This window comes from Brevundimonas sp. UBA5936 (genome assembly GCA_002430835.1).
GTDB lineage: Bacteria > Pseudomonadota > Alphaproteobacteria > Caulobacterales > Caulobacteraceae > Brevundimonas.
Genome location: DJDA01000132.1, coordinates 1 through 54928, shown reverse-complemented (window position 1 = coordinate 54928; position 54928 = coordinate 1). Strand labels below are relative to the sequence as shown.

58 protein-coding genes and 2 tRNA genes (1 of these 60 cut by a window edge) are annotated in these 54928 nt (G+C 66.7%); 26 read left to right on the top strand and 34 right to left on the bottom strand.

Annotated elements, in window-relative coordinates:
* From B2Y21_RS13970 to glyA, 9 genes are all read right to left on the bottom strand, one after another.
* Window positions 1–157, bottom strand: the start of a protein-coding gene (locus tag B2Y21_RS13970) for a hypothetical protein (RefSeq protein ID WP_292060433.1). It extends 269 nt beyond the left edge of the window; 157 of the gene's 426 nt are visible here — the first part of the coding sequence; its start codon is at window positions 155–157; its stop codon lies off the left edge, out of view.
* Between the two features lie 40 nt (window positions 158–197).
* Entirely contained in the window at window positions 198–1187 is a 990-nt protein-coding gene (thiL, locus tag B2Y21_RS13965) for a thiamine-phosphate kinase (RefSeq protein WP_292060432.1), read from the bottom strand.
* Window positions 1174–1668 (bottom strand): transcription antitermination factor NusB, encoded by a 495-nt coding sequence (gene nusB / locus B2Y21_RS13960; protein ID WP_087141445.1) that lies wholly within the window; start codon window positions 1666–1668, stop codon window positions 1174–1176. The genes thiL and nusB overlap by 14 nt, the downstream gene beginning before the upstream one ends.
* 41 nt (window positions 1669–1709) lie before the next feature.
* Window positions 1710–2171: a 6,7-dimethyl-8-ribityllumazine synthase gene (ribH, locus tag B2Y21_RS13955; RefSeq protein WP_292060431.1), complete on the bottom strand. Its 462-nt coding sequence runs from the start codon at window positions 2169–2171 to the stop codon at window positions 1710–1712.
* The gene (gene ribB / locus B2Y21_RS13950) at window positions 2168–3304 is read right to left on the bottom strand and encodes a 3,4-dihydroxy-2-butanone-4-phosphate synthase (RefSeq protein WP_292060430.1); all 1137 of its coding nucleotides are present in this window, start codon (window positions 3302–3304) and stop codon (window positions 2168–2170) included. The genes ribH and ribB overlap by 4 nt, the downstream gene beginning before the upstream one ends.
* Entirely contained in the window at window positions 3301–3891 is a 591-nt protein-coding gene (locus B2Y21_RS13945; RefSeq protein WP_292060429.1) for a riboflavin synthase, read from the bottom strand. The genes ribB and B2Y21_RS13945 overlap by 4 nt, the downstream gene beginning before the upstream one ends.
* A 78-nt stretch (window positions 3892–3969) precedes the next feature.
* Window positions 3970–4596, bottom strand: coding sequence for a RibD family protein (locus B2Y21_RS13940; RefSeq protein WP_292060428.1), 627 nt, complete (start codon window positions 4594–4596; stop codon window positions 3970–3972).
* A complete protein-coding gene (nrdR, locus tag B2Y21_RS13935) occupies window positions 4596–5069 on the bottom strand; it encodes a transcriptional regulator NrdR (protein WP_003164743.1) in 474 nt (157 codons plus the stop codon). The genes B2Y21_RS13940 and nrdR overlap by 1 nt, the downstream gene beginning before the upstream one ends.
* Before the next feature lie 12 nt (window positions 5070–5081).
* Window positions 5082–6365, bottom strand: a complete 1284-nt coding sequence (gene glyA, locus B2Y21_RS13930; protein WP_292060427.1) for a serine hydroxymethyltransferase — start codon at window positions 6363–6365, stop codon at window positions 5082–5084.
* A 177-nt stretch (window positions 6366–6542) separates the two neighbouring features.
* Between glyA and B2Y21_RS13925 the strand changes: the two genes are divergently transcribed.
* A complete protein-coding gene (locus tag B2Y21_RS13925; RefSeq protein ID WP_292060426.1) occupies window positions 6543–7292 on the top strand; it encodes an IPTL-CTERM sorting domain-containing protein in 750 nt (249 codons plus the stop codon).
* A 9-nt stretch (window positions 7293–7301) separates the two neighbouring features.
* Here B2Y21_RS13925 and B2Y21_RS13920 read toward each other — a convergent pair whose 3' ends face one another.
* Both B2Y21_RS13920 and hemA read right to left on the bottom strand, forming a co-directional pair.
* Window positions 7302–7490, bottom strand: coding sequence for a DUF6898 family protein (locus B2Y21_RS13920; protein WP_292060425.1), 189 nt, complete (start codon window positions 7488–7490; stop codon window positions 7302–7304).
* Window positions 7487–8713: a 5-aminolevulinate synthase gene (gene hemA / locus B2Y21_RS13915; RefSeq protein ID WP_292060424.1), complete on the bottom strand. Its 1227-nt coding sequence runs from the start codon at window positions 8711–8713 to the stop codon at window positions 7487–7489. The genes B2Y21_RS13920 and hemA overlap by 4 nt, the downstream gene beginning before the upstream one ends.
* A gap of 178 nt (window positions 8714–8891) precedes the next feature.
* Between hemA and B2Y21_RS13910 the strand changes: the two genes are divergently transcribed.
* Window positions 8892–9983: an agmatine deiminase family protein gene (locus B2Y21_RS13910; RefSeq protein ID WP_312203913.1), complete on the top strand. Its 1092-nt coding sequence runs from the start codon at window positions 8892–8894 to the stop codon at window positions 9981–9983.
* On the opposite strand, the gene B2Y21_RS13905 is transcribed toward B2Y21_RS13910, so the two are convergent.
* The 6 genes from B2Y21_RS13905 to glmU all read right to left on the bottom strand — a co-directional run bounded on the left by B2Y21_RS13905 (window position 9980) and on the right by glmU (window position 15777).
* Window positions 9980–10312 (bottom strand): hypothetical protein, encoded by a 333-nt coding sequence (locus B2Y21_RS13905; RefSeq protein ID WP_292060422.1) that lies wholly within the window; start codon window positions 10310–10312, stop codon window positions 9980–9982. The two genes, B2Y21_RS13910 and B2Y21_RS13905, sit on opposite strands and share 4 nt — an antisense overlap.
* The gene (gene mmsB / locus B2Y21_RS13900; protein WP_292060421.1) at window positions 10309–11208 is read right to left on the bottom strand and encodes a 3-hydroxyisobutyrate dehydrogenase; all 900 of its coding nucleotides are present in this window, start codon (window positions 11206–11208) and stop codon (window positions 10309–10311) included. Before mmsB ends, B2Y21_RS13905 begins: the two co-directional genes overlap by 4 nt.
* Before the next feature lie 83 nt (window positions 11209–11291).
* Window positions 11292–12035 (bottom strand): class I SAM-dependent methyltransferase, encoded by a 744-nt coding sequence (locus tag B2Y21_RS13895; protein WP_292060420.1) that lies wholly within the window; start codon window positions 12033–12035, stop codon window positions 11292–11294.
* A 94-nt stretch (window positions 12036–12129) separates the two neighbouring features.
* Window positions 12130–13527, bottom strand: a complete 1398-nt coding sequence (gene gor, locus B2Y21_RS13890) for a glutathione-disulfide reductase (protein ID WP_292060419.1) — start codon at window positions 13525–13527, stop codon at window positions 12130–12132.
* A 217-nt stretch (window positions 13528–13744) separates the two neighbouring features.
* The gene (rpiA, locus tag B2Y21_RS13885) at window positions 13745–14428 is read right to left on the bottom strand and encodes a ribose-5-phosphate isomerase RpiA (RefSeq protein WP_292060418.1); all 684 of its coding nucleotides are present in this window, start codon (window positions 14426–14428) and stop codon (window positions 13745–13747) included.
* Window positions 14425–15777: a bifunctional UDP-N-acetylglucosamine diphosphorylase/glucosamine-1-phosphate N-acetyltransferase GlmU gene (gene glmU, locus B2Y21_RS13880; protein WP_292060417.1), complete on the bottom strand. Its 1353-nt coding sequence runs from the start codon at window positions 15775–15777 to the stop codon at window positions 14425–14427. Before glmU ends, rpiA begins: the two co-directional genes overlap by 4 nt.
* A 75-nt stretch (window positions 15778–15852) precedes the next feature.
* Between glmU and B2Y21_RS13875 the strand changes: the two genes are divergently transcribed.
* From B2Y21_RS13875 to B2Y21_RS13855, 5 genes are all read left to right on the top strand, one after another.
* A complete protein-coding gene (locus B2Y21_RS13875; RefSeq protein ID WP_292060416.1) occupies window positions 15853–16539 on the top strand; it encodes an HAD-IA family hydrolase in 687 nt (228 codons plus the stop codon).
* 256 nt (window positions 16540–16795) lie between these two features.
* Entirely contained in the window at window positions 16796–18085 is a 1290-nt protein-coding gene (locus B2Y21_RS13870; RefSeq protein ID WP_292060415.1) for a dicarboxylate/amino acid:cation symporter, read from the top strand.
* An 87-nt stretch (window positions 18086–18172) separates the two neighbouring features.
* Entirely contained in the window at window positions 18173–19054 is an 882-nt protein-coding gene (locus B2Y21_RS13865; protein ID WP_292060414.1) for a WcbI family polysaccharide biosynthesis putative acetyltransferase, read from the top strand.
* Entirely contained in the window at window positions 19051–20124 is a 1074-nt protein-coding gene (locus tag B2Y21_RS13860; protein ID WP_292060413.1) for a GSCFA domain-containing protein, read from the top strand. The genes B2Y21_RS13865 and B2Y21_RS13860 overlap by 4 nt, the downstream gene beginning before the upstream one ends.
* An 86-nt stretch (window positions 20125–20210) precedes the next feature.
* Window positions 20211–20285, top strand: a tRNA-Val gene (locus B2Y21_RS13855).
* A gap of 67 nt (window positions 20286–20352) precedes the next feature.
* Here B2Y21_RS13855 and B2Y21_RS13850 read toward each other — a convergent pair.
* A complete protein-coding gene (locus B2Y21_RS13850; RefSeq protein WP_292060412.1) occupies window positions 20353–20661 on the bottom strand; it encodes a DUF2834 domain-containing protein in 309 nt (102 codons plus the stop codon).
* A 427-nt stretch (window positions 20662–21088) separates the two neighbouring features.
* Here B2Y21_RS13850 and B2Y21_RS13845 point away from each other — a divergent pair, with 427 nt between their 5' ends.
* From B2Y21_RS13845 to B2Y21_RS13815, 7 genes are all read left to right on the top strand, one after another.
* On the top strand, window positions 21089–22117 hold the full coding sequence (locus B2Y21_RS13845) for a UDP-glucuronic acid decarboxylase family protein (RefSeq protein ID WP_292060411.1): 1029 nt from the start codon (window positions 21089–21091) through the stop codon (window positions 22115–22117).
* Window positions 22118–22195: 78 nt separating this feature from the next.
* Window positions 22196–23641 (top strand): glycosyltransferase family 2 protein, encoded by a 1446-nt coding sequence (locus B2Y21_RS13840; protein WP_292060410.1) that lies wholly within the window; start codon window positions 22196–22198, stop codon window positions 23639–23641.
* Between the two features lie 10 nt (window positions 23642–23651).
* Window positions 23652–24788, top strand: a complete 1137-nt coding sequence (locus tag B2Y21_RS13835) for an NAD-dependent epimerase/dehydratase family protein (protein WP_292060409.1) — start codon at window positions 23652–23654, stop codon at window positions 24786–24788.
* A 93-nt stretch (window positions 24789–24881) separates the two neighbouring features.
* Entirely contained in the window at window positions 24882–25607 is a 726-nt protein-coding gene (gene bcsS, locus B2Y21_RS13830; RefSeq protein ID WP_292060408.1) for a cellulose biosynthesis protein BcsS, read from the top strand.
* A 160-nt stretch (window positions 25608–25767) separates the two neighbouring features.
* Complete coding sequence (locus B2Y21_RS13825; RefSeq protein WP_292060407.1) at window positions 25768–26898, top strand: endo-1,4-beta-xylanase; 1131 nt, start codon at window positions 25768–25770, stop codon at window positions 26896–26898.
* Between the two features lie 94 nt (window positions 26899–26992).
* The gene (locus B2Y21_RS13820; RefSeq protein ID WP_292060406.1) at window positions 26993–28498 is read left to right on the top strand and encodes a sensor histidine kinase; all 1506 of its coding nucleotides are present in this window, start codon (window positions 26993–26995) and stop codon (window positions 28496–28498) included.
* Window positions 28495–28872 (top strand): response regulator, encoded by a 378-nt coding sequence (locus tag B2Y21_RS13815; protein WP_292060405.1) that lies wholly within the window; start codon window positions 28495–28497, stop codon window positions 28870–28872. Before B2Y21_RS13820 ends, B2Y21_RS13815 begins: the two co-directional genes overlap by 4 nt.
* A gap of 21 nt (window positions 28873–28893) precedes the next feature.
* On the opposite strand, the gene B2Y21_RS13810 is transcribed toward B2Y21_RS13815, so the two are convergent.
* The 4 genes from B2Y21_RS13810 to kdsA are packed head-to-tail and all read right to left on the bottom strand — an operon-like array spanning window position 28894 to window position 33376.
* Entirely contained in the window at window positions 28894–29997 is a 1104-nt protein-coding gene (locus tag B2Y21_RS13810) for a DUF3089 domain-containing protein (protein ID WP_292060404.1), read from the bottom strand.
* On the bottom strand, window positions 29997–30998 hold the full coding sequence (gene rfaD / locus B2Y21_RS13805) for an ADP-glyceromanno-heptose 6-epimerase (RefSeq protein WP_292060403.1): 1002 nt from the start codon (window positions 30996–30998) through the stop codon (window positions 29997–29999). Before rfaD ends, B2Y21_RS13810 begins: the two co-directional genes overlap by 1 nt.
* Window positions 30995–32455, bottom strand: a complete 1461-nt coding sequence (gene rfaE2, locus B2Y21_RS13800) for a D-glycero-beta-D-manno-heptose 1-phosphate adenylyltransferase (protein ID WP_292060402.1) — start codon at window positions 32453–32455, stop codon at window positions 30995–30997. Before rfaE2 ends, rfaD begins: the two co-directional genes overlap by 4 nt.
* Before the next feature lie 18 nt (window positions 32456–32473).
* Window positions 32474–33376, bottom strand: a complete 903-nt coding sequence (gene kdsA, locus B2Y21_RS13795) for a 3-deoxy-8-phosphooctulonate synthase (RefSeq protein WP_409410837.1) — start codon at window positions 33374–33376, stop codon at window positions 32474–32476.
* 124 nt (window positions 33377–33500) lie between these two features.
* On the opposite strand from kdsA, the gene sseA reads away from it, so the two are divergent.
* Window positions 33501–34346 (top strand): 3-mercaptopyruvate sulfurtransferase, encoded by an 846-nt coding sequence (sseA, locus tag B2Y21_RS13790; RefSeq protein WP_292060400.1) that lies wholly within the window; start codon window positions 33501–33503, stop codon window positions 34344–34346.
* Here the strand turns inward: sseA and B2Y21_RS13785 are convergent, their stop codons facing one another.
* The gene (locus tag B2Y21_RS13785; protein ID WP_292060399.1) at window positions 34347–35291 is read right to left on the bottom strand and encodes a DMT family transporter; all 945 of its coding nucleotides are present in this window, start codon (window positions 35289–35291) and stop codon (window positions 34347–34349) included.
* Window positions 35292–35422: 131 nt separating this feature from the next.
* On the opposite strand from B2Y21_RS13785, the gene B2Y21_RS13780 reads away from it, so the two are divergent.
* The 3 genes from B2Y21_RS13780 to B2Y21_RS13770 are packed head-to-tail and all read left to right on the top strand — an operon-like array spanning window position 35423 to window position 36804.
* The gene (locus tag B2Y21_RS13780) at window positions 35423–35833 is read left to right on the top strand and encodes a YbaY family lipoprotein (RefSeq protein WP_292060398.1); all 411 of its coding nucleotides are present in this window, start codon (window positions 35423–35425) and stop codon (window positions 35831–35833) included.
* Window positions 35834–35836: 3 nt separating this feature from the next.
* The gene (locus tag B2Y21_RS13775; RefSeq protein ID WP_292060397.1) at window positions 35837–36076 is read left to right on the top strand and encodes a ribbon-helix-helix domain-containing protein; all 240 of its coding nucleotides are present in this window, start codon (window positions 35837–35839) and stop codon (window positions 36074–36076) included.
* A complete protein-coding gene (locus B2Y21_RS13770; RefSeq protein WP_292060396.1) occupies window positions 36073–36804 on the top strand; it encodes an SIMPL domain-containing protein in 732 nt (243 codons plus the stop codon). The genes B2Y21_RS13775 and B2Y21_RS13770 overlap by 4 nt, the downstream gene beginning before the upstream one ends.
* A gap of 172 nt (window positions 36805–36976) precedes the next feature.
* Here the strand turns inward: B2Y21_RS13770 and B2Y21_RS13765 are convergent, their stop codons facing one another.
* Entirely contained in the window at window positions 36977–37324 is a 348-nt protein-coding gene (locus tag B2Y21_RS13765; RefSeq protein ID WP_292060395.1) for a DUF488 domain-containing protein, read from the bottom strand.
* Between the two features lie 4 nt (window positions 37325–37328).
* Window positions 37329–37583, bottom strand: coding sequence for a hypothetical protein (locus tag B2Y21_RS13760; RefSeq protein ID WP_292060394.1), 255 nt, complete (start codon window positions 37581–37583; stop codon window positions 37329–37331).
* A gap of 130 nt (window positions 37584–37713) precedes the next feature.
* On the opposite strand from B2Y21_RS13760, the gene B2Y21_RS13755 reads away from it, so the two are divergent.
* A complete protein-coding gene (locus B2Y21_RS13755; protein ID WP_292060393.1) occupies window positions 37714–40098 on the top strand; it encodes an ATP-dependent helicase in 2385 nt (794 codons plus the stop codon).
* On the opposite strand, the gene B2Y21_RS13750 is transcribed toward B2Y21_RS13755, so the two are convergent.
* Window positions 40095–41255 carry a low temperature requirement protein A gene (locus B2Y21_RS13750; RefSeq protein WP_292060392.1) on the bottom strand — a complete coding sequence of 387 codons (1161 nt, stop codon included), beginning with the start codon at window positions 41253–41255 and terminating at the stop codon, window positions 40095–40097. The two genes, B2Y21_RS13755 and B2Y21_RS13750, sit on opposite strands and share 4 nt — an antisense overlap.
* A gap of 40 nt (window positions 41256–41295) precedes the next feature.
* On the opposite strand from B2Y21_RS13750, the gene B2Y21_RS13745 reads away from it, so the two are divergent.
* Together B2Y21_RS13745 and B2Y21_RS13740 are read left to right on the top strand one after the other, a co-directional pair.
* A complete protein-coding gene (locus B2Y21_RS13745; protein ID WP_292060391.1) occupies window positions 41296–42540 on the top strand; it encodes an O-antigen ligase family protein in 1245 nt (414 codons plus the stop codon).
* 68 nt (window positions 42541–42608) lie between these two features.
* On the top strand, window positions 42609–44708 hold the full coding sequence (locus tag B2Y21_RS13740; RefSeq protein ID WP_292060390.1) for a DNA topoisomerase IV subunit B: 2100 nt from the start codon (window positions 42609–42611) through the stop codon (window positions 44706–44708).
* A gap of 47 nt (window positions 44709–44755) precedes the next feature.
* On the opposite strand, the gene B2Y21_RS13735 is transcribed toward B2Y21_RS13740, so the two are convergent.
* The 3 genes from B2Y21_RS13735 to tig all read right to left on the bottom strand — a co-directional run bounded on the left by B2Y21_RS13735 (window position 44756) and on the right by tig (window position 47554).
* Entirely contained in the window at window positions 44756–45298 is a 543-nt protein-coding gene (locus tag B2Y21_RS13735; RefSeq protein ID WP_292060389.1) for a cytochrome b, read from the bottom strand.
* A gap of 103 nt (window positions 45299–45401) precedes the next feature.
* A complete protein-coding gene (locus B2Y21_RS13730; RefSeq protein WP_003165321.1) occupies window positions 45402–46043 on the bottom strand; it encodes an ATP-dependent Clp protease proteolytic subunit in 642 nt (213 codons plus the stop codon).
* 167 nt (window positions 46044–46210) lie between these two features.
* The gene (tig, locus tag B2Y21_RS13725) at window positions 46211–47554 is read right to left on the bottom strand and encodes a trigger factor (protein ID WP_125900970.1); all 1344 of its coding nucleotides are present in this window, start codon (window positions 47552–47554) and stop codon (window positions 46211–46213) included.
* A 172-nt stretch (window positions 47555–47726) separates the two neighbouring features.
* Here tig and B2Y21_RS13720 point away from each other — a divergent pair, with 172 nt between their 5' ends.
* Window positions 47727–48440: an MBL fold metallo-hydrolase gene (locus B2Y21_RS13720; protein WP_292060388.1), complete on the top strand. Its 714-nt coding sequence runs from the start codon at window positions 47727–47729 to the stop codon at window positions 48438–48440.
* A 61-nt stretch (window positions 48441–48501) separates the two neighbouring features.
* Here B2Y21_RS13720 and B2Y21_RS13715 read toward each other — a convergent pair whose 3' ends face one another.
* Window positions 48502–48798: a hypothetical protein gene (locus B2Y21_RS13715; RefSeq protein ID WP_200167449.1), complete on the bottom strand. Its 297-nt coding sequence runs from the start codon at window positions 48796–48798 to the stop codon at window positions 48502–48504.
* 185 nt (window positions 48799–48983) lie between these two features.
* Here B2Y21_RS13715 and B2Y21_RS13710 point away from each other — a divergent pair, with 185 nt between their 5' ends.
* A complete protein-coding gene (locus B2Y21_RS13710) occupies window positions 48984–49217 on the top strand; it encodes a general stress protein (RefSeq protein WP_125900964.1) in 234 nt (77 codons plus the stop codon).
* Window positions 49218–49298: 81 nt separating this feature from the next.
* On the opposite strand, the gene egtB is transcribed toward B2Y21_RS13710, so the two are convergent.
* Window positions 49299–51467 (bottom strand): ergothioneine biosynthesis protein EgtB, encoded by a 2169-nt coding sequence (egtB, locus tag B2Y21_RS13705; protein WP_292060387.1) that lies wholly within the window; start codon window positions 51465–51467, stop codon window positions 49299–49301.
* Between the two features lie 196 nt (window positions 51468–51663).
* Between egtB and B2Y21_RS13700 the strand changes: the two genes are divergently transcribed.
* Window positions 51664–52275: a sigma-70 family RNA polymerase sigma factor gene (locus tag B2Y21_RS13700; protein ID WP_292060386.1), complete on the top strand. Its 612-nt coding sequence runs from the start codon at window positions 51664–51666 to the stop codon at window positions 52273–52275.
* Between the two features lie 59 nt (window positions 52276–52334).
* On the top strand, window positions 52335–52535 hold the full coding sequence (locus tag B2Y21_RS13695; RefSeq protein ID WP_292060385.1) for a hypothetical protein: 201 nt from the start codon (window positions 52335–52337) through the stop codon (window positions 52533–52535).
* Window positions 52536–52548: 13 nt separating this feature from the next.
* Here the strand turns inward: B2Y21_RS13695 and B2Y21_RS13690 are convergent, their stop codons facing one another.
* A complete protein-coding gene (locus tag B2Y21_RS13690; RefSeq protein WP_292060384.1) occupies window positions 52549–53745 on the bottom strand; it encodes an acyl-CoA dehydrogenase family protein in 1197 nt (398 codons plus the stop codon).
* 76 nt (window positions 53746–53821) lie between these two features.
* Window positions 53822–54127 (bottom strand): SCP2 sterol-binding domain-containing protein, encoded by a 306-nt coding sequence (locus B2Y21_RS13685; protein ID WP_024354161.1) that lies wholly within the window; start codon window positions 54125–54127, stop codon window positions 53822–53824.
* Between the two features lie 200 nt (window positions 54128–54327).
* Here B2Y21_RS13685 and B2Y21_RS13680 point away from each other — a divergent pair, with 200 nt between their 5' ends.
* Complete coding sequence (locus B2Y21_RS13680; protein ID WP_200167444.1) at window positions 54328–54510, top strand: hypothetical protein; 183 nt, start codon at window positions 54328–54330, stop codon at window positions 54508–54510.
* A 23-nt stretch (window positions 54511–54533) separates the two neighbouring features.
* Here B2Y21_RS13680 and B2Y21_RS13675 read toward each other — a convergent pair.
* A tRNA-Ser gene (locus tag B2Y21_RS13675) sits at window positions 54534–54625 on the bottom strand.
* Window positions 54626–54928 lie beyond the last annotated feature (303 nt).

Genomic DNA, 54928 nt, shown 5'->3' with positions numbered 1-54928 from the left:
AGTTCCGGACCCGGCCGCCCACGATGATCGGCAGGCCGACGCCGGTCAGGTTGATGCTCGCCGGCTGAGCGGTCGTTTCCGCCGATGGCGAGGCTGCTGCGGCCGCCCCCGACAGGGCGGCGCCGGCGACGGCGAGGATCAGGGCGCGGCGGTTCATGACGGCAGTCTGGCCCTGTCCCGTTAGGATTCCGTTGCCCTCAGCCGTGGGTCCAGCCCGTGCGGGTCGGGGTGATGACCTGGCCCAGATAGCGCGGCGACAGCCCCCTGCCCTCGGCCACCCGCCCGACGCAGGTCAGACGCAGATGTCGCCGCTCGGCCTCGCGGCGCAAGGCGTTTTCGGCCCCCGCCGGGACGGTCAGCAGAATCTCATAGTCATCGCCGCCGCTGGCCAGCAGCTCCAGCGCCGCCTGCGGATCGACCCGTCCCTCGAACCAGGCCTGGGCCGCCGCCGACATGGGCAGCCGCTCCAGGTCGATCTCCAGGCTGACGCCGCTGGCCTCGGCGATATGGGCGGCGTCGGCTAAAAGGCCGTCAGAGACATCGGCGCTGGCGGTCGCCAGGCCCAGGACGACGGGCGCGAACTCCACGCGCGGCATAGGCGTGCGATAGGCGGCCTCCAGCGCGTCCATACGCTCGGGCTCCAGGCTCAGCGTCGCCTGAGCGGCCTGAAGACCCAGCCAGCCGTCGCCGATCGTGCCGGTGACGAAGACCAGATCGCCCGGCCGCGCCCCGGCCCGGCTGACCGCTGCGCCCGACGGCGCCCAGCCCAGCAGGGTGGCCGAGAAGCTGGCCGGTCCCGGCGTCTTCACCGTGTCGCCGCCCAGCAGGGAAATGTCGAAGATGGCCTGATCGCGCCGCAGTCCGGCGACGAAGGCCTCGCGCTCGGGCCAGCCGCAGCGCGGGGACCAGTGGCAGGCCAGCAGATAGCCGAACGGCTCGGCCCCCTTGGCGGCCAGGTCGGACAGGTTCACGCGCAAAAGCTTCTGCGCCACCGTGTCCAGCGGGTCGTCGGGCAGGAAGTGGACGCCCTCGACGATCGCATCCTTGGTCAGGATGAGGTCGTGCCCCGGACGCGAGGGCAGCGCGGCCACATCGTCGGCCAGCCCCCGCGCCCATTCCGGGTGCGCCAGCGGCTTCAGCAGCCGCTGGATGGTCTCGAATTCGCCTGCGACGTCAATCGCGGGCATCACGCGCCACGCCGTCGAGCGCCGCGTTCACGAACTTCGCCTCCGCATCGTCGAAGAAGGCCTTGGCCAGCTCGACGTATTCGTCGATCACGATTTCACGCGGCACGTCGGGCTTGTGCTTCAGCTCCCACGCGCCGCAGCGCAGCAAGGCGCGCAGGGTCGCGTCCAGACGCTCCAGCCGCCAGTTGGAGGCCAGGCGCGCCTTGACCGCCTCGTCCACCGCGCGCTGGTCCTCGACCACGCCGTGCACGACGGCGGCGAACCAGTCCTCGTCCGCCTCGGCCAGAGGCGCGCCGTCGATGTCGGCGTCGAAGCGGTGATTGCGGAACTCGCGCACGACGCTATCGACGCCCTCGCCCGCCAGCTCCATCTGATACAGGGCCTGAACGGCGGCCAGGCGGGCGACTGTGCGGGCGCGGCGCTGGCGGCTGGTCAGCTGCGGCTCGGCGCGGGCTTTGTCGGCCTCGGCCAGTTGGGCCATGACTTCGGCGACGGTGGCCGGGGTGGTGTTGGTCGGTTCGCTCACGAGGCCAGTCCTCCGCGCAGGCGCTTGCGGATGGCGATCAGGTCCAGGCAAGCGCGGGCCGCAAAGCCGCCCTTGTCGCCCTCGCTGAGACGGGCGCGGGCCCAGGCCTGATCCTCGTCCTCGGTCGTCAGGATGCCGTTGCCGATGGCCAGGCCCTTGAGACCCAGATTGCGGATGCCGGCGGCCGACTGATCCGAGACGATCTCGAAATGATAGGTCTCGCCGCGGATGATGCAGCCCAGGGCGACATAGCCGTCATAGCGCGGCGCGGTCGGATAGCGTCCGGCCTCCTCGGCCATGGCGATCACGGTCGGCACTTCCAGGGCGCCGGGTACGGTCACGACGTCATACTGAACGCCTTGCGCGCGCAGGGCGTCCTTCGCCCCTTCCAGAAGGGCGTCGGCCAGTTCGTCGTAGAAGCGCGCCTCGACGATGAGGACGCGAGTGGGGTCGTTCAAGATTGGTCTTCTCCGTCCATGTCGCGCCAGCCGACGATGCGCAGGCCGTAGCCTTCCAGCGCCGTCGGATTGGGTCGCGTCGAACTCATCACGATCATGTCTTTGACGCCGAGGTCGAGCAGAATCTGCGCCCCGACGCCATAGGCTTTCAGCGAACGATCCACGGCCGCGGGCTTGGCGACGCCGCCCAGCCGCTCGGCCAGACCATGCAGGTCGGGATCGCGCAGGAAGACGACGACGCCCGGCCCGTCCTGGGCCGCCAGCGCCTGCATCGCCTTCGGAATATAGTCCTGGCGGGCCTCGACATGGCCCAGCAGATCGGCGGCGAAGTCAACCTGGTGCATCCGCACGACGGTCGGCTTGGTCGGGTCGATGTCGCCGCGCACCAGGGCGACATGCTCGGCGCCCTCGATGGTGTTGCGGTACAGGATCAGCTTGAATTCGCCGCCGTGGACGCTCTCGAACGGCGTCTCCATCACGCGCTCGACAAAGCGCTCGGTGCGGCGGCGATAGGCGATCAGGTCGGCGATGGTGCCGATCTTCAGCCCATGCAGTTGGGCGAAGGCGATCAGGTCGGGCATCCGCGCCATCGTCCCGTCGTCCTTGATGATCTCGCAGATCACCCCGGCCGGGATCAGGCCCGCCATGCGGCTGATGTCAACGGCCGCCTCGGTGTGGCCGGTGCGGACCAGGACGCCGCCGTCGCGCGCGACCAGGGGGAAGATGTGGCCCGGCGAGACGATGTCGTCGGCGGTGCGCGACGGATCGGCCGCCACCTGGACCGTATGGGCGCGATCGGCGGCCGAGATACCGGTCGTGACGCCTTCCTTGGCCTCGATCGAGATGGTGAAGGCCGTGCCCATGCTCTCGCGGTTCTCGGCGGCCATCGGCGGCAGGCGCAGCTGCTTGGCGCGCTCGGACGTCAGGGCCAGGCAGACCAGGCCCCGCGCATAGCGGATCATGAAATTGATCTGGTCCGGCGTGGCGAACTGGGCCGGAATGACGATGTCGCCCTCGTTCTCGCGATCCTCGGCGTCCACCAGGATGTAGGGGCGGCCGTTGCGGGCGTCCTCGATAATGTCCTCGATCGAGCTGATCGGGCTGTCGGTGTTGTAGACGGCCAATTTCATCATGCGGTCTCCTGCCACCGCGCGAGGTAACGCGCCAGCATGTCGATCTCCAGATTGACCTTTTCGCCGACCTTCAGGCCGCCGAGGGTGGTCGCATCCCACGTGTGCGGGATGATGTTCACGTCGAAGCGGCGCTCATGCACCCCATTCACCGTCAGGGAAACCCCATCGACCGTGATTGAGCCCTTTGGGGCGATGAATCTGTGCAGGGGCGCCGGCGCCTCGATCACGACGCGGTGCGACCCGCCCTCGGGGGTGATGGACACGACCTCGCCCAGACCGTCGACGTGGCCCGAGACGATATGGCCGCCCAGTTCATCACCGAGTTTCGCCGCGCGCTCCAGGTTGACGCGGGTGTTCTCGCGCCAGTCGCCCAGCTTGGTCTTGGACAGGGTCTCGCCTGAGACCTCGACGGCGAACCAGCCCTCCCCCTTCTCCGTAACGGTCAGGCAGCAGCCCGCGTGGCTGATGGAGGCGCCCAGGTCGATGGTCGCCGTGTCCCACACGGTCTCGACCTCATAGCGACGGTCGCGGTTGGTTTCACGGACGCTGCGGACGCGGCCGATGTCGGTGACGATGCCGGTGAACATGAAAGCTCCGGTCCCTTCGGACCCAAAAAAACAGAGTCTAATTAGTCTAATTCGTCTGAAATCGCGCCTGAGGAGGCGTCAGTCGCGGGCGTAGCGTTCCCACAGATCGTCTCCGACAGGCTCGACGCCCAGACGACGGAACTTGGGGGCGTCGGCCAGCTTTGCAAGCGCCAGGGAGGCGATGCAGGGCCTGCCCTCCCCGCCCAGCAGGATCGGGGCGCGGAACCACTCGATCACGTCCACTGCGCTCGCCTGGATGAAGGAGGCGGCGACGCGGCCCCCGCCCTCGATCAGGACGGAGCCGATGTTGCGAGCGGCGAGCGCGTCAAGGACGGCGGAAACGGCGGGGCGGCCGTCATCGGCGGCGACGGAGACGACCTCGGCCTGGCCGATGGGATGGAGTTGGGCTGTGGTGAAGATCAGGGTGTTGCCGGATGCGACCTTGGCCGTCGCGGGGGTCCGCAAACGGCTGTCGAGGACGACACGCAAGGGATGCGGCCCGGCATGATCAGGAAGGCGCACGGTCAGTTCGGGATCGTCGGCCAGCACTGTCTCGACGCCGACCAGAATGGCGTCATGCGCCGCGCGCAGGCGGTGGCCCTGAAGGCGCGCCTGCGGTCCTGTGATCCACTGGCTTTCGCCCGTGGCCGTGGCGATGCGGCCGTCCAGGGAGGTCGCCAGCTTAAGGGTGACGCGCGGGCGCATCAGTCCTGGCCGGACTTGGTCTCGTCGAAACCCTCGTCGCCGAGGAATTTGGCGAAGTCGCTGGTGTGGCGGAAGTCCTTATAGACCGAGGCGTAACGGACATAGGCGACCTCATCGACCGACTTCAGCGCCTTCATGATGAAATCGCCGACGATGTGCGACGGGATCTCGGTCTCGCCCAGGCTTTCCAGCTGGCGCACGATGCGGCTGACCAGCAGCTCGACCTGATCGGGCTGGACCGGGCGTTTACGCAGGGCGATGCCCAGCGAGCGTTCCAGCTTGTCGCGGTCGAAGGGGGTGCGGCGGCCGTTCCGTTTCAGGATGACCAGTTCGCGCAGCTGCACCCGCTCGAAGGTGGTGAAGCGCCCGTTGCACTGCGGGCAGGACCGACGGCGGCGGATGGCCGCGCCGTCGTCAGACGGGCGGCTGTCTTTCACCTGGGTGTCGGCGTTTCCGCAGAAGGGGCACTTCATCCGATGGGCCTCTTAGCGATAGATCGGGAAGCGCGCGGTCAGTTCGCGCACCTGGGCCGCCACGCCCGCGACGACGGCCGGATCGGCTTCATCGCCGCCGTTCATCGAGGAGACGACGTCGGCGATCCAGTGGCCGATCTGCTTGAACTCTTCCTCGCCGAAGCCGCGCGTGGTGCCGGCCGGCGTGCCCAGGCGGACGCCCGAGGTGACGGTGAAGGGCGCGGTGTCGAACGGCACGCCGTTCTTGTTACAGGTCATCAGGGCCTTTTCGAGCTCATGCTCGGTGGCCTTGCCGGTCACGCCCTTGGGCCGCAGGTCGACCAGCATCAGGTGGCTGTCAGTGCCGCCCGAAACGATGGCCAGACCGCGATCGACCAGAACGGCGGCCAGGGCCTGGGCGTTCTTCACGACCTGTTGGGCATACAGCTTGAACTCGGGCTTCAGCGCCTCGCCGAAGGCCACGGCCTTGGCGGCGATGACGTGCTCCAGCGGGCCGCCCTGCAGGCCGGGGAAGACGGCCGAGTTGATCTTCTTGCCCAGGTCCAGGTCGTTGGACAGGATCATGCCGCCGCGCGGGCCGCGCAGGGTCTTGTGCGTCGTGGTGGTGACGACGTGGGCGTGCGGGATCGGGTCGGGATAGACGCCGCCCGCGATCAGGCCCGCATAGTGGGCCATGTCGACCATCAGATAGGCGCCGACCGAATCCGCGATCTCGCGGAAGCGCTTGAAGTCGATGTGGCGGCTATAGGCCGAGGCGCCGGCCAGGATCAGCTTGGGCTTCTCCTTCTGGGCCATCTCAGCAACGTGATCATAATCAATCAGATGGTCGTCTTCGTTCACCTTGTAGGTGACAGGGCGGAACCACTTGCCCGACTGGTTGGCGGGCGAGCCGTGGGTCAGGTGCCCGCCGCAGGCCAGGTCCATGCCCAAGAAGGTGTCGCCCGGCTGCAGCAGGGAGAAGAAGACCGCCTGGTTGGCCTGTGCGCCCGAGTGGGGCTGGACGTTGACGAAGGCGGCGCCGAACAGTTCCTTGGCGCGCTCGCGGGCCAGGTCTTCCGTGATGTCGACGAACTCGCAGCCGCCGTAGTAGCGACGGCCCGGATAGCCCTCGGCGTATTTGTTGGTCAGGACCGAACCCTGCGCGTCCAGCACCGCCTGCGAGACGATGTTCTCGGAAGCGATCAGCTCGATCTGCTCCTTCTGGCGGCCAAGCTCGCCCTGGATGCCCTTGAAGATCGCCGGATCGGCGTCGGCGAGGCTCTTGGAGAAGTATGCGTCGTGGGTGAAGGCGGTCACTGGCGGGCATCCCGAAGGCTGGAGCAAAAACGGCGCCCCTATCTAGGCCGCGCCGCTGAACACCACAACATCTAGTGGCCCGGTCCCAATCGCGCGCGCCAGGATACCTATGTTACAATTTGAGTGCGCGAAATAACGTCAAGCTTTAAGGTGACGCCCAAATCAGGGGAAAGCACCATGGAGCAGTTGATCGGATACGCCGTGGCGGCGTTGAGCCTTATGGCGACCCAGGCGGCTGCCGCCCCGGTCACCTATTACGTCCAGAGCGAGCCCTACACCGCGATCACCGACTCCACGGCCTGCCCGGTGGGGGTGTGCAAGGCCTATGGCGCGGGCCAGCGCCTGAGCGGGACAATCACCTTCTTCGGCCCGCTGGCCCCCAACCTTGACGTTCAGACAGACGACGTCGGCCATATGATCGACGACTTCCAGCTCAGCGACGGCCAGAACACCTACACCCTGCTGAACGCCGGCATCCCTGATCCCAAAATGGTGATCAACTTCGCCAATGTCAGCACCGACGCCAGCGGCGTCATCACGGCCTTCGAGTTCAAGTTCGACCGGACAAACGGCGCGCCCTACAGTGTTTCGATAATGCCGTCGAACGACCTCCAGACGCGCGTATCGACGATCTATTTCACCTCGATCCACCCTGCGGTTTCGGTCGACAACAACGCCCGATGCACGGCCCGTGGAACCGTCAGCAATGCGCCCACCAACACGCCGGGCGCCGGCTGCATTCAGACGACCGTCACCCCGACCGAGGGCGCTTCTCAAGCTCAAGCCAGCACAGTCACCATGTCGCTCACCCCGCCCGCGCCGCCCGCGCCGGTGCCGACCCTGTCGGAATGGGCGATGATCCTGCTGGGCGTTCTGCTAGCCGGCGGCGCGGCTCTGAAACTGCACCGCCGTCGTCAGACCGCCTGACGCCAAAGTTCAGCGACGGGTCGCCAGGGCGCGTTTCAGCTTGGCGATGGCGACCCGTTCAACCGCGCGCGGCTCCAGGGCCGGCCCCATGGCCGAGACCTCGACGCCCGTGGCCACATGGACGACCGAGCACTTCACATAGGTTCCGTTGCGGACGAACTCGACGATGACCTCGCCGAGTTCGGGGTCGCGCGTCATGCGGCGACCGGACGACGCGCCACGTTACAGTGGGACCAGAGCTTGTCCATCGCCTCGACCAGCTTGTCGATCATGGCGTCGTCATGGTCCGGCGAGGGGGTGAAGCGCAGGCGCTCGGTCCCCTTGGGCACGGTCGGATAGTTGATCGGCTGGACGTAGATGCCGTGCTCTTCCAGCAGCATGTCCGAGATCAGCTTGCAGTGCACCGGATTGCCGACGTGAACCGGCACGATGTGGCTGACGCTGGGCAGGACGGGAATGCCCGCCTCGGTCAGGCGACGCTTCAGGGTGGCGGCGCGCTCCTGATGGGCGTCGCGCAGTTCCGGGTGCGCCTTCAGGTGACGGACAGATGCCAGAGCCCCGGCGGTCAGAGCGGGCGGCAGGCTGGTGGTGAAGATGAAGCCCGAGGCCCAGCTGCGCACCGCGTCCACGATCACGGCGTCGGCGGCGATGTAGCCGCCCATGACGCCGATGGCCTTGCCCATGGTGCATTCGACGATGTCGATGCCGTCCAGCACGCCGTCACGCTCGGCCACGCCCGCGCCGGTCGCGCCGTACAGGCCCACGGCGTGAACCTCGTCCAGATAGGTCAGGGCGCCGTATTTCTTGGCCAGGGCGATGGTGCCGGCGATGTCGGCGATGTCGCCGTCCATCGAATAGACGCTCTCGAAGGCGACCAGCTTGGGCGCATCTGCCGGCGCGGCGGCCAACAGTTCCTCAAGGTGTTCAAGGTCGTTGTGGCGGAAGATGTGACGCTCGCCGCCGCCGTTGCGGATGCCAGCGATCATGGAGGCGTGGTTCAGGGCGTCCGAGAAGGTGATCAGGCCCGGCAGAATCTTCTGCAGCGTCGACAGCGTCGCCTCATTGGCCACATAGCCCGAGGTGAACAGCAGGGCCGCTTCCTTCTGGTGCCAGCTCGCCAGTTCAGCTTCCAGATCCACGGCCGAGCGCGTGGTGCCCGAGATGTTGCGCGTGCCGCCTGCCCCGGCGCCCGTGCGTTCGATCTCGGCCTGCATGGCGTCGATCACGACCGGATGCTGGCCCATGCCCAGATAGTCGTTGGAGCACCAGACGACGACGTCCTGCTGGGCGCCGTCCTCGCGGCGACGAACTGCACGAGGAAACTGGCCGCGCACCCGCTTCAGATCGGCGAAGACGCGATAGCGACCCTCGCTGCGGACCTGCTCCACAGAGTTCTGAAAGGCGGACTTATAGTCGAACAAGGCGGCGCTTCTTTCGCTTATGCAGCTTTCGCGGCCTAATTGCGCGCACCGCCCTGTCTTGTCCATGTCAGGAGCCGGACAAAACGTCCCAACCCCTTAATTGATAACGATTCTCAGACTTGCAACGGCAGCAACGGCCACGCTTTGCGGCGCCAGCGTCCAGGCGTAGTCTGAGGTCATGAACAGACGACATATGATGCAGACGGGACTGGCTGCACTCGGGGCCGGAACGGCGAGTTGCGCAGCGCCGTCATCCAGCGCTCCGCGTCCAGCTTATGAGATGCCTCTGGAAAGCGCCCCACATCAACGGACCCTGATGCAGTGGCCCGTCAGCGTCGATGTCTATGGCGCCCGCGACCTTGCCGCCGTGCAGGCGAACATCCTGGCTATCGCCAATGCGATCAGCGAGTACGAGCCTGTGGCCATGATGGCGGCGCCCGGCGCGCGCGGTCTGAACCGCGCCAAGTTCAGCAGTGCGGTTGAATTCTGGGACATTCCAACCGACGACCTGTGGTGCCGCGACAGCGGCCCGACCTTCGTCAAGGATGCGGCGGGGCAACTGGCTGTCGCCCACATCCGTTTCAACGGTTGGGGCAACAAGCAGCGCCATCGCAACGACGGCCTGATCGCCGAGCGCGTAGCGGCGCGATTGGGCCTGCCGCTGATCGACAGCGGCGTGATCGGCGAACAGGGCGGTCTGGAGCACGACGGCGCTGGGACCATGCTGGCCCACGCCAGTTGCTGGGTGAACAACAACCGCAATCCCGGTCTGAGCGCGGATGAAATTGCGGATCGGCTGGGCGCCGCCGTCGGCGCCACGAAGATGATCTGGGCGCCGGGCATCAAGGGCGAGGACATCACCGACTATCATATCGACGCCCTGGCCCGCTTCACGGCGCCGGGACAGGTGCTGATCCAGATCGATGACGAGGTGGACCCTGACGACCCCTGGTCGGCCGCCGCCCACGAAACCCTTGGGATCATCCAGCGGGCCACGGACGCGCGCGGGCGTCCGCTGGAGATCGTGCGGCTGCCGGAACCGATCGACATTCGCGGGACGTCGGACGACTTCGTGTCCAGCTACGTCAACTACTACGTCTGCAACGGGGCCGTGATCGCCGCCCAGTTCGGCGATCAGGCTGCGGATGACGAGGCGCGCGACGTGCTGGCGTCCCTTTATCCGGGACGACGAATTGTGCAACTCAACATCGATGCTCTCGGCGCATCGGGCGGCGGCATCCACTGCGCAACGCAGCAGCAGCCGGCCTAGATGATCAGGGCGGCGATCAGTCCTGCCAGACCGACGGTCATGGAGGCGATGTAGAGCCGATAGGTCGTGTGGTAGCGCCGACCGACGTCTTCGCGCACCCGATTGTCGAGCAACCGGGCTAGGGTGACGACCATCAGCGAAATACTAATCAGGATGGTGACTGCGACCAGCCAGTCAACCGCGTCCTGAAGCACCCGCCCCTCTTCCTCGCTGACTGCCCAATTGGCCATAAAGGCCAGCAGGAAGCCCATGATGATCCCGATCGAGGTCACCATCGGCTGGCGATAGCCGACGACGTCCTCGTGGTAGAGGGGCGGTTCTTCGGTCATTGCGCCAGGGTGTCGATGCGGCCGCGCAGCATCTGGACCATGGCGGAGAAGTCCTTGCCGCCGTAGCCGAGGCCGTTGAACAGGGCGTAGAGGGCCTCGGCCTGGGCGCCCATCGGCGTCGTGGCGCCCGCCTTGGCGGCGGCGTCCTGGGCCAGTTTCAGATCCTTCAGCATCATGGCGGTGGCGAAGCCGCCTTCGTATTCGCGGTTCGACGGGGCGGTCGGCACCGGGCCGGGCCAGGGGTAGTAGTTGCTGACGCTCCAGCACTGGCCCGAGGACTTGGACGCGATCTCGAAGAAGCGTTCCGGCTCCAGACCCAGCTTCTCGGCCAGGGCGATGGCCTCGCACGTGCCGATCATCGAGATGCCCAGCAGCATGTTGTTGCAGATCTTGGCTGCCTGACCGGCGCCGTGGTCGCCGGCGCGGATGGTGATGCGGCTCATGGGATCGAGCGCCGGTTCGACGCGGGCGAAGTCGGCCTCGTCGCAGCCGACCATGAAGGCCAGCGTCCCGGCGTCGGCGGCCGCCGTGCCGCCTGATACCGGAGCGTCGGCGAAGGCGTAGCCCGCTTCCTTGGCCAGACCGGCGACCTTGCGCGCCGTCTCGACGTCGATGGTCGAGCAGTCCAGCAACAGGGCGCTGGCCGGGGCCACGCCGATGATCTGGTCGGAATAGACGCCGAGCACATGCGGACCTGCGGGCAGCATGGTGATGACCACCTCGGCGTCCTTCACGGCCTCGGCGACCGAGGCGACGGTGCGGCACCCGGCCTCGGCGGCGCGCTCCAGCGCGGCGGGCGACAGGTCGAAGGCGGCCACGTCATGCCCGGCCTTGGCCTGATTGGCGGCCATGCCGCCGCCCATGTTGCCCAGGCCGATGAAGGCGATGCGAGTCATCTGTGCGTTTCCCTTATGGATTTTGGCCGAGGGTTAGCGCCGCCCGTCCCGCTTCGCCAGTCACCAATTTGAGACGAGACGCCTCAGTTCGGCTTGCGGAAGCGATAGACGAACTGATCCGTCTTGCCGCGGATCGCCTCGTCAAAGACGTTCAGGCTGTGGTCGTCGGCCGAGTTGGCGACGGCTGTGCTCTCTCCGTCGAAGACGAAACCGGCGGCCTCGACCTCCTTGCGGAGCTGGGCGCCCTCGATGCGGTGCAGGCTTTCGACCACGGTGTTGGCGGCGCCGGGCGCGGCCTGGTGGTCGATGACGACATAGAGGCCGCCGGGCTTCAGCGCCTTGAAGATGTCGGCGTTCATCTTGGCCACGTCCACGCCGAAACGGGGGATGTGGAAGTCGTGATATTCCTGGCTCATGAAGACCAGATCCAGCGGCTGATCGAAGCTCATGGCGTCCAGGTCGCCGTTGACGCGGCTGACGTTGGGATAGGCGGCGACCAGGGCGTCGGCGCGCGGGTTCTCGCGCTCTGCCGTGCGGTTCGGCACGAAGGCGTAGACATGACCGCCCTCGCCCACGACGCGCGAGAACAGGCGGCTGAAGTAACCGGCACCGGGACGGATGTCGGCGATGCGCTGGCCCGGTTTCACCTGAGCAAAGGCCAGCATCTCGGCCGGATGACGCAAGGGGTCGCGGGCCACTTCATCCGCCGGGCGCAGGGTGTCGGCGACGGCGGCCCGATAGGCGGGCGCGGCGGCGTTCTGGGCCAAGGCGGGCGCGGCGCTCAGTAAGGCGGCGACGACGGCGGCGGCGAGCAGATGCGGCTTCATGATGAACTCCTTGATCTCTTGCTGCCCCGGCCGGGGCCTTCGGACGGCATAAGGCGCGCGGATGAGGCGGCTGGCAAGCCGCCCCGTCTCGCGATCAACCGGCGGACATGGAGGCCGGAACCTGCTTCTCCTTCAGGGTGACAAGCTCCTCGGCCATGGTCGGGTGGACGGCGCAGGTGGCGTCCCACTGGGCCTTGGTCAGGCCCGCCTTCACGGCGATGGCGGCCAGCTGGATCATCTCGGGGCTGTCGGGGCCGACGATGTGGCAGCCGACGACGCGCTGGGTCTCGCCATCCACCACCAGCTTCATCAGCACCCGTTCGTCCGAGCCGGTGAAGGCGTATTTCATCGGCCGGAAACGGGTGACGTAGACGTCCACCTCGCCCGGACAGGCGTGGCGGGCCTCGGCCTCGGTCAGGCCGACGGTGCCGACCGGCGGCTGGCTGAAGACGGCGGTGGCGACAGCCTCATAGTCGAAGCTCTGCGGATTGTTCTTATAGACCGTCTCGTGGAAGGCCACGGCCTCGCGGATGGCGACAGGAGTCAGGTTCATGCGATCGGTGACGTCGCCAATGGCCCAGATGTTGTCAGCCGTCGTTCTGGAATGCTGGTCCACCTTGACGGCGCCGTCGTCGTTCAGCTCGACCCCGGCGGTTTCGAGGCCCAGATCCTTGACGTGGGGCGCGCGGCCGGTGGCGAACATGACCACATCGGTCTCGATCTTCATGCCGTTTTCGAGGTGGTTGACCAGGCCGGTCTCGGTCTTCTCGATCGAAGAATGCTGGCAACCGAGGATGACCTTGATTCCACGCTTCTCGATTTCGCCCGCCAGATGGGCGCGCACGTCGTCATCAAAGCCGCGCAGGATGTTGGGGCCGCGATAGATCAGGGTCGTCTCGACGCCCAGACCGGCGAAGATGCCCGCGAACTCCACCGCGATATAGCCGCCGCCCGCGATCAGGATGCGCTTGGGCAGTTCGGGCAGGTGGAAGGCCTCTTCCGAGGTGATGGCGTGTTCGATGCCGGTCAGGCTTTCCGGCTTCCACGGGCGGCCGCCGGTGGCGATCAGGATTTTCTCGGCGGTGATCGTTTGGTTCTTGCCCCCCTCCTTGGCGAGAATCTCGACGGTGTGGGCGTCTTTCAGGACGGCGCGGCCGTGGACCAGATCGACGCCCGCCTTGGCCAGGTTGGCGGCGTAGATGCCCGACAGGCGGGCGATCTCGACGTCCTTGGCGTGCAGGAAGGTCGGCCAGTCGAATTTCGCATTATCGAAGGACCAGCCGTAGCCCTCGGCGATCTCCAGGGCGTGACTGACTTCAGAAGCCATGACCATGAACTTCTTGGGCACGCAGCCGCGCACGACGCAGGTGCCGCCGACACGGTATTCCTCGGCGACGGCGACCTTCTTGCCGCCCAGCGCCGTCAGCCGCGCCGCCCGCACCCCGCCCGAACCGGCGCCGATGACAAAGAGGTCGTAATCGTATTGGGCCATCGGGCTCTCCGGGAATGGACCCGAAAAGATGAGTCCAATTCGTCTGAATCGTCTGAAATCCGCGCGGCTGGGCCGCAGCGCTGACCCGACTTAGGCGCCGGGGCGACGGGGGGCAAGACGACGCTCCACTCTTCGCTCATCCCCAGCCTTTGATGGCCCGGCCTTTGCTGGCCCGACCTTTGCTGGCCCGGCCTTTGCTGGGATGAGCGGGGTTGGATCAGGGGTTGATCGTCTCGACCCCTTCGTCCGTGCCGATGACGGCCAGGTCGGTCAGGTCGAGGAACAGGCCGTGCTCGACCACGCCGGTCAGGCTTTTCAGGTCGGCGGCGAGACGAGCCGGGTCCGCGATCAGCTTGCAGGCCGCGTCGTAGATCAGGTTGCCGCCGTCGGTGCGGATCAGGCCGCGCTCGGCCTCGCGCACGCGGGCGGGCGAGGCGATGTCATGATCGGCCAGCACGTCGGCGATGCGGTTGGCGGTCGTCTTATGGCCGAAGGCGACGACCTCGATCGGCAGGGGGAAGGTTCCCAACGCCGGAACCACCTTGGCCGCGTCGGCGATGCAGATGCAGCGGGCGGACGCCTCCCACACCAACTTCTCGCGCAGCAGGGCCGCGCCGCCGCCCTTGATGAGGGCCAGGCCGGGGCCGATCTCGTCGGCGCCGTCGACGGTCAGATCGATCTTCGGCGTGTCCTCCAGCGTCGACAGGGTCAGACCCAGCTCGCGCGCCAGGTCGGCGGTGCGCTCGGACGTCGGGACGCAGCGCAGGTCCGGCAGGTTGCGGGCGGCCAGCGCCTTGACGAACCAGGCGGCCGTGGAGCCGGTGCCCAGGCCGACGACCATCCCGGCCTCGACGTATTGGGCGGCGGCTTCGCCGGCGTTCTTTTTCTGCAGGTCGCTCATTGGGATTTCGCCGCCTTCTTCGCGCGCATGGTGTCCATGAAGCGGGCGGCCCAGCCCGGTTTCGTCGTCTGTTGGCCGCGCGCCAGGGCCAGGTCGCCGGGCGCGACGTCCTTCGTCACCACGGAGCCGGAGCCGACCATGGCGCCTGCGCCGATGGTCACGGGAGCGACCAGCGACGAGTTGGAGCCGACGAAGGCCCCTTCGCCCACCGTCGTGCGATGTTTGAAGAAGCCGTCGTAGTTGCAGAAGATCGTGCCCGCGCCGATGTTGGCCTTCGCCCCCACATGGCCGTCGCCGAGATAAGCCAGGTGATTGGCCTTGGCGCCCGCATCCATGCGGACGTTCTTGACCTCGACGAAGTTGCCAATCTTGACGCCTTCGCCCAGATCCGCCCCGGGGCGCAGGCGGGCGTAGGGGCCGACCTCGGCGCCGGTCGCGACCTTGGCGCCCTCGATATGGCTGAAGCTGCGGATGCGCGCGCCCTCGGCCACCTTGGCGCCGGGGCCGAAGACGACGAAAGGCTCGATGGTCGTGCCCGCGCCGATGTCCGTGTCCCAAGCGAAGTGGACGGTGTCGGGGGCGCTCATGGTCACGCCCTGCGCCAGGAAATGATCGCGCTGGGTCTTCTGGAACAGGGCCTCGGCCTGAGCCAGTTCGGCCTGCGCGTTGACGCCCATGACAGAGTCTTCAGCGGCGAAGACAGCGCGGGTCGGAGCGCCGCGCTTGCGCGCCAGTTCGACCACGTCGGTCAGGTAGTATTCGCCCTTGGCGTTGTCGTTCGTCACCTCGGACAATAGCTCGAACAGCAGGCCGACCGGGGCGGCCATGACGCCGGAGTTGCAGGCGGTGACGGCCAGAACATCTGCCGACGCCTCCTTGGCCTCGGTGATGGCCAGCAGGCTGTCGCCGTCGAGGATCAGGCGGCCGTAGGCGCCGGGGTCGCGGGCCTCGAAGCCGATGACGGTGACGCCTTCATGGGCGGCGAAGACGGGCTCGATGTCGGCGGCCTTCAGCAGGGGCACGTCGCCGTAGGTGACGACCACCTGGCCGATGAAGTCGCCCAGCACGGCCTCGGCGGCGCGCACGGCGTGGCCGGTGCCCAGCGGCGGATCCTGAACGGCGATGCTGTCGGCGCCGAGGCGTTTCTCGACATGGGCGCGGACTTCCGGCGAGTGGGAGCCGACCACGACGACGATGCGCTCGCAGCCCAGAGCCTCGGCCGCGTCGATGGCGTGGTCCAGCATGGCGCGGGCGCCGACCGGATGCAGCACCTTGGGCAGGGGCGACTTCATGCGCGTGCCCTGGCCGGCGGCGAGGATGATAGCTGCGCGAGGATGGGGTGCGGTCATGAATCGATCCGGCGGCTTGTCGTTGCCTGCGATCTAGCCCATTGCCGGGGTCTTCGCGAGCCGGGAGACAGATGAGTGAGCATTGAGCGCGACCTGGAAGGCTGGACCATCGCCTTCGACCTGGACGGCACCCTGGTGGATTCGGCGCCGGATCTGATCGGCACGCTGAACCGGATGCTGGCGGAGTATGAGCTGCCGCCCGTGCCAATGTCCTCGACCCGGCATCTGGTCGGACACGGCGCCATGGCCATGCTGCGCCACGGCTTCATGGAAGCGGGCGCCGTCTGGGACGAGGCCCACGCCCCCGGCCTGTTCGAGCGCTTCATCGAGGATTACACGGCCCACATCGCCGATCACAGCGTGGCGTTCGACGGCTGCGTCGCGGCGCTGGACCGGCTGAGCGCGCGCGGCGCGATCCTGTGCGTCGCCACCAACAAGCGAACGGACCTGTCGGTGGCGCTGATCGAGGCGCTGAAGCTGACGCGCCACTTCGCCTTCATCGCTGGGCCGGATGTCGTCTCGGCCCGCAAGCCCAGCGGCGCCCACATCATCGAAGCGGTGCAGAAGGCGGGCGGGGATCCGGCGCGCTGCGTCATGGTCGGCGACAGCACCACCGACACCAAGGCGGCCAAGGATGCGGGCGCGCCCTGCATCGCCGTCAGCTTCGGCTACAACGACGTGCCGCACGCGGAACTGGGCGGCGATGTGATGATCGACCACTATGACAAGTTCGAAGAGGCGCTGGCCGAGGTGATGTACTGAATCCTTCTCCCCTTGTGGGAGAAGGTGGCAGGCGGAGCCTGACGGATGAGGGGTTGCGCCGACCCGCAAATCATCGTTCGTCGGTCTATGTCGAGAGACCCCTCATCCGGCCCTGACGGGCCACCTTCTCCCACAAGGGGAGAAGGAAAACTAAAGGCTTCATTAGAACTTCTCCTCCTCAACCGCCTCTGCGGCTGTTGCCGTCTTCGCGCTTGCGAAACACATAGACCGACCCGTTCCTCCTCCCAGGGTCGTCATGCTTCGTCGCTTCTTCGCCATTCCGCTGTGGCAACGCACCGCCGCCGGGTTCGTCCTGGGCATCCTCGCCGGCCTAATCCTGCGGGAGCAGGCGCCCGTCTGGCTGCAGCCGATCGGCGACGTCTATCTGAACCTGATCCGCATGGTGGTGGCGCCGCTGGTGCTGTTCACCATCGCCAGTTCGATCGCCAAGCTGGGCGAAGGCGTCGGCGCGGTGCGGCTGGGGGTGCGGACCATCGTCTGGTTCGCCATCACCTCCCTGTTGGCGGTGCTGGTCGGCTTTGCGTTCGGACACATCATCAATCCGGGCGTCGGCCTGTCGAACCTGCCGCTGGGCGAGGTCAAGGCGCGCGAGATCCCGACGCCGTTGCAGGTGCTGCTGAGCGTCGTGCCGACCAACCCCTTCGCCGCCCTGACCGAAGGCAAGGTGCTGCAGATCATCTTCTTCTCGGCGCTGGTGGGGGCGGCGCTGGTCGCGCTGGGCGACCGGGCGCAGAACGCGCGCAGGCTGGTGGATGAGGGCGCGGCACTGGTGTTCCGCATCACCCGCTGGGTGATCCAGCTGACGCCGTTCGGGGTGTTCGGCCTGATCGGCTCAGTCGTCGGCGGCTATGGCTGGGAGGCGCTGCTGCCGCTGGGCAAGTTCATCTTCGCCATCTACGCGGCCTGCCTGTTCCACATCTTCGTCGTCTATTCGGGCCTGCTGAAGCTGCACGGGCTGAAGGTCGTCAGCTTCTTCCGCGGCGGAGCTGCGGCCATGCAGACGGCCTTCGCCACCTCCTCGTCGCTGGGCACCCTGCCCGTCACCCTGCGCCAGACGGTCGAGCGGCTGGGCGTGCCCCAGGCCTACGCCGCCTTCGCCGTGCCGCTGGGCGCCAATGTGAAGATGGACGGGTGCGGCGCCATCTATCCGGCCATCGCCTCCATCTTCATCGCCCAGTATTTCCAGATCGACCTGACGCTGACGCAGTACATCCTGATCGGCCTGACGGCGGTGCTGGGGTCGCTGGGCACGGCGGGCGTGCCGGGGACCAGCATCGTCATGCTGACCCTGACGCTGTCGACGGCGGGCCTGCCGCTGGAGGGCGTCGGCTACATCATCGCCATCGACCGCATCATCGACATGATGCGCACGGCCACCAACGTCACCGGCCAGATGGTCGTGCCCGTCCTGGTCGCCAAGGAGGAAGGCCTCCTGAACCAGGACATCTACAACGGCCATGTCGCCTGGCTGCCCGGCGATCCGGACAGCGAAACCCCGGAAGGCGCGCGGGCGGCGGGAATCTGATCAGGGCGGGGTTAGACGGACGACGCGACGGTCGCTAGGTTGCGGCCGTCTCAGCGTTCGCCGCTTGCCTCTAGCAGACTGGTCGTAATGAAGAATTCGGGCGTCATCCTCGTCTCCAGCAACTGTATGACGGCGGGGATCGCTCTTTCTCTCAAGGCGCTTCTGCCCGACCATGAGATCGAGACCGCGCATATGCGCTCGTTCCTCGACATGTCATCGCATGAAGTCGGTCAGCGCCTGGCCCATGTCGACATATGGGTGACGGGCGTGACCGATCAGAGCATCGTCGACTTGGGCGCCCATATCCAGACGATCCGCATCCCGAGACTCATCTTCGACGCCTATCATCCGGATATCGCCTATGCGCGAAACGCCGCCGGAACACTCATCAAGGGCGTTGGGGATTCTGAATACCACTCCGCCATCGTTCTTTGGTGCCATCAGAACGGCGTCAGCCCGCAGCAATGCGCCCAGTTGTTCACGCCCGAAACCTTTGCGCGGATCGGCTATGTCGGCCGCTGGGCGCAGGCGGTCATGAGCCTTAGGGCCCTTTTCGACGCTGGCGACCTGGATTTCGATGATTTCTTTCCAGCCATGATGGAGCTTTCGCCCTTCATGCACTCGTTCAACCACCCGACCGCTCCGGCTGTGACCCGCCTCGCCAAGCTGATCGCGCACCAGATCACCGGCGATAGAGGCCTTCTGTCCATGCCGATTGAGCGAAGCATCCAGGACACGCTGGCGCTGGACACCATCTGGCCGATCTACCCCGGCGTTGCTGATCATTACGGCTTGCGCGGCGCCTATCTATGGAAAATCGGCGCCGGACTGTTTTACCGCACGCCCGCAGACTTCGTTGGCGCCAGCTACGCGGCCTATGAGGGCGCCGACAGCGCCGAGTGGGAGGTTTCTCGGATGGACAGGGCGTTGTTCGATCGCGTTCTGCCTGAACGAGTCAGCCCCCAATGACCAATCCTTATCGCAGCCTGCCCGATCACTGCTTCTGGTCACGCGCCGTGTCCTGGGCCGCGCCGGGGCAACTCGATCCCATGGTCGAAAGCCCGTTCCGCATCACGCCTGACATGAAGGTCGCGACGCTGGGCAGTTGCTTCGCCCAACATATCGCCCGCCATCTGCAGCGGTCAGGCCTGAACTACTTCGTCTCGGAAACGGCGCCGCGCGAACTGTCGGCCGAAGAGGCCGCCGCCAGGCACTATGGAGTGTTCTCCGCCAGATACGGCAACATCTACACGGTCCGACAGGCGGTCCAGTTGTTCGACCGGGCCTTCGACGCCTTTCAACCCAGCGAAGACGTCTGGACGCGCGACGGGGTCTTCGTGGACCCCTTCCGTCCCCTGATCGAGCCCGCAGGCTTCGTTTCGCCACAAGCCGTGCGGGACGCGGCGCAGGCCCACCTCGCTCATGTCCGCCGGGTGTTCAGCGAGGCGAACGTCATTGTCTTCACCTTGGGGCTCACCGAAGCATGGCGCAGCCTTGAGGACGGCGCCGTCTTCGCCACCGCGCCCGGCGTCGCCGGCGGCGGCTTTGACCCTGGGCGGCACGAGAAGGTGAACTTCACATGCCGAGACGTCAGCGAGGATCTCCAGGCCTTCTGCGACCGCATCACCAGAGTGAATCCAAACGTCCGGATCGTTCTGACGGTCTCACCCGTCCCCCTGATCGCCACACACCAGGATGACCAGCACGTCCTGAGCGCCACCACCTATTCCAAGGCGGTGCTGCGCGTCGCAGCCGGCGAGATCGCCCAGGGCAATCCCTCGGTCTGCTATTTCCCCTCCTTCGAAATCATCACGTCCGCCCATAGTCGCGGGAGCTATTTCGAACCCGACCTGCGATCCGTCCGAGAGGTCGGCGTCGCCCACGTCATGCGCGTCTTCTCGCGGCATTTCCTGGAGAGCGGCGACGAACCGGCCGACGCAGGGCCGACCACCCCAGCATCGACGCCAACCGACGCCGATGTCGTTTGCGATGAAGAGGTTATCGAGCGCGCCCTGCGTGCGGGCGGTTTCTCTTCCTGATCGTCCATTTGGGCTTGCATGCCCCCAAAGGCCGGGCTATGTCCCCGCCTCCCGACGGCGCAGTCACTGACCGCCCCGTTCCAGGCGGACGCGTAGCTCAGCGGGAGAGCACCTCGTTCACACCGAGGGGGTCACAGGTTCAATCCCTGTCGCGTCCACCATTTTCTCTCATAAAAACAGTCTTCGCCGCCGCCGTGGACGAGTAGGGCTTCGGTTCACGTGCACCGTTCAAGGTCGCTCTCGTAGATAGAGATACAGCGGCAGGGAGAGCGAGAGCCCGACCAGGCAGCTCGCCGGAAGCACCAGCCACCAGCGGCTGACATGGTTCCTGGACGCATCCCGCCAGGACCACACCAGGAAGACCGCTATCGAGATCAGGACGTCCGCGGAAAAGCCGCCGGCCGCGCCGTTCGCGAACAGCGACCTCAAGAACAATGGAGCATCGGGCCCGTTCTCGAAGAAGAACGAACCGAAGAACAGCCAAGGGACGACGGCGCCGACCACCGCCATGCCCAGATAGAAGTGTCTGACGGTCACGCTGCTCTCCGTTGCAACCAGAAGCGTCACCTTAGGCGTCGGACCGCCCTTCGAACCAGCCTTCATGTGCGCAGGCGCGATGGTGAGAGGCCTAGTATTTCCGACAAGATGACGCCGCGCCGCGTGGGGTGATTACATGATCTCGCCTCAGGGTGAGAGGCGGAAGTCCCAGGCCCGGCGATCCCAACCGCTGCAGAGCGTTCGTCGGGCCTGCCACCCCCGCTTCATGCCGCTTTCGCCGTCAACTATGGCAGATTCGGGCAAAAATTTGACGCATATGAGGCGTCGAAATGGAACTCAATTCTTAACAAACGGTTAACGCCATTGTCGGCGACGTCGGGGGTCATGCGATCTCCCCTGTCACGCGAATACAGTAAGCAGGTAGCGTTGTTCAAGCAATTGTAAACAACCATCAAGGCTGAAGGCGATGACGGACGCTCGCTTTTCTTACGCGCCGCAGCACGACGCAAAAAACGCCAAGCGCATCGCCGTATCCGGCGGCGCGGGCTTCCTGGGTTCACACCTGTGCGGGCGGCTGATCGACGCGGGCCATCATGTGACCTGCATTGATAATTTTCATACGGGCCGGCACGCGAACGTCGCTCATCTGATGAGTTCGGATCGCTTCCAGCTGGTGGCGCAGGACATCAATGAGCCGCTGGACGACGCGCTGGGCCGGTTCGATCAGATCTACAATCTGGCCTGCCCCGCCTCCCCGGTTCATTACCAGTATGATCGGGTGAAGACGGCGACAACCTGCTCGCTCGGCACGCTCAACCTGCTGAAGCGGGCGGCGACGGACAACGCGCGGTTCTTTCAGGCCTCGACCTCGGAAATCTATGGCGACCCGGAAATCCACCCGCAGGTGGAAAGCTATCGCGGCAACGTCAACACGGTGGGACCGCGCTCCTGCTACGACGAGGGCAAGCGGTTCGCCGAGACCCTGGTGACGGACTTCGGCCAGCAGCACGGCCTGACCACGCGGATCGTGCGTATCTTCAACACCTATGGACCGCGGATGCACCCCGACGACGGACGGGTGGTGTCGAACTTCATCGTTCAGGCCCTGGCGGGCAATGACATCACCATCTACGGCACCGGCGAGCAGACGCGCTCCTTCTGCTTCGTCGACGATCTGATCGAGGGCTTCATCCGACTGATGGAGACGGACGAGGAGATCGACGGGCCGGTCAACATCGGCAATCCGAGCGAGATCACGGTCAATGAACTGGCCCAGCAGGTCATCGCCCTGTCCGGCTCACGTTCGCGGCTGGTCTATCACCCGCTGCCGATTGACGATCCGCGCCGTCGCAAGCCCGACATCTCCAGGGCGCTGACCCACCTGCGTTGGTCGCCCCAGGTGCCGCTGCAGGACGGACTGGAGCAGACCATAGCCTATTTCACCGCCGAGCTTCAGGGCGAGAAAGTCGCCCAGCGCGGCGCCGCCGCATCGTGAGACGACGGACCGACGGAACACCACAGGACAGAGCAACCACCACCGACTTATTGGGCAAATAACTGGGCGAGCGGCGTGATGAACACTCAAGATCCGAACTGGGCGACCCTGCTGGTCTGGTTGTTCGCTCTTTCCCAGATCCTCTATCTCGGCAGCTTCCTGCTGGAGATGTATTTCCGCTCGCTGCGCGTCGAGCGCGTGGACATGAGCGAGCCCCTGCCGGCCAGCCAGGCGGACTATCCCTTCATCGTCCTGCTGTATCCCGTTCTGCGGGAGCTGGAGAGCACGATGGAGACGACGTTCACGTCTCTGGCCAAGCTGGACTATCCCGCTGACCGCTATCGCGTCCTGGCCATCCCCAACAGCAACGACGCCGAGACCATCGCCAGCCTGCAACGGCTGAGCCGGGCCTATCCCTTCGTCGAGATCCTGGCGGTGCCGCCGACCAGCGACGCCAGCTGGGACATGGTGTGGAACGCCTGGGACCGGAATCCGAAGGCCTATTGGTGGCACAGCGGCAAGCGGGCCGGGGTCAAGGATCTGCCGCCCAAGAAGACGCGCCAGCTGATCTACGCCACCTATCACGTGGCCGAGACCTATAAGGACAAGAGCGGGCTGACGATCGACTACATCGACGCCGACAGCTGCCCCCCGGCCGACCACTTCAAGGCTGCGGCCATCGGCCTGCGCCGGTTCGACGTTCTGCAGGCGCGCAATGTGGCGGGCAATCTGAACGCCAGTCTGGCCGCCGCCTTCCACGCCTTCGACCACATGACGTGGGACGGGGCCAAATACGGCCATCTGTCCGATCCGAAGCAACCCTATTGGGTGCTGGGCAAGGGGCTGTTCTTCAAGGTCGACGACCTGATCGAACTGGGCAGCTTCCACCCGTGGATCGCCATCGAAGACCCGGAGGTCGGCCAGCGCTTCTGGAAGAACGGCCGGACGCTGGGCATCATCGAAGGCTCGCTGATCGAAGAGGTGCCCGAGACCTTCCGCGAAGGGATCACCCAGAGGAAACGCTGGGTCGCCGGCTTCTTCCAGAGCCTGACGACACCGCTGAAGGAGATGGACTTCAGCTTCGGCGAACGGGTCCGCGTGTGGATGAACTTCCTGCCCTGCATGTCTATGTGGGTGAACACCCTGGGCATTCCCCTGGGCGTCTGGGCGGCCTGGCGGTTCTTCCAGGGCGCGGACTTCCTGCCGCTGTGGCTGGTGATCCTGTCGATCTTCAACATCGTCGCCTTCTCGATCCTGATGATCGGCCTCTACATCAAGACGTGGCGGCGGACCGACCTGGTGCTGGACGGCGCGGGCGCGCGCATCGGCTACATGCTGATGGTCAATCCGATCTTCATCATGGTCTGGTGGTGCGTCTGGATCATCCCGCTGACGCTGGGCTTCGTCATGTATCTGCGGGACAGCGGCCTGGCCTGGCAGAGAACCGAGAAGATCGACGCCAACAACACCCTCGTCCGCACCAAGCTGGATGAGTTCGGCGCCCTTCGTCACCACCAGCACTAAGCAGACGATCATGGACAAGCACATTCTCATCACGGGCGGGGCGGGCTTCATCGGCTCGCACCTGGTCGACGCCATGCTGGCGCGCGGCTATCGGGTGACGGTCCTGGACAGTCTTTCGCCCCAGGTTCACGGCGACGCCGAACTGGATGCGGACGGGTGGCCCGTCTACCTCGACGCGCGGGCCCGCCGCATCAAGGGCGACCTGCTGGAAGACGGGGTGTTCGAAGCGGCCCTGAACGGCGTGACCCACCTGGCCCACCTCGCCGCCTCAGTCGGCGTGGGCCAGAGCATGACCAACATCGTCGACTACACCCGCAACAACGTCATGGCGGCGGCCGTCGTGCTGGAGACCCTGTCCCAGCGCCCGCACACGGTCGAGCGGATCGCCGTCGCCTCGTCCATGTCGATCTATGGCGAGGGGGATTACGTCCGCCCCTCGACCGGCGCCCATGTGACCACCGACATCCGCCCGCACGCTCAGCTGGAGGCGCGTCACTGGGATCTGATGGTCGACGGCGAGCCGCTGGAGCCCTGCCCTACGCCGGAAGAGAAGCTGCTGCAGCCGAACTCCATCTATGCCGTGAACAAGCGCGACCATGAGGAGATGTTCCTGTCGGTCGGGCGCGCCCTGCGCATTCCCACCGTGGCCCTGCGGCTGTTCAACGCCTATGGCTCGCGCCAGGCGCTGAGCAATCCCTATACGGGGGTGGCGGCCATCTTCATCTCACGGCTGATGAACGACCAGCCGCCGCTGGTCTTCGAGGACGGGCGGCAGATGCGCGACTTCGTCCATGTGCAGGACGTGGCCGAGGCCTTCGCCACCGTGCTGGATGACGACCGCGAGATCTGGGACGTGTTCAACGTCGGCAGCGGCGCGCCCGTCTCGATCAATGAGATCGCAGGCGTTCTGGCCCGGCTGCTGGGCAAGAACATCGCGCCCGAAGTGCTGAACCGTTACCGGGTCGGGGACATCCGTCACTGCTTCGGCGACATCTCCAAGATCGAGCGCACCTTCGGCTTCACGCCTCGACGGTCGATGGACGAGGGCATGGAGGAGTTGATTTCCTGGGTGTCCCACGCGCGCGCCCCCGTTGACCGCAGCGCCGAAAGTCTGGAACAACTGGCCAGGGGAAGGTTGGTCGTCTGACAGCATTCGCCCCCTGTTCTGTATGCGTTTGAAGTGCCTGCCGCCGGCGTCGCCAGCATCTGGCGCGTTCGATACTTCGCAAGGAACCGACCCATGCCTCACCATCGACGCCCGATGACATCCCTGCCCGCCCTGGCGGCGGCGACCCTGGCGTGCGCGGGCGTCGCCTGGGCCGCGCCGGCCTCGGCGCAAAGCGATGTGACCGTGTTCGCGGGCGGCCAGCTGGATGTCGCCGACAGCGCCTATGCCGGGGCGACGATCGGCCTGCCCGGCTCGGTCGATTCAAAGGGCTTTGCGGTGCGCGGCTCGGTCTACACCGGCAGCTACGACTACAACTCGGGTCCGAACAAGATCGACGCCGATTTCACCGGCGCCCAGGCGGAGCTGATCTATCGCTTCGGCAGCGGGCCGACCTGGGGCAGCGTCGGCGTGGGCTACCGCTATGTCGATACGGACCTCAGCCCCGCCGATCCCGGCAATCGTCGCGACGGCGGCCAAGGCGGCGTCATCATTTCGCTAGACGGCGGTCATGTCTCCGGCCCCTGGCGGGTCGACTGGTATGGCTCCTACGGCTTTGAGGTAGACGATTACAACGCCCTGGCCAGCCTGACCCATCAGGTCGGATCGTCCGGCCGCGTGCGCGTAGGCATGGAGATCGCGGCTGAAGGCGACACCAACTACAACGCCTATCACATCGGCCCTGTCGCCGGGTTCAAGTTGAATGACCGCTCAGAAATCCAAGTTTCTGTCGGCCTGAGCGATGGCGATGAACGAGATTCCCAAGCCTATCTTCGGGTCGGTTTCTATCGCAGCTTCTAGAACAGGCGGCGAAGCAGAGCTTGGATAAAGCGGCTCAGCTCATGGAAACACCGTTTTCACGCCCAACTTCCTGTCCCTGACGCCTCTTAAGATTGCGCCTTAACGAGAAGTTAAGCGTAGTAAGGCAGCCTTCTCGCGTTCCTCGAGGAGGTGCAGCCGAATGCTGCCGCGACCCACCAGACGAGCCTTCATCGGCGCCGCCGCGCTCGCGCCCGCCCTGGGGTTGGCCGCGTGGCGTCCCGTGCGCGAAGGCCTTCCGCTGGACCCTCCGCCTGTGAAGACCGCCGCCACGCTCGCCGACGCCGCCAGCGCCCAGGGCCGATATTTCGGGGCCGCCGTGCGGGCCGAGCAACTGCGTCAGAACGCCGAACTGCGCGGCGCGGTCCTGCGCGATTGCCAGGTGCTGACCCCCGAAATCCACCTGAAGTGGAATTCGCTGGAGTGGCGCAAGGGGGAGTTCAACTTCGCCCCGGTCGATGACCTGCTCGACTTCTCGCAACGCCACGGGATGCAGGTGCGCGGCCATACGCTGCTGTGGGACCAGGGCACGCCCGACTGGGCCAGGCAGGAGATGCTGCGACGCCGCGACTGGTCGCTGATGTCCGGGCATCTGGAGCGGGTGCTCAAGCGATACGGCGATCGCATTCACGACTGGGACGTCATCAATGAACCAATCGACACCCAGGGCGGCGCCGGGGGCCTGAAACGCAACGTCTTCCACCGCGCCTTCGGCCCGACCTACATCGAGCGCGTGCTGGAAGAGGCCCGCGCCCTCGCGCCCAAGGCCCATCTGGTCGTCAACGACTACGGCTTTGAATACGACAACCCGGTGGATCAGGCCCGGCGCAAGGCCATCGTCGCCCTGGCGCGACGGCTGCGCGCCTCGGGCGCGCCGCTGGACGGCATAGGCGTTCAGGCGCACCTGGACCTGTCCAAGGGACCGCTGGCGGCCGAGGGCCTGCGCGATATGACGCAGCAGTTGGTCGACCTGGGGCTGGAGATCACCGTCACCGAACTGGACGTCAAGGAATCCAGCTTCCACGGCACGGCCGCCGCGCGCGATCAGAAGGTGGCCGACGAGACGCGCCGCTATCTGGAGACCATGCTGGCCTTCCCGCAGGTGCGCGGCGTCGTCACCTGGGGCCTGAGCGACCGCCACTCCTGGCTGTCCGAGCCGCCACAACGTCAGTACGCGGACGCTCCGCCCAACCGCGGCCTGCCTTATGACGTGGATTACCGGCCCAAGCCCATGTACCACGCCCTATCTGAGGCGCTGCGCCTGAGCGCCTAGCCCCCAAGCTTTACTTTTGCTGCATTTTCAGGCCAGGAAACTGGCACCCTTTCCGCTTATCCCGCGTTAGGGACGCAGTGAGAGGGGGTTGGATTTGCGGAAGCTCGCCAAAACAATCGATCTGGTGGCGGCGTTCGACTCCTCTCCCAATCCCTATATGCTGCTGGACCGCGACCTGCGTTTCGCGGGCATGAACCAGGCCTATCTGGACGTCACTCATCGCCAGCGCGATGAACTGATCGGCCATCACGTCATGGACATCTTCGCACCCGGCGGCGCCGAGGACAGCGAGGAAGAGGGTCGCCGTCTGCGCGCCTCCTTCGACAAGGTTCTGGCGACCGGAGAGCCGGATCATCTTGCTGTGCTGCACTATCCGGTCCTGACGCCCGGCCCCGACGGCACGCCGATCTTCGATGACAGGTTCTGGAGCTGCACCCACACGCCGATCAAGGACGACACTGGCCAGGTCACGCACATCCTTCAGCACACCAGCGATGTGACCGACCTCTTGCGACTGCGCCAAAAGGCCGTCGGGAAAGCTGACCAGACCTCCGCCCTGGACGCCATGATCGGCGACGAGGTGTTCCGGCGGGCCGTAAAAATCGAGGCCAACAACCAGCGCCTCGAAGCCGAACGCAAGCAGCTCACCGACATGCTGATGAATGCGCCGGGCTTCGTCGCGGTGCTGAACGGCCCCGACCACATGATCCAGTTCTGCAATGACGCCTGCTATCGCCTGGTCAGCCATCGCGACATTCTGGGCCAGCCGGTGCGCGACGCCCTGCCCGAGCTGAGCGATCAGGGCCATCTGGACTTCCTGAACGACGTCGATGAGACGGGCGAGCCGGTCTATGGCCGCCAACGCGCCTTCGCCCTGCGGCACGCGCAGGACGGACCGCTGGACCACCGCTACATCGACTTCGCCTACCAGCCCATTCGCAACGACGAGGGACAGATCGTCGGCATCTTCGTTCAGGGACACGACGTGACCGACGTGGTGCTGGCCGCCGAACGCCAGAAGCTGATGATCGACGAGCTGAACCACCGGGTGAAGAACACCCTGGCCACGGTCCAGTCCATCGCCATGCAGACCGCACGCACGCACGAAGACCCCAGCAGTTTCGCCGCCGCCTTCCAGTCCCGCATCCTGGCCCTGTCGCACACCCACGACCTGCTGACCCGCAGCCATTGGGAAGGCGCCGACCTGCGCGCCGTGCTGGAGCATGAGACCCAGGCCCACGGCATCGGGCGGCTGACCATGAACGGGCCGCATGTCGCCCTGTCGCCGGCGCGCGCGGTGTCCCTGGGCATGATCTTCCACGAACTGGCCACCAACGCCGCCAAATACGGCGCCCTGACCTCCGGCGAGGGCCGCGTCATGGTCGACTGGCGACTGATCGATCAGAAGTCGCCCCATCTCGAGATCACCTGGCGCGAGGCGGGCGGCGAGCCCATCCCCGAGCCGGAACGGCGTGGCTTCGGCACCCGCCTGATCGAGCGCAATGTGCGCCACGATCTGCACGGAACAGTGCAGCTCTCCTATCCGCCCGAAGGCTTCCGCGCCGAGATCAGCCTGCCTCTGGAAACGGAAACCCTATGACCGACGTGCTTTCAGGCCGCCGCGTGCTGATCGTCGAGGATGAGTCCCTGGTCGCCATGCTGCTGGAGACCATTCTCGGCGACATGGGATGCACCGTTATCGGCCCGGAATCGAACGTCGGCGACGGCCTGCGCGTCGCAACCGGCGAGACCGATCTCGACGCCGCCCTGCTGGACGTCAATGTGGCGGGCCAGGAGGTGTTTCCCATCGCCGAGGCGCTGAAGGCGCGGGGCGTCCCCTTCGTCTTCTCCACCGGCTATGGCGAAAGCGGCCTGCCCGAGCACTGGCGCGGCAATCCCACGGTGCAGAAGCCCTTCACCGACGCCGCCATCCGCGACGCCCTGATGGCCGCCCTGAACATGAGCATGGTCTGACGGCGGCCACCTGAAGCTCTCTCAGGCGGCCGCGCGGGCCTCTTCCCAGGCCTTGAGCCGGCGCAGCACGTCCGCCTCGATATCGGCGTAAAAGAGGTTGTAGGCCGGGATCCGGCGCTGATCTGCCCAGGACACCGGCGTGCGGAAGGATTCCGAGCTCAGGCGCGAGCGCCACAGGATGCCCTCCCTGCATTCGGCAGCAACCAGGCGGCGCTGAAGCGCAGGCCGCGCGCCCCATTCCAGATTGGTGGCGTTGGTGGCGCCCCGGCTCTCTCGCGCCTCGGACACGGGCGCGTCGACCGATCCGGTCACCGGGTTGACGCAGGCGATGGGCGCGCCCTCCACCTCGATCAGGGCCCCGCGATTGTTCCAGGTCAGGGCGCGGCGGATGACGCGCTTGGCCTCGCCCTCGCCGTTCTCCTCGACCGCGCGCCAGGACAGGGCGCAGCCGACTTCATCATCCGTGCGGCAAAGGGGCGTGTGGGTGAAGCGGCTGACCGGCGTCACCCCCTCGACCAGGTAGGCGGCGACCAGACGCGCCTTGAGCGAAGCGTCCCTGGCCACCCGATCATGCAGCAGACGGTCGACCAGATCGGCGCCCTGCTCCACCCCGACCAGGACGATCGGACCGTCAGGCCGTTGCGCCAGCCAGCGGTCGAAGGCGGTCTCGATGTCGCCATAGGCGAAGGCCCGCGCCTCACGCGCGTCCTCGCGCAGCGTCAGGCGGCTGTAGAGGCTGGCCTGACGATACAGGGGCGCGCTGACGTCGCCCGCCGAGGCGAACGGCCCGGCGTAGTTGGGCAGGACGACAGTGCGCAGCTTGGCCAGGGCGCGGCGGTCGTCGATGGCCCCGTTCCAGTCGCTGCCGCCGTCATAGGTGGTGGAGTGGACGAAGAAGACGTGCGCCTGACCCGCGCCCGGCGCACGGGCGTTCAGCAGGGCCCAGGCGTCTTCAGACCCGTAATCGGGCGCCGCCGGGGGCTTGTAGGTCTGGAACGGGATCTGCGGGTCCAGCCCGGCGCGCAGAATGTCGCCGCGCCAGACGGCGACCGCCGCCGTCAGCACCAGGACGACCGCGAATCCCGCATAGCCGACCCACTGGCGAAAGGTCAGCCTGGGCAGCATCAGCGGTACGGGTCCGGCTGAGCCAGGAAATCCTGGACGTAGCGGCGCACGCCTTCTTCCAGCGGCGTCGACTGGCCGCCGTAGCCGAGGGCGCGGATGCGATCCATGCTGGCCTCCGTGAAGTATTGATAGCGGTCTCGGATCGCCTCGGGCATGTCGACATAGGCGATGGACGGTTCCTTACCCGCCGCCGCGAAGGTGGCGCGCGCCAGATCGGCGAAGGAGCGCGCCTGCCCCGACCCGGCGTTGAACACGCCCGAGATGTCCTCGCGTTCAAGCAGCCACAGGATGATGCCGACCACGTCGTCGACGAAGACGAAGTCCCGAAGTTGGCCCCCGTCGGGATAGTTCGGGTTGTGCGAGCGGAACAGGCTGACCGTCTCGCCCGCCTGCACCTTGGGCCAGATCTGGGCGACGACCGACTTCATGCCGCCCTTGTGGCCCTCGTTCGGGCCATAGACGTTGAAGAACTTCAGCCCGGCCCACTGAGGCGGCGCCTCGTCGCGATCGGCCTGACGCACAGCGTACTGGTCGAACAGATATTTCGAATAACCATAGGCGTTTAGCGGGCGCAGAGCATTCAGGCTCTCAGGATCGTCGCGGTCCTCGAACCCGGCCTCGCCGTCGCCGTAGGTGGCGGCCGAGGAGGCGTAGATCATCCGCACGTTACGCACAGCGCACCAGTCCCAGATGTCGCGCGACAGGCTGAAGTTGGTACGCAGGATCAGGTCGGCGTCCGGCTCGGTCGTCGAAGAGATGGCGCCCATGTGGATCACCGCCTCGATCCGGTCGGCGTGACGCTCCAGCTGGTCAAACAGCTCTTCAGGCGCCCACAGGTCGGCGATGGGGTGTTTGGCGATGTTCTTCCACTTGGCGAGGTCGGCCGTCTCCAGCCGGTCGCAGACGACCACGTCCCAGGCGCCGCTCTCGCACAGGCGGGCGACGATGTTGGAGCCGATGAAGCCCGCGCCGCCCGTGACGACGATCATTCTGGGCGTCATGCTTTGTCTCCGGTCATCTTCTCGATGGTCTTAGTCGTGGAATAGCCATCGGCGAAGTCGGCCAGACGGACTTCGCCGCCCCAGCTTTCGACCTCGGCGGCGCCGACCACCTTGTCCTTAGTGTAGTCCGAGCCCTTGATGAGCACGTCGGGCTTCAGCCGCTCGATCAGGGCCATGGGGGTCGGATCGTCGAAGGCGGTGACGCGATCGACGCTGGCCAGACCGCCGATGACGGCGGCGCGGCTGTCTAGATCGTTGACGGGACGACCCTCGCCCTTCAGGCGGCGCACCGAGGCGTCGGTGTTCAGCGCCACCACCAGCCGGTCGCACCAGCTGCGCGCCTGGCTCAGATAGGCGACGTGACCGCGGTGCAGGATGTCGAAGCAGCCGTTGGTGAAGCCGACCTTCAGGCCCTGACGCTTCCACGCCTCGACCTGATCGGCCAGTTCGTCCAGCGGCGTGACCTTGGATTGGGCGAGCGCAGCGTGCTGGCTCATCTCGGCCTCGATCAGTTCGGCGGGGGTGACGACGGCCGTGCCGCTCTTGCCCACCACCACGCCCGAGGCGAGGATGGCGAACTGCACCGCCTGCTCCAGCGTCGCGCCCGCGCCCAAAGCGAGGCCCAGCGCGGCGAGGCAGGTGTCGCCCGCGCCCGAGACGTCGAACACTTCGCGCGCCCGGCCGGGGAAGTGGGTAACGCCGCCGCCACGCCGCGCCAGCGTCATGCCCTTGCCCGCGCGGGTGACGATGACGGCCTTGGCCGTGGTGGAGGCCAGCAGGGCCGCCAGCGCCGCTTCGACCTGCTCATCCGTCTCAGTCGGCAGGCCGGTGGCGCCCGCCAGTTCACTGGCGTTCGGCTTGATGACGTCGACCGCGCCGTAGCGGGCGAAATCGCGGCCCTTGGGATCGACGATGACCGGCGCGCCGTATTCGGCCCCGGCCCACAGCGCCGCCTGAACGGCGCCGTCGTCGACCACGCCCTTGGCGTAGTCGGACAGCAGGATGGCGCCCGCGCCCTGAAACACGGCCCGGTCGGCATAGCCGGAATGGAGCGCGGCCTCGTCGTCCAGGCGCAGCAACTGCTGGCCGGCGGCGACGAAGCGCGTCTTGACGATGGTGGCGGCGCCTGCGGGGCGGATCAGGGCGTCCTCGACCCGGTCCTCGGCGGCGATCAGATCGGCCAGCTCTGCGCCCGCCGCGTCATCGCCCGCGACGGCGCCCAGACGGGCCTGACCGCCCAGGGCCGCGACGTTGCGGGCGACATTGCCGACGCCGCCGGGCATGGCCACGGTGCGGCGCGCGCGCAGGACGGGGATCGGCGCCTCGGGCGAGATGCGGCTGACCTCGCCATAGACATAGCGATCCAGCATCAGATCGCCGACGCAGGCGACCTTCAGGTCATGCACGCGCTCCAGCAGGGACTGCAGGGCGCCGAGATCGAGAGAACGTTCAGCCATGACGCCGAACTAGCGGATTCACGCCGTCTTCGCCATCGGCCCCTTGTGACCCAGCTTGATGGCCAGGTCGTCGAAGGCGATGAGTTCGGAGGCCAGCGCCTCGAACTGGCTGAGCGGCACCATGTTGGGGCCGTCAGACGGAGCGTTGTCCGGGTCTTCGTGCGTCTCCATGAAGACGGCGTCGACGCCGACCGAAACGGCGGCGCGAGCCAGCACCGGCACGAACTCGCGCTGGCCGCCCGAGGACGTGCCCTGCCCGCCCGGCTGCTGGACGCTGTGGGTCGCGTCGAACACGACCGGGCAGCCGATCTCGCGCAGAATCGGCAGGGCGCGCATGTCGCTGACCAGGGTGTTGTAGCCGAAGCTGGCGCCGCGCTCGCAGGCCATGACGTTGGGATTGCCCGCGCCCGTAACCTTGGCGATGACGTTCTTCATGTCCCAGGGAGCCAGGAACTGACCCTTCTTGATGTTGATCGCCTTGCCCGTGGCGGCGGCGGCCAGCAGCAGGTCGGTCTGGCGCGATAGGAAGGCCGGGATCTGCAGCACGTCCACGACCTCGCCGACCGGGCCGCACTGGGCCTCGGAGTGGACGTCGGTCAGGGTCGGCAGGCCGGTGACTTCGCGGATTTCGGCGAAGATCGGCAGGGCGTCCTTCAGGCCGATGCCGCGCGCGGCGCTGGCGCTGGTGCGGTTAGCCTTGTCGAAGCTGGTCTTGTAGATGATGCCGAGGTTCAGGCGCTCGCCGATCTCCTTCAGCGCATGGGCCGTCTCCAGCGCGTGCTGGCGGCTTTCCATCTGGCACGGGCCGGCGATGAAGACGATGCGGGCGCCGCCGCCGATGACGACGGGGGTCTTGAGGCCTTCGGACAGGGTGATGACGGCGTTGGGAGAGGTCACGGCGGCGCTTTCGACTGGTTTCAACGGCGGTTCGCGGGCCTATGCCGCGGCTTTCAGGCGGACAGGTGGCGTCGCGGATGCGTTTTCGCAACTTATCCGGCGACTCAGGCCCTGACCATCGCCGTCGCGATCATGGTAATCTGACAAGATGACCAAGCCCGATACGCCGCTGATCTCGACCGAAGCCCTGGTGTCGCGGCGGGGCGCGCCGGACCTGAGGATCATTGACGCCAGCTGGTGGCTGGACGGGCGTGACGCGCGAGCGGATTTCGAGCGCGAGCGGCTGCCGGGCGCCGTCTTCTTCGATCTGGACGCCGTGTCGGATCGGAACAGCCCCTATCCGCACATGCTGCCGTCGCCGGACATCTTCGCCGAGGCGATGGGCGCGCTGGGCGTCGCGGAGAGCGACGACATCGTCGTCTATGACGCGCAGGGGCTGTTCTCGGCCGCGCGGGTCTGGTGGACGCTGCGGACAATGGGGGCCAGGCGCGTGCGCGTGCTGGACGGCGGCTTGCCCAAGTGGAAAGCCGAAGGGCGGCCGCTGGAAGGCGGCGCGGCCGAAGCCCCCGTCCCTGCGAAGTTCGAGGCGCGGTTCGACGCCGACGCCGTGACGGACTTCGATCAGGTGAACGCCGCGCTGGCGGACGGTCTTCAGGTGGTCGATGCACGCGGGGCGGCGCGGTTCCGGGGCGAAGCCGCCGAGCCGCGCCCCGGCGTGCGGGCCGGTCATATGCCGGGCGCGCTGAACCTGCCCTTCTCCAGCTTGCTGAACGCGGACGGGACGCTGAAGCAGGGCGCGGCGCTGGAAGAGGCTTTTCGCGCGGCGGGCGTCGATCTGGAGCGACCTGTCATCACCAGCTGCGGTTCGGGCGTGACGGCGGCGATCCTGACGCTGGGGCTGACCGCGCTGGGGCGGTCATCGCGGCTCTACGATGGGTCGTGGGCCGAATGGGGCGCACGGGCCGATGCGCCGGTCGTGACCGGCTCCGCCTGATCAGGCCGCCGAACGTTTCGGCGCGCGGATCAGGAACAACTGCCCGGCCAGCACCAGGGCCAGGCCGACCAGGGCCAGGACGCCGAAGCGCGCGCCCTCGAACATCACCGACACCAGCATGGCGATCGGCGGCGTAAGGGCCGAGATGTAGCTAGCCACGGCGTACCCCCTCGCCCGCGCGATGGTGAAATACAGACCGAAGGCGATGACCGAGCCGAACACCGCCAGATACAGCAGCGAGATCACATAGGCCGGGCTCCACGCCACCGACCAGGATACGCCCGTGACCAGGGCGTAGAGCGCCAGCGTCCCCGTGCCGTAGGCCATGGCCCAGGCGGTGGACGGCAGCACCTGCGATCCCGCCTGCTGCCCGCGCCAGGCGAACCAGTTGCCGAAGGCGGAGGCGACGACGGCGATCACGGCGAAGCTGACGCCTGCGACCGCGTGGGCGCCCAGGCCTGCGCCCATCACCTCGCCCGCCGACAGGACGCCGACGCCGATCACGCCCAGCCCCGCGCCCAGCCAGGCGGCGCGCGCCGCCTTCTGGCCCGAGGCGACGCGGAACAGGATCAGGTTCAGGAAGGCCAGGGCGGCGAAGATCACCGCCACCACGGCCGAGGCGATCTTCTCCTCCGAAGCGTAGACGAAGGCGTAGCTGATGGCGAAGGAGAACAACCCCTGACCCAGCGCCGCCAGATGCTGAGCCCGCGTCAAGGCCAACCGCCCGCCCGTCGCCTTGACGATCAGGGCCAGCAAGGCCGAAGCGATGCCGAAGCGCAACACCACCGAAATCACCGGATCGACGGCGCCGAGCTGGAAGGTGATGGCGTACCAGGTCGTGCCCCAGATCAGGGCGCAGATCCCGACGCCGCCGAAGGCCAGCATGGCCGGCGACAAGAACCGCGACGACGCATTTTCGGACTGGGGAGCTTCAGACTGGGACACGCCGGCGACTCGGTCGAAACGAAACGGGAACTTCCGATAGCACCGCTTTATCCCCGCCGTCTCTCACCTGTTGCAGCCTTATGCGACGCTGGCGCGTTCTGCTAAGCTAGCCGCGCACAAAGGAGACGCCGATGCGCCTGTTCCTCGCCCCCCTCGTCCTGGCCCCGGCCCTGCTGGCCGCCGCCTGCTCCACCCTGCCGGAGACCTCCATGACCGAAGTCCAGGTCACCGCCACCTATCGCGAACGCATCATGCTGCCGCCCGGCCATGTCCTGACGGTCAAAGTCGAGGACGTCAGCCGCATGGACGCTCCCGCCCGGGTCGTCGCCGAGACGACCCAGCGCCTGGACGGTCGCGGCCCGCCCTACGCCGTCACCCTGTCGGTGCCGAACGACAAGATCGACAGCCGCATGGAATACGCCGCCCGCGCCGAGATCCGCGACCCGTCGGGCGCCCTGCGCTTCACTACGGACACGCGCCATTCGGTGCTGACGCGCGGCGCGCCGAACAGCGCCGATATCGTCATGGTGGGCGTGCGCTAAGCCTTGAGCGGCCTCGCCAAACGATCGGTGCTGCTGTCCGGCCACGCCACCTCTGTGGCGCTGGAGCCTGAGTTCTGGGCCGTGCTGGACGCCATCGCGGCCGAACTGACGCTCAGTCGGTCCGGCCTGCTGATCCGCATCGACGCCTGGCGGGGCCGCCGCCCCCTGGCCTCCGCCTGCCGCATCCTGGCCCTGCAATGGACCGGCGGCGACCGCAGTTTCGCAGAAGAGAAGACGTCATGAGCGACGCTTGCATCGACAACAACCGCCTGATCCCCGCCGCCGTCTTCGGCGGACTGGTGGCCGTGGGCCTGATCGTCGGCGGAGCCCTGATCGGTCAGGGCGTGGTCAACGCCCGCGCGGGCGACCGCTCCGTCACCGTGCGCGGTCTGGCGGAAAAGGACGTGAAGGCCGATCTGGCCGTCCTGCCGATCCGTTTCACAACCTCGGGCGACGTACTGTCCGAGGTGCAGGCGCGCATCGACGGCGACCTGGCCATCGTGCGCCAGTTCCTGAAGGCGCAGGGCTATGCCGACGACGCCGTGGACCTGGGTCAGTTGGGCGTGGCCGACACCCGATCGCGCGAATACGCCAGCCAGACCGGCGGGCCGCGCTTCATCCTGACCCAGACCGTGATCGTGCGCACCACGGACGTCGACCGCGTGCAGACCACGACCCGCAACCTGAATGATCTGGTGCGGCAGGGCGTGGTGCTGCAGGACTTCAACGGCCCGTCCTACATCTTCACCAAGCTGAACGACGTGCGCCCGGCCATGATCGCCGAGGCCACCGCCGCCGCCCGCAGCGGCGCCGAACAGTTCGCCAAGGATTCCGGCGCGCCGCTGGGGCCGATCAAGACGGCGGGACAGGGCTCGTTCGAAATCCTGTCGCGCGACGGCACGGGCGATGAAGCCGGCTCGCCGAACAAGAAGGTGCGGGTCGTCACCACGATCAGCTATCGGTTGAAGTAGGCGCAGGGTCAGTTTCGCCTGTGGCCCTCTCCCTATGCCGTCATTCTCGGGCTTGTCCCGAGAATCCATAAACACGACTAGGCCTGATCGAAGCGCGGCGCGCAAACACGAAAAGCCTGAGTGTATGGATCCCCGGGACAAGCCCGGGGATGACGATGGGAGGGGCGAGGCTTCAGGCCTCTGACAGATAGTCCGCCAGCACAACCGCGTCGTTATGCGCTTCGTCCTTTGCGCCATAGACCAGTGTCGCCGGACCGTTGGAAAGAGCGGCCTTCAGTTCGGAAACGGCGTCGGAGTTCAGATCCAGCTCCGCGCGATAGCGGCGCTGAAACTCCGCCCATTTCTGCGGATCGTGGCCGAACCACTGCCGCAACTCCGTCGTCGGCGCGATCTCCTTCAGCCACAGATCGACGCGGGCCTTGTCCTTGCTCAGCCCGCGCGGCCACAGTCGATCCACCAGAATACGCGTGCCGTCCGCATCCGACGGCGGCTCATAGACGCGCTTCAGGATGACCTTCACGACCTCACGCCTTGGGTTCGGGCGCGGCCACCTGCGGCGGTTCGGTCGGGCTGGGCAGTTCGGGCGGCGCGGGACGGTCCGGCACATCGGGCAGGCGCGGCGCCGGCACATTGATATCCACGTTCAGGTTGGGCGTTTCCGGCTGCATCGGCCCGCCGCGTCCCAGCAGAAACCACGCCAGCACGGCGACGACCACCACCAAGGCGCCCACGATGAAGGCGAGACCGACGTTTGCGCCGCCGCTGGAACCATTCGCCATCAGGCGGTCCTCCCTTGCTTGCCCTGTCAGCCGAAAAACGGCGCTCGCTGTTCACGGTTCCAACCACAGATCGTGCGAATGGGACTGACTTTGGCCGCTGTGCTGCTTATGTTCTCCCTTTCAGATTCCGATGGGCGCCCTGCCCGCCCCAGACGCCGCCCGAGTATCCGCCCCTGTGACCGACCTGCCCGCTCCCCGCATTTCCGACCTCGCCCGCGCCCAGACTCCGCAAGGGCCGGCGTCCGATTATCTGTCGGGCCTGAACCCCGAGCAGCGCGAGGCGGTAGAGACGACCGAGGGGCCGGTGCTGGTTCTGGCGGGCGCGGGCACGGGCAAGACGCGCGTCCTGACCACCCGTCTGGCGCACATTCTGGCGACCGGCCGGGCCAAGCCGTGGGAGCTGCTGGTCGTCACCTTCACCAACAAGGCCGCGCGCGAGATGCGCGAGCGGATCGGCCATCTGATCGGTCCGTCGTCCGAGGGGCTGCGCTGGCTGGGCACCTTCCACTCGGTCGCGGCGCAGATTCTGCGTCGCCATGCGGAACTGGTTGGGCTGAAATCCAGCTTCACCATCTTGGATACGGACGATCAGGAGCGGCTGCTGAAGCAGCTTCTGGAAGCGGCCAACATCGACACCAAGCGGTTCACGCCCAAGTCGCTGGCCCATATGATCGACCACTGGAAGAACCGCGGCTGGACGCCCGACAAGCTGCCGCCGGGCGAGGACTTCGCCAACGGCAAGGGCCCGGCGCTGTACGCCGCCTATCAGGCGCGGCTGGCGACGCTGAACGCCTGCGACTTCGGCGACCTGTTGCTGCACAACATCAACATCCTGTCGAAACACGCTGATCTGGCCGAGGAATATCGCCGTCGGTTCCGTTACATCCTGGTCGACGAATATCAGGACACCAACGTCGCCCAGTATCTGTGGCTGCGGCTGCTGACCTCCTCGACCGGCAATGTCTGCTGCGTCGGCGACGATGATCAGTCGATCTATGGCTGGCGCGGGGCCGAGGTGGACAACATCCTGCGCTTCGAGCGCGACTTCCCCGGCGCCAAGGTCATCCGGCTGGAGCGCAACTACCGTTCGACCAAGCACATCCTGGGCGCGGCTTCGGCCCTTATCGCGGCCAATCAGGACCGACTGGGCAAGACCCTGTGGACCGAGGACGACAGCGGCGACAAGGTGCGTGTGCGCGGCGTCTGGGACGGCGAGGCCGAGGCCCGCCTGATCGCCGACGAGATCGAAACCGCGCGCAAGCAGGGCATGAATTACAAGGACATGGCCGTTCTTGTTCGCGCGTCCTTCCAGATGCGGGCGTTTGAAGAACGCTTCCTGATGCTGGCCATTCCCTATGTCGTCATCGGCGGGCCGCGCTTCTTCGAGCGGGCGGAAATCCGTGACGCCCACGCCTATCTGCGATTGATCCAGTCCGAGGACGATGATCTGGCGTTCGAGCGCATCGTCAACGTTCCCAAACGCGGCATCGGCGACACCAGCGTCCAGAAAATCCTGCACATCGCGCGCGAGAACGGCGTCTCGGCCATGCGGGCGGTTCGCCATCTGATCACGACGGACGAGCTTCAGGCCCGCACCCGCACGCCGCTGGCGAACTTCGTGCGCGATCTGGACCGCTGGCGCGACCTGATGGCGATGGGCACGCCGCACTGGCAGGTGACGGAGACCCTGCTGGACGAGAGTGGATACACCGCCATGCAGAAGGCCGACCGCACCAGCGGCCAGACGCGCTTGGACAACCTGAAGGAACTGACCCAGTCGATGCAGTCGTTCGAGACGCTGCAGGCCTATCTGGAGCATGTTTCGCTGGTCATGGATCTGGAACGCCGCGACGAGAACGCCGATGGATCGGGCTCGGTGCAGATCATGACGCTGCACGGCGCCAAGGGGCTGGAGTTCCCTCTGGTCTTCCTACCGGGCTGGGAGGAAGGCGTCTTCCCCAGCCAGCGCAGCATCGACGAGAAGGGCGTGAAGGGGCTGGAGGAGGAACGCCGCCTGGCCTACGTCGGCGTCACCCGCGCCAAGCAGGACGCGCGCATCAGCTTCGCCGCCAACCGCATGGTCTACGGCCGCTGGACCTCGCAGCTGCCCAGCCGCTTCGTCGATGAACTGCCCATCGCCCACGTCGAGCCGCAGTCGGACACCGGCTATTACGGCGCCTCGACCGGGATGAAGGAGGCCAAGAGCCGCTGGGACGACGCCCCCTCCTTCGGCGGCAGCTATTCCAGCCCCGGCTGGAAGCGCGCCCAGACCTATACCGCCGCCCAGACGCCCAAACCCGCCTACGCCCGCCGCGCCGTGATCGAGGGCGAAGGCCGCCTGATCGCCACCGCCGATCCCAAGGCGGCGTCCGGCTGGTCGCGCGGCGACCGCGTCTTCCACCAGAAGTTCGGCTACGGCTCCGTCCGCGCGGTTGAGGGGAACAAGCTGGTGGTCAGTTTCGACAAGGCGGGCGAGAAGAAGGTCATCGACACCTTCGTGGAGAAGGCGCCCTAGGCGCGCCGTCCTCGCGGGGCGAAGGACTCCCACAGCCCCGTCGCCACCAGAACGACAGTCGACGCCATCGTCAGCGCCAGCGGCGACCAGCCTCGCCCGATCAGGAAGACGGTCCCCAGGATCGCCACGCCGATGACGCGCGGCCACGCCACCTTGCCCCAGATGCTGAAGACCGACAGGGCCGTTCCCAGCAGGAACAGCAACGGCCCGCCGATCAGCACGGCCGCGCTCGCCGCACCCGCCACGCCTAGCGGATGCGCCAGGGCCAGTTCATCGCCGACCGCCGTCACCACGATCCCCGCCACGACGATGATCGGGCAATAGGTATAGGTTCTTCGGGCGATGGCGCCGGGGTCAGCGGCGTGGCTGATGGTTTCCGATCCGGCCTCGTGCGCCTCGCTGAAGAACAGCCACCACATGGCGATGGTCGTCACGAAAGCGGACACGAAGGCCGCAGCCACCGGCGGCGTCCACGCCAGTTCCGCGAACGTCGCTCCGGTGATGATGATCGATTCGCCCAGGCAGATGATAACGAACAGACCCACGCGCTCGGCCAGATGCGCGCCCTCGACATTCCAGTCCGTGGTACTGGATCGGCCCAGGCCCGGCACGAAGAAGGCCAACGCCGGGCCGATGAACTCCAGCGCCAGGGCGACCAGCCAGATCAACAGCCGCGCCTGCCCCTCGGCCAAGCCGCCGCTGATCCAGAACACGGCGCCCAGCAGCGCCCATAGCGATATCCTCTGGAAATTCGCCCTCTGCGTCGGCGAACCGCGCACCGCCCACAGGGTGAACAGGCTGCGCCCCACCTGAATGGCGGCGAAGGCGCAGGCGAACGTCAGCCCCCTGTCGCCGAACGCCGTAGGCAAGGACATCGACATGACTAGGCCCGCCGCCATCAGGACGAACATCATCAGCCGCACAGGGCCGCGCTCGGGGTCCAGCCAGTTGGTGATCCAGCTGGTGTCGATCCACACCCACCAGACCGCCGCCAGCAGGACGGCCGCCTCCAGTGCGCCCAGCGGCGTCAGGTGGGCCAACAGCAGATGGCTGACCTGGGTGATGGCGAAGACGAAGACGAGATCGAAGAATAGCTCGACAAAGCTGACCCGAGCATGCTCTCCGGGCCGTCGAACGCGCATCAGACTGGCGGCCATGCCCCACCCTTCCTTAACCCTGTTCCACGAACGTGCTCCCGTGCGCGCCGTTCGTCCAGAACCCCAGACATCCTCGGTCGCGCCGCGCCTTTGGGAGCAGGCCGCGGCGGCCTTCATCCTGTTCCTTCTGACCGGGGCGCTGATCGGCCCCATCTTTGCGCCGCAGCAGCAAGAACTTCCGGCGCTCCGGCTGATCTGGCCGCCGGTCTATCTGGTCATACTGGGCCTGATGGCGGTTCGCGCGCGCCAGATGGCGGCGGCCTGGCCCGCCTTCATCCTGTTGGCCCTGATGGTCATCCTGGCTCTGTCGTCCAGCCTATGGTCGCAGGCGCCGGATGTAACTCAGCGACGGGTTCTGGCCCTGGCCCTGACCGGCGGCTTCTCCATCTATCTCGGCGTCGTATTCCGTGGCGCTGAACTGCCGCGCCTGCTGACCTGGACCTTCCTTGCCCTCGGCGTCGGCAGCCTGATCGCCGTCTTCCTGTTTCCCAGCCTAGGCGTCCATCACAGCGCCAACGCCGGGTTGTGGCGCGGCCTGTGGTACGAAAAGAACCACATGGGAATGATCATGGCGGTCGGCCTGATCGCCGCTTCGGCCCTGCTGGCGGCGGGCGCGCCGCAGGATCGGCGCATCGCCCTGGTCGCCATCGGCGTCTGTGTGCTGGCTCTGCTGGGCTCACAGTCCAAGACCGCCCTGATCATGGCCATGCTGGGCGGCGGACTGATCGCCATGTGTCGCCTGATCGCGCGCATGGGGCCGGTGTTCGGGGTCGTCGTCGTATGGAGCCTGGGGCTGACCGCCGTCATCAGCCTGTGGGTCTGGAGCCAGTACTCCGTCGAAATCCTGGCCTTGTTCGGCAAAGACCCGACCCTGACCGGCCGTACCGAGATCTGGGCCGCGATCGAGCGCATGGCGGCGCAGAGACCCTGGCTCGGCTATGGCTACGGCGCCTTCTGGGTGCTGGATACCGAGCCGATGGAATGGATCCGCCACGAGACCGGCTGGCGCGTACCCTCGGCGCACCACGGCTGGCTGGACCTGCGTGTTCAGCTGGGCTGGGCGGGGACATGGCTGGTCAGCGCGGTCATAGCTCTGACCTCGGCCGCCGTCCTGTTTCGCCTCTCAGGTCTGGGGCGGCGCGAGGGATACTGGAGCCTGGCCTATCTGGCCGCCTTCCTGCTGCTCAGCGTGTCGGAAAGCGTCTTGATGAGCCATCAGGATCTGCCCTGGACCCTGTTCGTCGCGGTTCTGGCGCGCAATCTGGTTTCCGACCGCACGACCTGACGCGGGCCTTGCCCCCGCCGTCTTCGAAGCCTACCAGACCCTGCCCCGAATCGCCGCAAAATGCCCTGATGGACGACCTGTTTTCCAATCTCGACGACGCCGAACCGGCCAAGCCCGCCGCCCCTGCGCCCGCACCCGCTGCGGCGACGCCTCCGGTCGCGCCTCAGCCGGCGCCGGCCCCCGTGCATCAGCCCAAGGTCGAGCTGACGTCCCACGCCAGCGCCGCGACGGCGGCCGCCACCGGCTATTCCGCCTCCTCGATCGAGGTGCTGGAAGGACTTGAGCCCGTCCGCAAGCGCCCCGGCATGTACATCGGCGGCACCGACGAGCGCGCCCTGCACCATCTGTTCGCCGAAGTGCTCGACAATGCGATGGACGAAGCCGTCGCCAAACACGCCAAGCTGATCACCGTCGATCTGGACGCCGAGGGCTATCTGTCGGTGCGCGACGACGGGCGCGGCATTCCGGTCGACCCCCACCCCAAGCACCCCGGCAAGTCGGCGCTGGAAGTCGTCATGACGGTGCTGCACTCGGGCGGCAAATTCTCGGGCAAGGCCTATGAGACCTCGGGCGGCCTGCACGGCGTCGGCGTCTCGGTCGTCAACGCCCTATCGGAGAGCCTGGACGTCACCGTCTGGCGCGACGGGTTCGAGTGGCGCCAGTCCTTCAGCCGCGGTCATGTCCAGGCGCCGATCCAGCAGGTCGGCCCGTCCAAAAAGAAGGGCACCCTGATCCGGTTCAAGCCGGACGATCAGATCTTCGGCGCCGGCGCGACCTTCAAGCCAGCCCGTCTGTTCCGCATGACGCGCGCCAAGGCCTATCTGTTCCGCGGTGTCGAGATCCGCTGGACCTGCGCGCCCGAACGCATCACCGACGCCACGCCCGCCCAGGCGACGCTGCACTTCCCTGGCGGTCTGGCCGACGCCCTGGCCGAGCGCGTGGGCGAGATCGAGACCGTCACCCCCGTCTTCGCCGGGCGCGTCGAGCGCAAGGGCGAGGCCGGCGCGTTAGAATGGGCCGTCACCTGGTCGTCGATCGGATTCGGCGACGCGGACAGCTTCGTCGCCTCCTACTGCAACACCGTCTCGACGCCCGACGGCGGCACGCACGAAGCGGGCTTCCGCGCCGCGCTGGTCAAGGGCCTCAAGGCCTATGGCGAGCTGACCAATGAGAAGCGCGCCGCCCAGATCACGGCCGAAGACGTCATCGCCAATGCGGGCGCCCTGATCTCAGTCTTCATCCGCAACCCGGAATTCCAGGGCCAGACCAAGGACCGTCTGTCCTCGCCCGAGGGCCAGCGCCTGACGGAACAGTTGCTGCGCGACCCGTTCGACCACTGGCTGACCGAAAGCCCGAAACAGGCCAACGCCCTGCTCGGCTTCGTCATCGACCGCGCCGAAGACCGCCTGCGCCGCCGCAAGGACAAGGAAGTCCAGCGCGCCGCCGCCACGCGCAAGCTGCGCCTGCCCGGCAAGCTGTCGGACTGTTCGCGTCAGGCCGCCGAGGGCACCGAACTGTTCATCGTCGAGGGCGACTCGGCCGGCGGCTCGGCCAAGCAGGCGCGCGACCGCACGACCCAGGCCATCCTGCCCCTGCGCGGCAAGATCCTGAACGTCGCCTCGGCCACGGCGGACAAGCTGCGCGCCAACGTCGAACTGACCGACCTGATGCTGGCGTTGGGCGTGCAGGCGGGCAGCCGCTTCAGCGTCGACGACCTGCGCTATGAGCGCGTGGTCATCATGACCGACGCCGACGTCGACGGCGCCCACATCGCGGCCCTGTTGATCACCTTCTTCTATCGCTCCATGCCGGATCTGATCCGTCAGGGACGGCTGTATATGGCCCTGCCGCCGCTCTATCGGATTTCGGCAGGCCCGCTGTCGGAATATGCCCGCGACGACGCCCACCGCGACGAGCTGCTGGCCAGCGTGTTCAAGGGCAAGAAGACCGAGATCGGCCGGTTCAAGGGTCTGGGCGAGATGATGGCCTCTCAGCTGAAAGAGACCACCATGGACCCGAAGAAGCGGACCCTGGCCCGCATCGCCCTGCCCGACAGCGAGGAAGAGATCGAGGATCTGGTCGAGCGCCTGATGGGCCGCAAGGCCGAGGCCCGCTATAACTTCATCCAGGAAAACGCCCGCTTCGCCCAGGCCGACCTGGACGTCTGACGTCGTGATCCGCCGTCGCCCCCACGGTGACGGCGGGCTGAACCAGCCTAACCGATCATCCGGCCGACGGTGTCGTCCTTCCAGATGAAACGGTGGACCAGCACCATCAGGATGTGGCCCGCGATGGCGGCCAGCAGCACCCAGGCCAGCAGGCCGTGGGCGGCGTTGGCCGGGGCGGTCATCCACGGAACCTCGGCCCAACCGCCGTCGATCAGGCGCACGCCGAACACGTCCAGCGGCTTACCCGATCCATACTGCCGCAGCAGCGCCATCGCCGGGACGATCAGCATCAGGGCGTACAGCGCCAGATGCCCGACCTTGGCGGCCAGGCCCCAGAAGCCGCCGCCGTGCGCCGGGCGCGTCTTCATGTTGTAGAGGCCCCACAGGGCGCGCAGCACGATCAGGGTCAGCAGGATAACGCCGATCCCCTTATGCGTGCCGACCCAGAAGGCGGTGATCGGCGCCTTGCCGACGATGATCTTCACCGCCATGCCCGTGAACTGCCACGTCAGCAGCAGAGCCATCGCCCAGTGCAGGCCGCGCGTGACGGAGCCGTACCGAAAGCCGTCGTCTCTCCACTGCATCGCCATTTGAGCCTCCCCTCCCTGATAACAAGTCTCAAACACGATTCGAGGCGGAATCCGTCGCCGGATCCCGCCTCGCAAATTGTCGCAGCCGAAGCGCGTTTAAGGCTTAGGGAGCCTTCACGCCGTCGTCGTCGGCCTGGGTGCGCTTGTCATAGACGTGGTCGACGATGCCCCAGGCCTTGGCTTCCTCGGCGGTCATGAAGTGGTCGCGGTCCAGGGTGCGCTCGACCTCTTCATAGGTGCGGCCGGTGTGCTGGACGTAGATTTCGTTCAGGCGGCGCTTGGTGGCGATGATGTCCTCGGCGTGGCGTTCGATGTCCGAGGCCGTGCCGCGGAAGCCGCCCGAGGGCTGGTGCACCATGACCCTCGCATTCGGCAGGGCGATGCGCTGGCCCGCTTCACCGGCCGTCAGAATCAGCGAACCGGCCGAAGCGGCCATGCCCATGACCACGGTCGAGACCGGCGACTTGATGTACTGCATGGTGTCGTAGATCGCGAGCGCCGAGGTCACCTGACCGCCGGGGCTGTTGATGTACATGCTGATTTCCTTCTTCGGGTTCTCCGACTCCAGGAACAGCAGCTGGGCGCAGATCAGCGAGGCCATGCCGTCCTCGAACGGCCCGGTCAGGAAGATGATCCGCTCACGCAGCAGGCGCGAAAAGATATCGAACGACCGTTCGCCGCGGCTGGATTGCTCCACCACCATCGGCACCAGGTTGTTGGAGATGTAGTCGATCGGATCGCGCATGAAGGCCTTCTCGAATTCAGGGGGGTCGCACGACTCATGGAACGCGCGCCTGTCTCCTACGATATCGCGTTCATGAGGCTTCGGCGCAAGGCGGCGCCGAAAAGCAAAATCCCCGCCCCGGAAATCCGGGACGGGGATCGCAAGCTCAGAGCCTGAAGAAGAAGGGCTTACGCCTCGTCTTCTTCCTTCATCAGCTCTTCTTTCGAGATGGCTTCGTCCTTCACCTCGGCGACCGAGACGATCAGGTCGACGACCTTCTCTTCATAGATCGGCGCGCGCAGCTGGGCGGCGGCGTTCGGGTTCTGGCGGTAGAAGTCCAGGACCATCTTTTCCTGACCCGGATAGTTGCGGGCTTCGGCCATGATGGCGTTCGACAGTTCCTGATCCGAAACGCCGACGTTGTTGGCGCGGCCGATCTCGGCCAGGACCAGACCCAGGCGCACGCGGCGCTCGGCGATCTTCTTGTACTCGGCCTTCAGTTCATCTTCCGACTTCTTGGCGTCGTCTTCCGGCAGTTGGCCGGCGTCCTTGTCGGCCGACACCTGGGCCCAGATGCCTTCGAACTCGGCGTCGACCATCTTCGGCGGCAGGGCGAAGTCGTGGCCCTCGTCCAGCACGTCCAGCAGGGCGCGCTTCAGCTTGAAGCGGGTCGCGCCGGCGTATTGCTGGTTCAGGTTGGACTTCAGCAGTTCCTTCAGCTGGTCCAGCGACTCAAGGCCGATGCGCTTGGCGAACTCGTCGTCGATCTTGGATTCGACCTCGGCCTTGATGGCCTTGACGGTGACGTCGAAGGTCGCGGCCTTACCGGCCAGGTGCTTGGCCTGGTACTCTTCCGGGAAGGTCACTTCGATGGTCTTTTCTTCACCGACCTTGGCGCCCTTGAGCTGCTCTTCGAAGCCGGGGATGAAGCGGCCCGAGCCGATCACCAGGTCGGCGTCGGTGGCGGCGCCGCCGTCGAAGGCCTCGCCGTCGATCTTGCCCAGGAAGTCGATGGTCAGTTGGTCGCCGTCGGCGGCCTTGACCGTCTTGCCCTTCTTGTCCTCGTAGGACTTGGCTTGCGAAGCCAGTTCCTTGAGCGCCTCGTCCAGGTCCTCGTCCGAGGCCTCATAGGTCGGGCGGGTCAGCTTCAGGGTCTTGGGGTCGACCGGGGTGAATTCCGGCATGACTTCCAGCGACATTTCATAGGCCAGGTCTTCCTGACCGGCGATGACCTTGTCCATGTCGGAGGTCAGGTTCATCTCGGCCGGAGCGGCCGGACGCAGCTTCAGCTCGTCCAGAGCGCCCTGGCTGGTCTCGTTCAGCGAGGCGTTGATGATTTCGCCCATGAAGTCACGGCCGAAGGTCTTCTTGACGTACGAGGCCGGCACCTTGCCCGGACGGAAGCCCTTCAGCTTCATCTGGGGAGCCACTTCCTTGATGCGGGCTTCGAGCTTCTCATTCAGCTCAGCGACTGGAATGGTCACCGCGATCACGCGGCTGAGGCCTTCGTTCGACTTTTCGACGACTTGCATGGTCGGGTATCTGACGCTCTGTGGCGACGCCGCAAAGGCGCGCGGTGGATAAAGCAACAGGGCCGCCCCTTTCGGGAGCGGCACCTCGGAGCCCGCCCTTATGTCGAGAAGGGGCCGAAACGTCAACGCAACGCGGTTCCTTTGTGGGCATCGGGCCGCTATCTCATGACGCATGAGCCAGTCGTCCGCCTCTTCGGCAGCCCCCATCGGCGTCTTCGTCACGCCCGTTACGCCGCTTCAGCAGAACTGCACGACGGTCTGGTGCACGCAGACGAAGAAGGCCGCCGTCATCGATCCCGGCGGCTCGGTCGACGCCATCTTAGGCGAGGTCGCGCGGCGCGGGCTGACGCTGGACGCCATCTGGATCACCCACGGCCATCTGGACCACGCCGGCGCCGCCGCCGAGATGCAGGAGAAGACCGGACTCGATATCGTCGGCCCGCACCTTGAGGACCAGTTCTGGATCGACCTGATTCCCACGCAGGGCCAGAAGTACGGCCTGCCCGAGGCGCGCAGCTTCACCCCCACGCGCTGGCTGGACGACGGCGACGTGCTGACGCTGGGCGAGACGAGCTGGGAGGTCTTCCACTGCCCCGGCCATACGCCCGGCCATGTGATCTTCTTCAACCGCGAGGCCCGCTTCGCCCAGGTCGGCGACGTGCTGTTCCAGGGCTCGGTCGGCCGCACAGACTTCCCGCGCAGCGACCATCAGGCCTTGCTGAACGCGATCACCACCAAGCTGTGGCCGCTGGGCGATAACGTGACCTTCGTGCCGGGGCACGGGCCGCATTCGACGTTCGGGGGCGAGCGGCGCAACAATCCGTTCGTCTCGGACCGGGCGATGCAGGCGGCGCCGATCGCACGCCCGGCCTCCGGCCCGGCCTGACCCCTTGGATGCCGGACCATTGATCTGAGTTCGGATTGGATCAATCCGAACGGATAATGGTCTAGCGCGCGGCCAACAGGCCGATCAGAACGCCGATCCCGAGCGCATAGAGCGTCATGCGGATCGGCTCATCGCGAATCGCTTCGCAGGCCTGAGAGCCGCGATGGCGCGCCCAGTCGCGCACCTCGGCCGCATCCTCACGCACGGCCCGGCGCAAGGGACGCGGACGCGCGCCTGCCGCCAGAATCTCATCGGCGGCCCCTTCAAGGCGGCCGCTGCGCGTCGAGCGGCCTTCGGTGATGTCCTCAGGCGAAGGCGCGTTGTCGGCACGTGGGGTCGGGTCGTTGGAAACCGGCATGGGCTGAACTCCTGACTTCTGCACTCAGAGCCTCGAAGAACCCGCCGAAATCGTCACGGTTCCGCCGCCTGCACATGGGCGCGGTTCGTGTCGACCGAACAGGGTTTTAATCCTTTCTCGGAACCTCCGCGCCGGCGCCGGGTTCTTTTGCGCAAGCGCCACCGTCTACGAAAGGAACATCTGAAATGACCGAAGGTCAGCCCACCCGAGGCTCCGGTGTTTCCAAGCGAGGCTTCGCCTCCATGGACCCGGAACGTCAGCGCGAAATCGCTCGCAAGGGCGGCGCCAGCGTCCCCAGCGAGAAACGCAGCTTCTCTCAGGACCGCTCCCTCGCGGCCCAGGCCGGACGCAAGGGCGGCGAAGCCTCCCACGGCGCGCGGAACAAGACCGGACAGGATCCGGCGCCGCCGAAACGCTGATCGCTGCGATCGATTTCAGAACTTTTCGACGGCGCGGGAAACCTCGCCGTTTTTCTTTGCCTGACGCGCGGGACGATGTGTTCAGCAGGCCAGAAGGGCCAGGGCCACGCGCGGGGCTTCGCTGACCTCGAACGCCTCGACGCGCCAGCCAGCGGCTTCAGCCAGGGCGCGCACGCGGGCTTCGTCGAACTTGCGCGAATTCTCGGTGTGGATCGTCTCGCCCCGCGCAAAACGGAAGACCAGCTTGCCCAGCCGCACCGTCATGGGGCGAAGGCCCTCCAGATGCATCTCCATCCGCGCCTCAGCCGCATTCCAGACGGCGCGGTGAGCGAAGGCGTCCAGGTCGAAGTCGGCGCCCAGGTCGCGGTTGGCGCGCGCCAGGACATTCAGATTAAAGCGGGCCGTCACCCCCTCGGCGTCGTCATAGGCGGCGATCAGGGTCGAGGGTTCCTTGATCAGATCGACGCCCAGAATGAAAAGGGCGTCCGGCCCCAGCATGTCGCGCATGCCGCGCAACAGGGCCTCGGCCGTCTCCGGCGCCAGATTGCCGATGGTCGAGCCAGGGAAGAAGCCGATGCGACGCCCCTGCCCTGCTTCAGGCGGCAGAACGCCCAGGTGTTCAAAGTCGCCGACGATGGGCAGCACTTTCAGGTCGGGATAGGCCTGCCTCAGCCGCGCGGCCGCCTCGTCCAGCGCCGAAGGGCTGATGTCGATGGGAACATAGGCCGCCAGGTCCGGCGCGGCGTCCAGCACGATGCGCGTCTTCTCGCTGGCGCCCGAACCCAGCTCGACCAGAACGGCGTCGGAGCCGAAGCGGTCGGCCCAGTGCGGAGCGACCCGACGCAACAGAGTCGCCTCCTGCCGGGTCGGATAGTATTCCGGCAGGCGGGTGATGGCCTCGAACAACTCTGACCCGCGCGCGTCATAGAACCATTTGGGCGGCAGGCTCTTGGGCGACGACGCCAGGCCCGCGACCAGATCGCGGCGGAAGGCCTCGTGCTCGTCGTCGGCGCCGTCGCGATAGGCGTCGTCGCCTGGATCGCAAGCCAGACGGACGCCCGCAAAGGCCCAGCGCTGATCCGGGTAGAAGAAGTTGCGATAGGTCGGCCGCGCATGGCCCGGCGCCGTGGCGAAGGCGCCGCCGCGCAGCACCATCTGATTGGCCATGAACTTGCCGTTGTACTCGGCCGCCGTGCCCTCGGTCGGGCGAAAACCGGGGTAAGGGGCATAGGCGCTGGCGGTCCACTGCCACACCTCGCCATCCAGGTTGGAGAAGGCGTCAGGGCGGCTGCGCGCCGCATGCTCCCACTCCGCCTCTGTCGGCAGACGCCGGCCCGACCATCGCGCGAAGGCGTCGGCCTCGTAAAAGCTGACATGGCGCACCGGCGCAGCGGGATCGACGGGACGTCGGCCCGCCAGCGTCATGACCGTCCAGCCCTTCCCCTCATCCTCTCGTCGCCAATATAGGGGTGCGGTCCAGCCGCGCGCCTGGACCGTCGCCCAGCCGTCGCTCAGCCACAGTTCGGGCCGGGCGTAGCCGCCGTCATTCATGAAGGCCAGCCAGTCGCCGTTGGTCGTCAGGCCGGCGGCCAGGACGAACGGCTCCAGCCAGACGCGGTGCGTGGGGCGCTCATTGTCGAAGGCGAACCCCTCGCCCGAAGCGCCCACCTCGATCAGACCGCCCTCGAACGCCTCCCAGCCGCTACGCGCCGGTTGCAGCAACGCCGCACGCGGCTCGTTCTCATAGGCCGCCGGGTCCAGCGGCGAACGGGACATCAGATGCAGCAGGTCCATCAGGAACAGCTCCTGATGTTGCTGCTCGTGGTTGAGACCCAGCTCGAACAGGTAGCGCTCCAACCCTTCCAGCGGGGCCGAGGCGTCGGCCAGGCGCACCTCCATCCGTCGGTCGATCTCGGCGCGATAGGCCATGACCTCAGCCAGCGACGGGCGCGTCATCAGACCTCGCTCATCGCGGCCGATGCGTTCGCCGAGCGCCTCATAGTAGGAGTTGAAGACCTCCTTCAGCCGAGGATCGAACGGCTCATAGCCCGGCCTGACCAACAGCATGGTTTCGAAGAACCAGCTCACATGACCCAGGTGCCACTTGCCCGGACTGGCTTCGGCCATCGACTGCGCCTGCAGGTCTTCGGCGGACAAGGGTGCCGCCAAGGCGGGCATCACCGCGCGCACGCGGCGATAGCGCTCCAGATCCCCGGCGACGCGCGCCGGTCTGCGCTGCGTTCCGGCCATGATCCCGCCTGCCCCTGGGTGAGTGTTCGCTGTGGTCACCCTGTAGAAATGCAGCCTGAGACGAGGCGGTTCCGCGTGATTGAAACCCGTCTCCGCGCGCCTTCACGGTCCTGTTTCAGAGGAACAGTCACGATCAGAGGGCGTTCTGATTCAATCAAGTCGCCGTAACGGCGCAGGTTTTTCAGGATCCCGCCGCATGCCCGAAGTTCGCATGCCAGAGGGGCCGAACGTCATCGAGCCCCCGCCATCGCCGCCCCCGCTTGATCGGGCGCCGGATCTGGCCGACCCGGCCAACTGGCGCGCCATGCTGGCCTGTCAGATACCGGCGCTGAGAGCCTTCGCCTTTTCGCTGGCGCGCAACAGGGCGGATGCGGACGACCTGGTTCAGGAAACCCTGGTCAAGGCCTGGGCGCATCGGGCGCGGTTCGAGGCGGGGACCAATCTGCGGGCCTGGCTGTTCACCATCCTGCGGAACAGCTGGTACACCGGCGCCGCCCGCCGTCGACGCGAAGTGGCCGATGAAGAAGGCCGCCACGCCGCCAGCCTGACCTCCGAGGCCAACCAGGAATGGACCGCCGAACTGACGGCGCTTCAGCAGGCGCTGAACACCCTGCCGCCCGACCACCGCGAGGCCATCATCATGGTCGGCGCCGCTGGTCTTTCCTATCAGGAGGCGGCCGATATCGCCGGTTGCGCCGTAGGCACGGTCAAGAGCCGGGTCAATCGCGCGCGTCGCCGCCTGGCCCTGCTGCTGGCGCACGAACTCCCGCTCGGCGGCGCAGAAAATAATGAGGGTGACGACAGCTAGGCGGAGGGAACGGAGGAACCGGCGAAGGGGTTCAATTCCCGATCTCAGGAGAGTCCGTCATGATGACTCCGCAACGTCCTCCCTCCCCCGCCCCCCCGCGCACGGGCAAGCGCGGCTTCATGGACTGGCTGTTCGGTCGCACGCCGCCGCCGCCCAGCAAAGCCAGCCCCAACCTCTATCTGGGCGACATCGTGGACGGCGACTTCAGTTCGCCCTCGGTCCATCATCATCACAAGCGGCCGCCCAGCGACGAGCTATGAGCCGGGCGACAGCCTAGCGTCGCGCGGCGTACTCCAGTCGGGCGATGGTGCGGTTGTGCACCTCGTCCGGACCGTCGGCGATGCGCAGGGTCCGCACCATGGCGTAAAGCTCGGCCAGCGGCGTGTCGCCCGACACCCCCGCCCCGCCGAACGCCTGGATCGCGTCGTCGATGACCTTCAGCGCCATGCGCGGCGCGGCGACCTTGATCTGGGCGATCTCGGACTTGGCGCCCTTGGCCCCGACCTCGTCCATCATCCAGGCGGCCTTCAGCACCAGCAGACGGCACATCTCGATATTGGTGCGCGCCTCGGCCACCCGCTGCTCCCACACCGAATGCTCGGCGATGGTCTTGCGGAAGGCGGTGCGGCTGAGCAGGCGGTCGACCATCAGCTCCAACGCCTTCTCGGCCGCGCCGATAGTCCGCATGCAGTGATGGATGCGGCCCGGCCCCAGGCGGCCCTGGGCGATCTCGAAGCCGCGCCCCTCCCCCGCTATCAGATTGGAGGCCGGGATGCGGACGTTCTCCAGCACCACCTCGGCGTGGCCGATCGGCGCCTCGTCATAGCCGAACACCGACAGCATCCGCTCGACGCGGAAGCCGGGCGTGTCGACCGGGACGATGATCTGGCTCTGCTGCTGGTGAACAGCGGCGTCGGGATCGGTCTTGCCCATGACGATGGTCACGGCGACGTTCGGGTGCGCCATGTTGGTCGACCACCATTTGCGGCCGTTGATGACGTAATGGTCGCCGTCGCGCTCGATCCGGGTCTGGATGTTGGTGGCGTCGGACGAGGCGACCTCAGGCTCGGTCATCAGGAAGGCCGAACGGATTTCGCCGGCCATCAACGGCTTGAGCCACCGCTCCTGCTGGGCGGCGTCGCCGTACATGTGCAGGACTTCCATATTGCCGGTGTCAGGCGCGTTGCAGTTGAACGCCTCGGCCGACCACAGCGCCCGGCCCATCAGCTCGGCGATGGGGGCGTAATCCAGGTTCGACAGCCCCGCTCCATGCTCGCCCGGCAGGAACATGTTCCACAGGCCCTCGGCCCTGGCCTTGGCCTTCAGCGTCTCCATCACCGGCGGTTGGCGCTTGGGATCGGCGCGGACCTGGGCGCGATACTCCGCCTCTCGCGGCAGAACCTCCGCCTCCATGAAACGGCGCACCCGCTCGCGCCAGTGTTCGCCCCGCTCGCTCAGCCGGAAATCCATCTTACGCCTCTCCCTACATGAAAACGGCGCGGCCCCGTCGGAGCCGCGCCGTTGAACATCAAGCCTCAGCCCGCCTTCAGCCCTTGAGCAACGGCGCCAGCTTCTGGGCGATCATCATGTCGCCCGCGATCTTCAGCTTGCCCTGCATGAAGGCCATCATCGGGTCGAGGCGGCCTTCGGCCAGGGCGACGAAGTCGTCCCACTTGATCGAGACGGTGGCGTCGGCCGGCTTGTCGTCGTTGCTGACGGTGTTCGGAGCCGAGGCGCCGTCGATGAAAATCTTGCCGTCATCGCCGAAGTCCAGCTTCACGGTCTTGCCCAGACCCGAGTTTTCGCCGACGGCGGCGCGGATCTTGTCGGTGGCGAGGGCCAGATCGGCCATGTGCGTCTCTCCCGTTGAGAAGTTGAACCACACGCCTAACCCGCGCGCCGGGCGGCGCCAAGATCACGCAAGGGAAGGCCAGGCCAGGAAGCCCCCAATCGCGCCGGTTCCTTCACATATGGCTCAGCTTACATGAGTTTGCGTTTGGCCGTGACGAGATGGCCTAGAAGTTGCGCGTTTTGCGTAACAAGGACTCGCCAATGACCCGCCTGCTCACTCCGGAGGAAGTTCGCCTGGACCAGTTGTGGCGCGAACACTTCGGCCAGCCCCTGCCCATGATCGGCGCCCCCGAGGTCGCCCGGCGCATCCTGCGCCAGCACGGCGTCGCCGTGCGCCGCCCCAGCGACGCCAAGGCCGCCGCCCCTTCGGAGGGCCGCGACTGACTTCTGATTTTCGGAAAGAATTCTGGCGGAGACGGAGGGATTCGAACCCTCGGTACCCCTTACAGGGTACGACGATTTAGCAAACCGTTGCCTTCAGCCACTCGGCCACGTCTCCGGCAGGCCGCGTGGATAGCGAGTCGCGCGACGCTTCGCAATGCGGAACTGACGCCCTTTGTGTTAACCCGGCATAAGAGTGGCATGTGACACGGGGTTCGCACCTCATTTTGCTCGATATCGGGAAAAAGACTTGGCTATCACCCCTGCTGACACTCTGGGCTCCGCGACCGAAGGCGCGCGCGCGAATCGCGCGGCGCGGGTCGAATCGCGCGCGCCGACGGCGGAGACAGGGCGTGCGGGCCGGGCTCGGCGCGGGCCCTTGCGGCCGGACGTCTGGCTGAACACCCGGCAGCGGGCGGCG

Excerpts from the sequence above, each read along its gene's own strand:
- thiL (WP_292060432.1), bottom strand. The coding sequence starts at position 1,187 with ATGCCCGCGATTGACGTCGCAGGCGAATTCGAGACCATCCAGCGGCTG.
- nusB (WP_087141445.1), bottom strand. The coding sequence starts at position 1,668 with ATGGCCCAACTGGCCGAGGCCGACAAAGCCCGCGCCGAGCCGCAGCTG.
- ribB (WP_292060430.1), bottom strand. The coding sequence starts at position 3,304 with ATGATGAAATTGGCCGTCTACAACACCGACAGCCCGATCAGCTCGATC.
- B2Y21_RS13945 (WP_292060429.1), bottom strand. The coding sequence starts at position 3,891 with ATGTTCACCGGCATCGTCACCGACATCGGCCGCGTCCGCAGCGTCCGT.
- B2Y21_RS13940 (WP_292060428.1), bottom strand. The coding sequence starts at position 4,596 with ATGCGCCCGCGCGTCACCCTTAAGCTGGCGACCTCCCTGGACGGCCGC.
- nrdR (WP_003164743.1), bottom strand. The coding sequence starts at position 5,069 with ATGAAGTGCCCCTTCTGCGGAAACGCCGACACCCAGGTGAAAGACAGC.
- B2Y21_RS13925 (WP_292060426.1), top strand. The coding sequence starts at position 6,543 with ATGGAGCAGTTGATCGGATACGCCGTGGCGGCGTTGAGCCTTATGGCG.
- B2Y21_RS13920 (WP_292060425.1), bottom strand. The coding sequence starts at position 7,490 with ATGACGCGCGACCCCGAACTCGGCGAGGTCATCGTCGAGTTCGTCCGC.
- B2Y21_RS13910 (WP_312203913.1), top strand. The coding sequence starts at position 8,892 with ATGAACAGACGACATATGATGCAGACGGGACTGGCTGCACTCGGGGCC.
- B2Y21_RS13905 (WP_292060422.1), bottom strand. The coding sequence starts at position 10,312 with ATGACCGAAGAACCGCCCCTCTACCACGAGGACGTCGTCGGCTATCGC.
- mmsB (WP_292060421.1), bottom strand. The coding sequence starts at position 11,208 with ATGACTCGCATCGCCTTCATCGGCCTGGGCAACATGGGCGGCGGCATG.
- B2Y21_RS13895 (WP_292060420.1), bottom strand. The coding sequence starts at position 12,035 with ATGAAGCCGCATCTGCTCGCCGCCGCCGTCGTCGCCGCCTTACTGAGC.
- gor (WP_292060419.1), bottom strand. The coding sequence starts at position 13,527 with ATGGCCCAATACGATTACGACCTCTTTGTCATCGGCGCCGGTTCGGGC.
- rpiA (WP_292060418.1), bottom strand. The coding sequence starts at position 14,428 with ATGAGCGACCTGCAGAAAAAGAACGCCGGCGAAGCCGCCGCCCAATAC.
- glmU (WP_292060417.1), bottom strand. The coding sequence starts at position 15,777 with ATGACCGCACCCCATCCTCGCGCAGCTATCATCCTCGCCGCCGGCCAG.
- B2Y21_RS13870 (WP_292060415.1), top strand. The coding sequence starts at position 16,796 with ATGCTTCGTCGCTTCTTCGCCATTCCGCTGTGGCAACGCACCGCCGCC.
- B2Y21_RS13865 (WP_292060414.1), top strand. The coding sequence starts at position 18,173 with ATGAAGAATTCGGGCGTCATCCTCGTCTCCAGCAACTGTATGACGGCG.
- B2Y21_RS13860 (WP_292060413.1), top strand. The coding sequence starts at position 19,051 with ATGACCAATCCTTATCGCAGCCTGCCCGATCACTGCTTCTGGTCACGC.
- B2Y21_RS13845 (WP_292060411.1), top strand. The coding sequence starts at position 21,089 with ATGACGGACGCTCGCTTTTCTTACGCGCCGCAGCACGACGCAAAAAAC.
- B2Y21_RS13840 (WP_292060410.1), top strand. The coding sequence starts at position 22,196 with ATGAACACTCAAGATCCGAACTGGGCGACCCTGCTGGTCTGGTTGTTC.
- B2Y21_RS13835 (WP_292060409.1), top strand. The coding sequence starts at position 23,652 with ATGGACAAGCACATTCTCATCACGGGCGGGGCGGGCTTCATCGGCTCG.
- bcsS (WP_292060408.1), top strand. The coding sequence starts at position 24,882 with ATGCCTCACCATCGACGCCCGATGACATCCCTGCCCGCCCTGGCGGCG.
- B2Y21_RS13825 (WP_292060407.1), top strand. The coding sequence starts at position 25,768 with ATGCTGCCGCGACCCACCAGACGAGCCTTCATCGGCGCCGCCGCGCTC.
- B2Y21_RS13815 (WP_292060405.1), top strand. The coding sequence starts at position 28,495 with ATGACCGACGTGCTTTCAGGCCGCCGCGTGCTGATCGTCGAGGATGAG.
- B2Y21_RS13810 (WP_292060404.1), bottom strand. The coding sequence starts at position 29,997 with ATGCTGCCCAGGCTGACCTTTCGCCAGTGGGTCGGCTATGCGGGATTC.
- rfaD (WP_292060403.1), bottom strand. The coding sequence starts at position 30,998 with ATGACGCCCAGAATGATCGTCGTCACGGGCGGCGCGGGCTTCATCGGC.
- rfaE2 (WP_292060402.1), bottom strand. The coding sequence starts at position 32,455 with ATGGCTGAACGTTCTCTCGATCTCGGCGCCCTGCAGTCCCTGCTGGAG.
- sseA (WP_292060400.1), top strand. The coding sequence starts at position 33,501 with ATGACCAAGCCCGATACGCCGCTGATCTCGACCGAAGCCCTGGTGTCG.
- B2Y21_RS13780 (WP_292060398.1), top strand. The coding sequence starts at position 35,423 with ATGCGCCTGTTCCTCGCCCCCCTCGTCCTGGCCCCGGCCCTGCTGGCC.
- B2Y21_RS13770 (WP_292060396.1), top strand. The coding sequence starts at position 36,073 with ATGAGCGACGCTTGCATCGACAACAACCGCCTGATCCCCGCCGCCGTC.
- B2Y21_RS13760 (WP_292060394.1), bottom strand. The coding sequence starts at position 37,583 with ATGGCGAATGGTTCCAGCGGCGGCGCAAACGTCGGTCTCGCCTTCATC.
- B2Y21_RS13755 (WP_292060393.1), top strand. The coding sequence starts at position 37,714 with ATGGGCGCCCTGCCCGCCCCAGACGCCGCCCGAGTATCCGCCCCTGTG.
- B2Y21_RS13750 (WP_292060392.1), bottom strand. The coding sequence starts at position 41,255 with ATGGCCGCCAGTCTGATGCGCGTTCGACGGCCCGGAGAGCATGCTCGG.
- B2Y21_RS13740 (WP_292060390.1), top strand. The coding sequence starts at position 42,609 with ATGGACGACCTGTTTTCCAATCTCGACGACGCCGAACCGGCCAAGCCC.
- B2Y21_RS13735 (WP_292060389.1), bottom strand. The coding sequence starts at position 45,298 with ATGGCGATGCAGTGGAGAGACGACGGCTTTCGGTACGGCTCCGTCACG.
- B2Y21_RS13730 (WP_003165321.1), bottom strand. The coding sequence starts at position 46,043 with ATGCGCGATCCGATCGACTACATCTCCAACAACCTGGTGCCGATGGTG.
- tig (WP_125900970.1), bottom strand. The coding sequence starts at position 47,554 with ATGCAAGTCGTCGAAAAGTCGAACGAAGGCCTCAGCCGCGTGATCGCG.
- B2Y21_RS13720 (WP_292060388.1), top strand. The coding sequence starts at position 47,727 with ATGAGCCAGTCGTCCGCCTCTTCGGCAGCCCCCATCGGCGTCTTCGTC.
- B2Y21_RS13715 (WP_200167449.1), bottom strand. The coding sequence starts at position 48,798 with ATGCCGGTTTCCAACGACCCGACCCCACGTGCCGACAACGCGCCTTCG.
- B2Y21_RS13710 (WP_125900964.1), top strand. The coding sequence starts at position 48,984 with ATGACCGAAGGTCAGCCCACCCGAGGCTCCGGTGTTTCCAAGCGAGGC.
- egtB (WP_292060387.1), bottom strand. The coding sequence starts at position 51,467 with ATGGCCGGAACGCAGCGCAGACCGGCGCGCGTCGCCGGGGATCTGGAG.
- B2Y21_RS13700 (WP_292060386.1), top strand. The coding sequence starts at position 51,664 with ATGCCCGAAGTTCGCATGCCAGAGGGGCCGAACGTCATCGAGCCCCCG.
- B2Y21_RS13695 (WP_292060385.1), top strand. The coding sequence starts at position 52,335 with ATGATGACTCCGCAACGTCCTCCCTCCCCCGCCCCCCCGCGCACGGGC.
- B2Y21_RS13690 (WP_292060384.1), bottom strand. The coding sequence starts at position 53,745 with ATGGATTTCCGGCTGAGCGAGCGGGGCGAACACTGGCGCGAGCGGGTG.
- B2Y21_RS13685 (WP_024354161.1), bottom strand. The coding sequence starts at position 54,127 with ATGGCCGATCTGGCCCTCGCCACCGACAAGATCCGCGCCGCCGTCGGC.
- B2Y21_RS13680 (WP_200167444.1), top strand. The coding sequence starts at position 54,328 with ATGACCCGCCTGCTCACTCCGGAGGAAGTTCGCCTGGACCAGTTGTGG.